Origin of the sequence: Fervidobacterium islandicum (genome assembly GCF_000767275.3) — a bacterium.
Taxonomy (GTDB): domain Bacteria; phylum Thermotogota; class Thermotogae; order Thermotogales; family Fervidobacteriaceae; genus Fervidobacterium; species Fervidobacterium islandicum.
Map to the genome: position 1 here is coordinate 1 of NZ_CP014334.2, position 57,671 is coordinate 57,671.

Here is a 57,671-nt window from a genome sequence, read left to right on the forward strand (position 1 = left end):
ATGGAGGTGTGTTTATGGATAACGTAGATATCAAGGAAAAGATTATGTCCGCACTTAAGGAAAAGGTTAGCCGCCAGCAATGGGAACATTGGTTCATAGACTTCTATGTTAAACGTGTGGAAGGAACCCACGTTGTATTTGAGGTGGGTAATCTTTTTCTCAAAGGATACATCGAGAAAAAATTCGATAAGGTTATCAAAAAGGCCATAGCCGAGGCAGTAAGTCAAGGCGCAACTTACGAGATAGTTTATGCTCAGATTGTCAACCCCGAAAACTTCGAAGATGAAGTTCCAGAGAACGTTGCCCTGGTCAGGAAAAAGCCTGTTCTCATAACCCCTCTGAACCCCAAGTACAGGTTTGACAACTTTGTTGTCGATGAATTCAACCAGTTCGCTTACAATCTGCTCCTTGAAGCGGCGAAAAAGCCAGGTACCTACAATCCCATATTTATTTACAGTGAAGCGGGAATGGGTAAGACGCACTTGGTTCAAGCATACGGTAACTATTTGCTATCCCAAAACCCAGATCTGAGATTTGCCTACTTGACAAGTGAAAGTTTTATGAATGAACTCATCACGAAACTCAAATCTGGTAATATGGAAGAATTTCGGGAACGCTACAGAAAGAAGATCGACGTGCTTGTGATCGATGACATTCAGTTTTTGGCTGGGAAGAAGGGTGTTCAGATAGAACTCTTCCACACGTTCAACACACTTTACGAAGCAGGAAAACAGATCATCGTTTGTTCCGATCGCTCACCGAAAGAACTTAAAGATTTCCAGGACAGAGTTATCTCAAGATTCCAGATGGGAGTCGTTGCCCAGATAAAAACGCCATCACAAGAAGCGATGTACAAAATAGCTAAAAAGGTTGTCGACGACGAAAAAGCCGATATTGATGATGGTATATTGCGATATGTCGCTGCGCATATTAGAGGAAGTATAAGAATTCTAAAGGGGGCAGTGATAAAACTCATAGCTTACAAGAGCATGTACGGAGAACTGAATATTTCAATTGTGAAGTCTATCTTACGGGATGTACTCACTGAAGATACCTCCACCAGCTCTGAAGGAGATATTGTGGATGTAATCGCTAAGACCTTTAAAACAACGAAAGATGACATTTTATCAGGTTCAAGAGATCGGAATACATCCTTAGCGAGGCAAGTATGCATGTATTTTATGGTAAAAAAATATGGTCTATCTACAAGGAAGGTTGGCGAAATCTTCAACAAAACACATCCGTCGGTAATAAATTCTGTTAAATCAATAGAGAAAAAACTGGAAAATGAGAAGGATTTCGCGTTGTTATTAAGAAGCATTGAAAAAGAACTTCAAAAAAGTGTTGGAAAAGCTTATTCTTGATAACGATAGCAACAGAGCACTGTGAATTTGGAGGTTGTTGAAAAATTAAAACTTTTGTGTTATAATCAACAATGACGTTGAAAAGGAGGTGCTAAGGCATGAAGGTTAGAGTAGACGAAGCAACATGCATCGGGTGCGGTGTTTGCGAGAACCTCTGTCCAGATGTATTCAAACTTGGAGACGATATGAAGGCAAAAGTTTTGCAACCAGAGACTGACCTTGAATGTGCAAAAGATGCTGCTGACAGCTGTCCAACAGCTGCGATCAGCATTGAAGAGTAACAAGTAGGGGTAACAAAAATCACGCTTACAGTTTTTCACAAGGGGGCTTAGCCCCCTTGTTTGTTTTTATGTTCACTAAAAAGTTGTATAAAACTTTGTTTTTATGTTCACTAAAAAGTTGTATAAAACCGAGAAAGAAAAAAGCCTTAGAGCAGAAACAAAAGATTTCCCTTATTTTTGCTATGCTATTGCATTTGCCAAGCATTGATGTGTTATAATATAATCAACGAGCGGCATTTGAAATTCAATCATCGAAAATACAAAGCCAAAATATACAAAAAAGTTGATGAAAAGGAAGGTGTAAGGAGAGTGCGAGTGACAAGGCAGATTAAACATCTTCAAAATTCTTCGTATTTGTTTGTACTCATAGCTTTTTTCCTTTCGTTTTTTGTTTCCATGCTTTTTGGTTTAGACATGGAGAAAGCCAAAGAGATTTATCGAAGTTATCTTTCACCTACATCGGAATTTCACAGGACTGTGTTATCCTACATTAATAACGACCTCCCTATCTACAGGTTTTTGAAAATCTACATGGTAGGTTCAACAGAAAAGACCGAGACCACAAAAAAGACGGGCGACTATTTGGAAGCGATTAAACCGCTGGAAACTGCAAACTCTGATGAGGAAAGACTTGCTAGAGCAGTGTACCTTTCGTATTGGGAAGCGAAATTGAATAATCGTTCATTTGGTAGAGAACTTGTGAAGGGTTCGCCGATATTCAATTCCTTCTTCAATGAGTATCAAATGCGCTTGGTTGATGCATTCGGTAATTATGCGCAAGACCTGGCAGCCTACCTTTTTGGTGCGGATGTCAACCTTCCTTACGTTCCGGAAGAGTTAAGAAAATTAAGGACGGATATTCTTGGCGATTACGAGTACGTTCCTGTGTACAATGGCGAAGAATTAGCTGCGATAACTTTAATAATGAAAGAACCGGAAGTTGTTAAAACTCTTAGTGATATTATATTAGAATCAGAAAAGTCCGCACAAGATTACGATCCGGAGATGCTCATTTTGAGAACACGTGGAACTATCTTTAGAAGCTCGTACAATTTGATTGCCGGGTTGAAAGACGAAATTGCTTCCGAATTTGTGGAGATAACCCCAAAAGAGAGGAATTATGCCTGGATCAGATGGATAATCTACGCAGGTATAGTCTTGATTTGGCTCTATGTGTACAAGAACATCAACATCCCGCTTGCACTTATAATAGCTTCTGAAACGGTGTACATCGGTGTGTTCATGAACATGCAATCCACATCGGACGGCATGATCTACGGCATCGTTATGGCGATAGCATTGCTATTTTCCATATTCTACTTCCTATTCAAAAAGCAACCCGTTCTTTTCTTGATCAGCGTTTTAACAGCGGTTACTTTGTTCCTGCCTTCATTTGCCACGAAAGACCTTCTGATGCCGGAATCTTTCAGTTCATCGCCTTTCTACAGCACGTTGGTTAACGAGGTACTTGAAGAACCGCTTAGTGTTGTACAAAGACGCTTAAAGGATTACAACACGACAGTAAACGAGTCTATTGAGAAGTTCAACGCAGTACTAACGGATGCAGGAATCGATGTCTACACCTTGTCAGATGAATATGTTGCACCAGAAGCCTTTGAAAAAAGGGTAGAGTACGTGAAAGAGTTGGTTAAGAAGACGAACGATAAGAACCTAACAAAACAATTGAACGACTTTATATATTTCGAAACGAAAAGGGCAAAGAAAGTAGAAAAAATCATCTCTGAGTTTGAAAGGGATTTCAGAAAATTTGCTGCCATTGGCTCTGATACTTTCCGGAATAAACTTGCTGAATTTGCAGAATCAAAGTTCCAAGGAATGCACAAAGACAGATTGTTGAAAGCGATTTCATCCACTCCAAAAAAGGCTTACGTAACACTACCAACGTACAAAGCTTATTATTCGCTCTCAGCTGTTATCCTGATATCGCTTTCCCTATTCTTGATAGCTCTTAAAAGGTATGAAGCTTTCATTCCACTTGTTGGTGCGCTTGCCGTGTCCGTTTTGACGTTGTTTAGAACACAAAACGTTTTCGTACAGGTTGGTGTTCCTTCACTTAGCGTTTACATCAGCTGGTTAATTCCTTATACTCTGGTGTTATCATTTGCGCTTGGATTTTATTGGTTGAAAGAAAACCACATCATCCTTAGAAGGAGGGAGAGAGTATGAAGAGGTTCTTTGTTTTCGTGCTTCTTGCGGTAGTTTTAACGCTCGGGTTCTCATTCAAAGCCATCATGGTGACCGACACAGGTGGACTTGGTGACAAGTCGTTCAACGATGGAACATGGGCAGGTATCCAAAGAGCGGCTAACGAACTCAAAGTTGAAGCAAAGGTAATCATGTCACAAGAACAGTCAGACTACATTCCAAACTTGACAAAAGCTGCTCAGGAAGTTATGAAGGAAAAAGACGGTGGTATCGTCTTTGCAGTTGGTTTCATGATGACAGATGCCCTCATGAAAGTTGCACAACAATTCCCAACAGTCTATTTTGCAGGTATCGACATTGCGTTCGATAAAGAATTACCAAACGTTATCAACTTCCTGTTTAAGGAGCAAGAATCAGCATTTCTTGTTGGTTACATCGCAGCAGCCATGACAAGAACTGGTAAAGTTGGATTTGTCGGTGGTATCGCAATTCCTCCAGTTGAAAGATTCAGATACGGTTACGAAGCGGGTATAAAAGCATACGAAGACCTTAAGGGTAAAAAAGTAACAATCATTAGAGGTTACACCAACGAATTCAGCGATCCAAAGAAAGGTAAAGATCTTGCCAATTCCCAGTTCTCACAGGGTGTAGATATCATCTTCGCAGCAGCTGGCGCATGTGGTAACGGAGTCATTGAAGCAGCAAAAGAAAGATCAGAGAAGCTTGCAGGTAAAGGATACGAGAACATCAAAAAACGTGCACTTTCCGGTCTACCAATGTACTATGCCATAGGAGTTGACGTAGATCAAGACTACATGGCACCTGGTGTTGTGCTTACAAGTGCGATGAAAGGTGTCGACATGGCAGGATACTACGGTGTCAAATGGGCCTTCACAGGACAGTTCAAAGGCGGAGTCAAAAACCTTGGCTTGAAAGAAAACGGTGTTAGAATGTCTGAAATGAAGTATACAAAAGAAATCGTCGAAAAACTTGCACCGAATGCTCTCAAAGAACTCGAATATCTTAAACAACTCATCATCGAAGGCAAGATCGTTATTCCAGATTCAGAAGATGCACTCAAGGCATTCACTGTTAAAGGTTTGAAACTTCCAAAATAATACAGAAGAAACTGTGAAACTCTACGATCTTTCTCAGGGGGCGGTATGCCCCCGTTTTGATAGACTATACAAGCACAGACACAATCTGCAGTTGCATGCTTGTGTAGTCTATCAAGATGGCGTTCTTAGTTTATATGACTTTACCAGTGTTGGAGGTGGACTTGTAGTGGACGATTTGAGAAAAGATTTGAAGGATAGCAAAGACCCAAAACATGAGAGTCGAGATAGCCATTCTGAGTACGCTGTTGAGATGATAGAGATCACCAAAAGATTTCCCGGCGTGCTCGCAAACGACAGGGTAACGGTCAGGATTAAGAAAGGCGAAATCCACGCTATTGTTGGAGAGAACGGTGCTGGGAAAAGTACGTTGATGAACCAACTTTATGGACTCTATCATCCGGACAGTGGTGAGATACGTATCTTCGGTGAGCGAAGAGTTTTCACAGGACCAAGGGATGCGATAAGATCAGGAATCGGAATGGTGCACCAGCATTTCATGCTCGTTAATACCTTGACTGTGGCCGAAAACGTCGTACTTGGAAACGAACCTGTGAAGGGTGTTAATTTTGACTTGAAAAGGGCAAGACAAGAAGTTAAGGAGCTGTCTGAAAAGTACGGTCTGTACGTCGATGTTGATGCAAAGATTGAAGACATTCCAGTTGGTATGCAACAGCGTGTCGAGATAATAAAAACACTTTACAGAGGTGCGAATATAATCATCCTCGACGAACCTACAGCCGTTTTAACTCCCCAAGAAGTTGAGGAACTCTTTGAGATCATGAGGAACTTGCAAAAGAGTGGAAAAACGATACTATTCATTTCGCACAAACTCAACGAAGTTATGGAAATCAGCGACAGAATAACAGTGATGCGTGGTGGAAGGGTAACGGCTGAACTTATTACAAAGGAAACGAACGAACGTGAGATAGCACGTGCGATGGTTGGTAGGGATGTCGTTTTGAAGCTCGACAAGGCACCGCATACACCTAAGGAAGTGGTATTTGAAGTCAAAGACCTTTGGGTAAAGGATAATAGGCACCTTGATGCGGTCAGAGGAGTTTCGTTTAAGGTAAGAAAAGGTGAAATTGTAGGTATTGCTGGTGTTGCAGGTAATGGACAGACGGAACTGGTTGAAGCTATAACTGGACTAAGAAGGGCTGAAAAAGGACAAGTGATATTCGAAGGAGTAGACGTGACGAACAAGCATCCCAGAACCCTTAGGGAGATGGGAATGACTCACATAGCGGAAGATAGGCTGAAACATGCTCTAATTAAGCAATTCCCAGCCTATTACAATGTGATCCTCGGCAGACATTACAAACATCCATTTGCAGCTGGCGCCTTCTTGAACCATCAAGAGATAAAAAGATACACAGCCGAACTGATGGAAGAGTTCGATGTAAGACCAAGGATAATAGAGCACCTTGGTGGTAACTTCTCCGGTGGTAATCAGCAAAAATTGGTTGTTGGAAGGGAAATAAAAGCGGGACCGAAGTTTATGGTTGTAGCACAACCTACAAGGGGACTCGACGTTGGAGCGATCGAATTCATCCACAGGCAAATTTTGAAAATGAGAGAACATGACGTAGGGATTCTTTTGATATCAATGGAATTAGAGGAGATATTCTCACTGAGCGATAGGATATTGGTGATGTACGAAGGGCAAATCATGGGTGAAGTAAAACCAGAAGAAACAACTGTTGAAGAAGTAGGCCTAATGATGGCCGGTAAGAGATTTGAAGAAGTTCGAGGTGGTAAGAAATGAAGAAGCTTGAAATGAAAAAAGCACTGGAGAGCATTGCCGTTCCCGTTATCGCTGTCTTAATCGCTTTGTTAATTTCTGGGTTCATTATTCTTGCTATAGGCAAGAATCCGATAAAGGCTTATGGCGTACTTTTGCACGGCGCTTTTGGAAACAAACAGGCGATAATTGATACATTAATAAAGACCACACCTTTGATTTTGACAGGTTTGGCTGTTGGTTTTGGCTTTAGGGCGGGTGTGTTCAATATAGGTGCTGAAGGTCAGATGGCGATGGGTGCTTTGATGGCTGCGACATTTGCAAGCAATTTCGGAGGTCTACCTCCTGCTGTTGCAATTCCTCTCACAATTTTAATAGGTATGGGTGCCGGTGCCGGTTGGGCTGCTATAGCAGGGTATTTGAAAGCAAAAACAGGTGCTCACGAGGTTGTCACAACAATTATGTTGAACTGGATTTCAACATACTTGGCTTCGTTCATGGTAACTGGGCCACTTGCAACTGGTTCAGGCACACCGAAAAGCCCTGAAATTGCTCAGTCTGCTCAATTGCCAGTTCTTATGAGAGTTGGTGCAATGGAACTTAGTGCTGGAATACTTATTTCCATAGCTGCTGCTGTGTTCATGTACGTGTTTCTAAACAAAACAACAACGGGTTATGAAATCAAAGCGGTTGGTTTTAATCCCTACGCTGCCGAGTACGGCGGAATTAGTGTTGCGAAAAACGTTGTACTTGCTATGGCGATAAGCGGTGCACTCGCTGGACTTGCCGGTGTTACTGAATTAATGGGAGTTCACCACAGATTCTTGGGCGAGCTTTCCGGTGGTAAAGGTTTTGATGGTATCAGTATCGCGTTGATAGGACAAAACAATCCAATAGGTATTATCTTTGCAGCGCTTCTAATCGGTGCGCTTAGAACGGGAAGCAACGAGATGCAATTTATGGGTGTTTCGAAATACATCGTTATCATCGTGCAAGGCATCGTGATATTCTTGGTTGCAGCAGATAGAATAGTTAAGGCCATTTATGCAAGAAAGAAGGTCAACTACCTCCGACTGAAGTCGAGGGCTAGTAAAAGCCTTAGTTGACCAGCCTGAGCACTGGACCCGAAGGACAAGGGGACGAAGGTGCTACGTTGGTAGTAGGCTCAAGACCCACTCCGGGATGCTTCTCCAGTCCCGGACCCTGGAAGTGCTGGTTGCAGACAACCTTTGGGGTGTGGGCGAAACGGACCAGCACACGCGCCGGCTACCAACATTGGCGAGGAGAGTGCTAAAGTGAGTCCGCTTTAGCACGTCACAAGGCCCGTAAGGGCATTTTCATGGAGTGAGACGCATGGTGTTTGTGTTAGACAAAAACAAAAAGCCTCTGATGCCCTGTTCAGAAAAGCGCGCAAGATTGTTACTAAGTCGTGGCAGGGCAGTGGTTCACAAAATGCATCCGTTCACTATACGTCTAAAAGACAGAACAGTACAGCAAAGCGAGTTACAACCTTTAAGATTAAAACTCGACCAAGGAGCGAAGGTTACTGGTCTTTCAGTTTTGCGAGAAGACGGCGATGTAGCAGAAACAGTTTTTCTTTGCGAGATACACCACAAGACAGACATAAAGCAAAAGCTTGATGCCAGACGTGCTGTTCGTCGAAGCAGAAGAAACAGAAAGACTAGATATCGAAAGCCGAGGTTTCTAAATCGAAGACGGCCTGAAGGGTGGCTACCACCATCGTTCAATGCAAGAGCTGACCAGCTTATAAATGCGGTAAGGAAACTGACAAAGCTGTTGCCAATAAGTGCGATATCCATCGAAGATGCAAAGTTTGATACTCAAAAGTTGCAAAATCCAGAGATTTCTGGTATTGAATACCAACGAGGCACACTTTTTGGTTACGAGGTAAGGGAATATCTTTTGGAAAAGTGGGGACGAAGATGTGCATACTGTGGTAGAAGCGATGTACCACTGGAAATCGACCACATCGTACCAAGGTCAAGAGGTGGCACAGATAGAGTATCAAACCTAACACTTGCTTGCCACGAGTGTAACCAAAAGAAGAGCAACAAAACAGCTGCTGAGTTTGGATGCCCACATATTGAAGAGCGGGCAAGACAAACATACAAGCAAGCAGCATTCATGAACTCGATACGCTCATATCTGAGCAAATCATTAAGCAGTTTTGGAATACCAGTTGAATACGGAACAGGAGCGCTAACAAAGGCAAATCGCATTCGTCTGGGGTTTCCAAAAGAGCACTACTTTGATGCTTGCTGTGTTGGTGAGAGCACGTCAAGTGAGATACGTATAACACAAAGCTATGTGCAAATCTGGTGTGCAGTTGGTCGTGGAACAAGGCAGATGTGTAATACAGATAAGTTTGGTTTCCCACGTGGGCATAGGCAAAGATGTAAGAAACACTTTGGTTTTCAAACTGGAGATATAGTTAAAGCTATTGTACCACGAGGAAAGTACGCTGGTATCTGGATGGGTATGGTAGCAGTGAGAGGAAGCGGATTTTTCGACATTAAGGATAAAAATGGCAAAAGGGTATGTCAGGGAATAAGATATAAGTACTGCAAGCTGATTCAAACAGCCGATGGTTGGCAATATAGCAAGACAAAAACAAACTATTCTATATCTCACACGACTGAAGTCGCGTGCATCTAAGTTGGTGGAGGTGAAAGCATGAGAGTTCTGGCAGCGATACTTTCTATCTTTATAAACCCGCAGTTCTACAAAATAGCTCTTACTGCTGCAACACCTTTGATCTTTGCATCACTTGGCGGAGTTTTTAGTGAAATCACGGGAGTTGTTAACATCGCACTCGAAGGTATTATCCTGATGGGAGCGTTCACATCGGTTGTGTTTACCTATCTCACTGGGAACGTATGGTTCGGGGTGTTAATGGCTATCGTTAGTGGTATGCTACTTGCACTCTTGCACGCATGGGGTAGCATAAAATGGGCAGGAAACCAGGTCGTTTTAGGAACGGCAATAATACTACTTTCTCAAGGTTTAACTGGATTTTTGATGGAACCCATCTTTGGACAGCCAGGGCAGACGGATTTTGTTGGGAAGGTCGATGAAATAACGATACCCGGTCTTGTTAAAATTCCGTTCATAGGGCAGGTCATAGGCGAAATCAGCCCATTTGTGTACATCGCATTTGGTTGTGTTGCATTTGGTTGGTGGCTGATATACAAGACAAAACTGGGTCTGAGGATGCGCTCAGTTGGTGAAAATCCTGAAGCTGCCGATACTCTTGGAGTCAACGTTTATGCGATAAGATACTTCGGAGTCATAATGAGTGGTGTGTTCGCTTCTCTTGCAGGTGCTTATCTGAGTGTTGGCGAAATCGGTCAATTCAAGGAACTCATGTCCGGTGGTAGAGGGTTCATAGGACTTGCGGCGATGATTATTGGAAAGTGGAACCCAGTTGGTGCAATGCTTGCCAGTTTGTTCTTCGGGTTGTTTGGTGCATTCTCCAACCAGCTCCAAAGCTTGCAGGAAATTACAGTTGCATCTAATGTTAAATCATTGTTTGATACTATACCGTTTGTTCTGACCATAATTGTTGTTGCTGGTTTTGTTGGTAAATCCAGACCACCTGCAGCAGATGGTGTACCGTACGAAAAAAGTGAGTAGAACTGACGAAACCTTGGTGGTGATAGCGTGCTTCAAGAGTTCTCAGTTCGTACTACACGAAGGGTTGAGCTTGTTGACATAACTAACGAGGTCAGGAAAATTGTGAAAGAAAGCGGTGTTAAAGACGGAATCGTTGTTGTATACGTGCCACACACAACTTGCGGAGTGACAATAAACGAACATGCGGATCCTTCGGTTGTAGAAGACATCATCAACCAGCTTGCAAAAATAGTCCCGGCAAACGCAGGTTACCGTCATCTTGAAGGCAATTCAGATGCGCATATCAAAGCTTCGATTGTAGGAAGTAGTGTGACAATAATTGTTAATAATGGAAATCTTTTACTTGGAACATGGCAAGGGGTATTTTTGTGCGAGTTTGACGGCCCGAGAACACGTGAAGTGATTGTAAAGGTTATTGAAGGATAAAATCGTAACTATCAAGCACTGATGCTCCAAATATTTTAGTCAAACAAGAAAGTGCGGAAACAAAAAACTGTTGACATACTTGCATGAAGTTGTGATAAAATATAAACAGGTTGAATGGGTTTTTGAATTGCTTGAATTATAGGTATTAGATGAGTTCAGTAATTAAGTTCTAAATCCTGTTATTTCTGAAAAAATAACTTTAGTGGCAAAATACTTGATTTTTTCACGTCTTTTGTGGTATAATTTAGCTAGAATTACTATTCATCGGCATCTTGATTTTTATCCATCGAAAGTGCTATTATATACTTGATTTCCACACCATCATGAGAAGGAGGGGGATTTATGAACAAGAAAGAACTTGTCAACGCGGTAGCAGAAAAGACACAGCTCAAGAAAAAAGATGTGAAACTTGTTATCGACACACTCTTTGAAACGATTGCAGCAACACTCGAGAAGGGCGAAAAAGTTCAGCTTGTTGACTTTGGTACATTCGAAGTTAAGAAGATGGAAGGCAGAACAGGTGTGAACCCAAGGACGAAAGCGAAGATTAAGATTCCTGCAAGAAAAGTTCCGAAATTCAGACCTGGAAAGGTTCTCAAGACAAGAGTCAACAAATAATTGCACATACGCAATCAAAAGTCGGGGCCAAGCCCCGACTTTTATTTTTTTTGCCACGATTTAGTTTTCGCTGAGTTCTTTAACTGTTTCTATTAGTTTTTCAAATATATCCATTGAGAATTTTCCTTTTTCCACATCGGATTCGATAATCTTGAGAACTTCACTGTAGTCCCAGGCTTCTTTGTACGTTCTTTTTGAAGAGAGTGCATCGTAGACATCGGCTATGCCTATGATCCTGCCGAACAGAGAAATCTCTTCTCCCTTCTTCCCATTGGGATAACCACTTCCATCAAGGCGTTCATGATGCTCAAGCGCACCGCTGAGTATTGCTTGGTCGACGTACTTCACTTGGGACAAAATCTCTGCACCGTAAACAGTGTGGTTCTTAATTATCCTGTACTCTTCATCAGTGAGCTTTCCAGGTTTCAGTAAGATACTGTCGGGAATACCTATCTTCCCGACATCGTGTAATATCGCTGAGAATTCAAGCTTTTCCAACTCTTGTTGATTCAGTCCCATCCTTCTGCCAATCTCCACAGATATCCTTGCCACGTTTTTTGAATGTTGGTGCGTGTAATTATCTCGCTTATCAATAGCCGTTGCAATTGCCAAAAGTATCTTTTTAAATGATTCTGAAAACTTCTCGTACCTCCAAGTACTCAAAAGCTTACGGCCAATTAGTTTTGCAAAAAGTTCTACGATTTCAGCATCTTCCTGAGTAAAACCTCCATCTTTATTCAACACCTCAATAACCCCGATTTTTTGATCCTCCACCCATATCGGTGAACCAACTATATTCTCCGTTTTAAACTTCGCCGCTTTATCAACACCCTTGAAATGAACGGGGTTTGTCTCTAAATCGTTAAAAACAAGTGCTCTACCTTCAAGAAAAATCTTACCAGCGATCGATTCCATTGGTACGGGGATACTTTCGATCTTACCGCTTGCTTTTCCTACAGTCACGAGGAAACGCAAATGATCCGATTCGTACATAAGGATAGATGCGGCTTGTGCATTTACTATCGTACATATCTCCTGTTGGATATCTTTTAAGAGTTCGTTTAACCTCAGGTTGCTATTGAGTTTGGCAGCAATGTAAACAACTTGGTCTCTGAAATCTGCGGGGTTAATTCGAACTCCTTGCTGCACCATATCTGCAAGTTTTTTTAAGAAGCTGTAAGAATAATCACCGAGGACATAAAATTCGATGTTTTTGTAGTTGACCTTGTTCTTAGACATCCTTCCAACCAATACCCCGTTGTATCTATACCCACACAACCAAGTAGGGGCTTCAACTACCCTCATGTCTTTCCTCCTCTTTTGACGAATGTGTAGCTATTCATCAAATTATCGAACCTTTACCAACTTATCTCGCTGCCTATGTAAACACTCTGCACCCACTTTGTACCGTCCCAGTTATACACGATACCTGCGACCAGATTGCGTTCCATTATAGGATAAGTGATTCTCAAGAATGCTATCGTATCGCTATCGAAAAATTCACCGCTAACGAATGGTGTTTGGTCAAAGTAATAGCCGTAAATAAACAATCCTGCTACAGCACCTATCTGTGGTATTGTTATCCTAAACTCGCCGAGTGCATCCATATCACCACTAAAGTCACCGTATATGTAAAATCTGCCGATAGCGATGTCGTGGTAGAAACTTAAACCTGCCAAAAATCCAAAGGATGTTTCATTATTACCCAGAGTCTGCAGTTCATTCTTCGATTTTTGGACGGTATAAACCCTTCCGAAGTGGAACGGTCTAAAACCGTTCATAGTAGCGTATCCTCCACCGATGACATCCACGAACCCTATCTTACCGCTCAACCCTGCAAATGCTCCGATTCCAAACTGGGACATATCCGATAACCACTGTGAACCAACCTCAAATCCAAAGTACAAATTGCTTAGTATAGGATACCTCAAGAACGCTGACAGCGACAAATTGATTGGAGTGTCATCTGTTGTTTCTAGCGTATTTTTTGTGCTTACATCGGTGTCATAGAGCACCGCAGCCCCCAAATCCATACCGGCAATTGCCCCTTTTATTTCTATTTCCCCTGCAAAGACAGAATCAGACTGGACGATTTCCGGCAACCACAACTTTGAGAGTTCGTAAGGGATGTGCAGATACAAACCGAAGCTACCAAAGATTACCTTTGTATCAAAAGACTTAGCGTACGGTTTGAAGTAATCTCTCACCGAAAAGCCCATACCTAAGGAAATCGGAGGCATATTTCCGTACCTCAAGTAGAAATTCCCAAGGTTCAGTGCCACGTGGTTTATTGTTATCATATTAATAATGTTCGTACTTGGATTCTCCGATGGAATACCAAAGTACAGTGTTCCTCCAACTTCCGTTGCGTAAGCGGTCAAACCTATTCCTAATGTAACAGGGCCTATCGAAAATTCTGGAGAAATGCTGTAGACGATGTATTTTTGGTTGTTTTTAACAGCTGTCTCAACGCTGAGCGGTGGTATGTATGCTTTTGGTTGAGGTTGTGGCTGTGGTTGAGGTTGAGGTTGCTGAGTTTTTTCGGTTGTTGATGGTTCCACTTGTTCTTCGATAGGTTGTTCAAATATCTTTTCAATCTCCGGCATTGCTTCTTTTAGAGGTTCGAGTGTAGTAGTATCAAATAGCTGAGAAATGTCTTGTACAAGTTCGGTTCCAAGTTGATAAACAAGCGTTTGCCCTGCAAAGACTGGAACGACGAAATCATCTCCAAAGAATGCGAAGACCTCTCCGCTCCATACCTTTATAACCGGCTTATCATCGATATTTTCAACACCAAATTCAGTTCCCCTAACACCTGCTGTAACACTGCCTGTCTTAACTTCAAATGAAGAACCTGCCATCATCTTCTGAACAATGTTGTACGTTCCGCCCTTTTGAATAACTATTGACACGAGAATCTTTCCTTCTTTCGACTTCCTGAGCTTTTCAAAAAGCACTTGCGTGTTCTCGGTGATCTTTGTCATCGAACCATCGGGAAATTTGACAACGACGTAGGACTTTTCCAGTGTTAGAACCTCGTCGCCTTCTTGGATTACGGTGTCTTTTGTTATCGATTCCCAGGCCTTCTTGTTGAACTTCTTAATTGCGACGCTCCCTCTGAAAGAATCTATGAGTGCTTTGAGTTGTTCATTGAACTCTGCCTCATCTTTCTCCACTACTCTAATGGAAACTTCTTGAGTGAACACACCTTTGTCCGAAGTTTCCGCTGTGAATGTGATTTTGACATCGGCTGACTTCTTTGGAGCTAAATAGTTCAACACGAGCTTCCCACTTCCACTCAATCCTTTAGTTAGTACATCCGGTTTGTCAAACCCGCCCAGGTTCAATTTTGCTTTTAAATTGAACTGCGCAGGTTTACCGTCGTTGCCAGTCACCTCCACGGTGATTGGCAGCTTTCCACCAACAACAACGATGTTGTTTTCCACGGTCACTTTGATGTCAGCTAACGCCGAGACGGTGAGGATTGCCAGAATTCCTAGAATTGCCACCGTAAGAACTTTGTACTCTTTAGTCATAACATCACCCCCATAAGTATTATCGTAGAAAAAATTGTTAAAATGTAATTCAGAACATTAAACATTGACCCTCTCCTTTTGATTTTCACCACTGGAATAAGACAGAACACCGCATAGATAACAAGCAAAAAAGGATTAATTATGTATATTGCGGGTGCTGCCATTCGTAACACATATCCGATGTAGTCCCTTTTGTACATTCCGTTCGATGTCAGAAGATGCACGAGGATGCTTACAAAATAACCGTTGAATATCATTACCGATAAAACAACTGCTACCGTTCTTGGAAGGTACGGCTCAACTGGTGTCATAAGTGAACCGACGAAGACTAAAGACAGCATGTGAAAAGATTGATCAATCAAATAATAATACCAAGTAGTGCAAAACTTATTTTTGCAGGAGAACTTCAGAAAGTCTATCAGAAAATGGAGAACAGTTAAGAGACATATAAGACCAAGAACTTGAATGCTGAAGTTCTTCCCTACAATGAACATAAGTTGAGAAGCAAAGACTAGAAAGATATGAAAGCCCAGCACTTTTAAACTCTTCGATTTGTGAGCTGCAATGTAACTTGTTTGCAGCACGTAATCTCCGAAAAGGTGACCCAAGAACAGATAGGGAAAGATGTCACGTAAACTCACGGCGCGTCACTCCCACTAAATATTAACGCTATGTAGTTTTCTGGGTACTTACCCTGCAACTTTGAACGCCCCCATTTCAATATAACTATGTGCTCGGCGAAACCAACAGCCAGCGCGAACTTTGGGATTTCTTCACCTCTCAGTCCCTTTATTCCGGTTCCGTCGATGTACTCGTGGTGATACAAACAAGCTTCAAGTACGAACATTGGAACGTCCATCTCTCTGAGAATTTCGTAGCCTAAGTCTACATGCTTTAGATATTCTACGTATTCTTGTTCAGTGAAATTCCCTGATAGAATTTTCTCAAAAAGCTCATCCTTCAACCCGACAAATCCAACGTTGGCTATCTTCAGTGCAAGACGAACTTCGTCTTGGCTTAGACCTTCGAGTTTTGCTATCTTGAGGGCGATATTTTCCATCTTAGCTAAGTCTTTCTCACTTAATCGTACACGTTTATTCAAAGCAACAAACAGAGTATCTAGTGCGCTTTTCAATAATTGTTCCAATCTGTAATTGATTATCATTCCCTCAATAATCGAAACAAGAGAATCATAGAATGCTAAAAGACCTAGTACTTCATCGAGCGTGAACTTGCCTTGCAAGATTATCGTTCCTAAATTACCGGAATTCTTACTCAAGATAGGCATAACTAAAAGATCATTTTGAATAGTTAGTTGCGAAGGATTCTCCGAGTATGTCACGATAACGTCCTTGCCAAGTTTTGCTTTAAAAAAATTTTCCACTATCTCTTTCACATCACCGAGATTCTCTATTTTCAGCAATTCGTATGTCATATCGAATAATCTTTCATTTATTGGAAGTCCATAGTTCATCGCCAATTCGTATACATCATCTTGCGTAGGAAGACTACCGAAAATTTCAAAAGTTCCATTTTTTCTCAGGATATACTTCGTATTGTTAAGCTCAACTGTTAAATCATCGAAGTTCCTCAACTTGTTTCCCCCCATCTTTAACATTTTCCTCTACCTTTTTACCGATCAACTTGTACAATTTCAGCTTTTCACTTTTCCCTTTAACAGCAAACTCACCGAGATATTCAAATAAAAATCTATCCGTACGCCGTACAATTTCCTCTGATACTATAACCTCAGCATCGACTTCTCGTGTGAGGTGTTCGATTCTTGAAGCTGTGTTTACTGTATCTCCGATGCACGTGTAGTCCATCCTAAAAGGTGCTCCAATATTCCCAACAATTGCTGGTCCATAATGTATGCCGATTCCACTATCAAGGCTGAATCCGTATTCTTTGTTCAGCTCTTTCAAAGCATTTCTCATATCAAGTGCACAAGAGAGTGCGCGTTCAATATCATTTTCGTAAGAAATCGGAGCCCCAAAGATAGCCATTATCGCATCCCCTATAAATTTATCGATTGTCCCGTCGTACTTGTATCGGATAATCTCGCTCATTCTTGTCAGATAAATGTTGAGAAATGCAACCACTTCCTCTGGTTTCATACGTTCCGACCTGCTCGTAAATCCCTTTATATCTGAAAACAAAACAACAACATTTCTCGTTTCTCCTCCAAGCTTAAGCTCCCCTGTAGTTATTAATTCTTCTGCAACTTTATCTGGAACGTACCTGTAAAGGAACTCTTTCATCTTCCTTTTCTCAGCACTTTCCGACAAAAAATCGCCAACTAACTTAACCGAACCGACCACAATGTATCCGAGCACCGGGTAGAACGTAGTAACATAAATACGGTTCAAAAATAGAACATATGAAATAGCGACAAAAAGAATAGGTATCGACGGGATTAGGACATTAATAAGTTTCCTTTTGAAGTTCGATAGAACTCCGAGCAAAGTCATCAAAGCAATTACCAATAGACTATTGTAAAAAGGTGTAGGTAGTTTTAGAAAATCACTCCTCAGTATATTTTCAATAGCCGTTGCATGGACAAAAACACCTGCTTCCTCGTTGGAAAACGGTGTTATCCTCAAATCATAAAGTCCTTTAGCGGTTGCAGTGTAACCTACCAACACGACTTTGTCTTTGAACGTTCCTCTTTCGAATCTTCCAGTTATTACATCATAGAACGGGATTTCCTTGAAAATATTTGAAGACTTACCGTAATACCAAAGGTGCATGTATCCAGAATTATCAAAAGGCACCTCTTTCCCATTCAATATTACAACGCGTTTAGAAAAATCCAGCAACATTTCTTCAGGTTTTGCTCCGAGGTATATAGCACAGGCTATAACGTTCATATGCGGTAGAATACCCGAAGAAATCCCATTCTCCCTTGCCCATTCTTCAACGATCAACAGTGGCGTCCTTCTAACTATTCCATCAGCATCGAGTGTTCCGATCTCGTACGTGGCGCTGTAAGCTGCCATAGCAAAAGGCTCGTACACGGGGCGTATTTTGTAAACTGTGAAAGGTTTCATGAGCAAAAGTTCTCTAAAATTAATCATCTTGTAGGCATAATCAAGGTACGTTCTGTTCTGCTCTATTCTCTCTCAGCTTTTTGTTGAAAAGTTCGTAAGTTTCTTTTTCATTTATCAAATACGTACCGAGCACCACATTACCATACATGAGTAGAGTACTTGCGAAATAAGCATCTGTATTTTCATCCATAGGTTCTGTGAAAGAAACATCGAATGCTACAACTTTTGCACCATCTTCAAAAACTTTTTGGAGCAACTTTCCGTAAACATCGCGGTTCCAAGGCCATGTATCTCCTTCTACCTCCAGAGTGCTAAGTGAATATTCATCGATTCCAACAACCACAACATGGGGTGAAATACCAGCTGCACCACGCATTTTGTAAAACAAATCTGAAATCTTGAGGTCCAGAACTTCCGTCATTTCGAATTTGAACATGATGGCCCAAATCATGAAGAATGTCAGCGCTATATTCAGAATATGTATCTTTTTCATATATCCTCCTTTGACTCGATCTCCAAAAAACAGTTGCCCGTTCCAAAAAATAGATTTATCTAGTATAATTCTATCAGAGCACTCTATAAATTAGACCATAAAATTGTTAAAATCGTTGAATTATATAAAAACTTAAAAGGAGGTACCTCTATATGAAGAGCTACACCGAATACCTTTGGTTCAACACAAGCAAGAAGAGGGAACTCGTTTACATAACAGATAAGATACAAGAAATTGTAGAAAAAAGTGGCATCAAGGAAGGTTTCTGCCTTGTGTCAGCGATGCATATAACCGCTGGGATAATCGTGAACGACAACGAATCCGGTCTGCATCAAGACATCTGGGAATGGCTTGAAAAACTTGCACCGGCGGGTAATTACAAACACCACTGGACTGGAGAAACAAACGGGGATGCCCACTTAAAGCGCATCTTAACCCATCACCAAGTGGTACTTCCGGTTACAAACGGAAAACTTGACCTGGGGCCTTGGGAAGAGATATTCTATGCAGAGTACGACGGACAAAGAAGAAAAAGAGTCGTGGTCAAAGTCATTGGAGAATAGTGCCTGAAACTGCAGGCACACTAAAACCATGGAGATGAGCTGATGGAAAGGATTTATAAGATAGTTCTTGATTCAATTATCGAGGGAATAATCATCGTTGATAAAGACGCCAAAGTGCTTTATGTAAACAAAAACGCGCAAAAACTTTTGAATTTACCCTCGGACATTGTCGGGAAAAGAGTCGATGAGGTTGTTAAAAACACCCGTTTACACATCGTTGTCCAGACTGGAATCCCCGAAATCGACCAAGTCCAACACACCGAGAATGCAGTAATCATCACCTCAAGAATACCAATCAAAGATGAAAATGGAAAAATCTTAGGCGCCGTTGCGGTCTTTAGGGATATAACAAGTATAAGAAAACTTGCTGAAGAAATTACCAACTTAAAGGAAATCGAAGCTCAGCTCAAAGCAATAATTGACTCTACAAACGATGCGATAAGTGTTGCTGATGAGAACGGTATAGTAAGACTCGTTAACAAAGCTTATACAAAGATCACAGGTTACTCACCCGAAGATGTCATAGGCAAGCCTGCAACGGTTGACATTGCCGAAGGTGAGAGCATACACATGCTCATCGCAAAACTCAGACAACCGATCTACAACGCTCGACTAAAGGTTGGACCAGCGAAGAAAGAGGTTATCGTGAACGCTACCCCGTTGTTTGTGAAGGGCAAATTCAAAGGTAGCGTTGCGGTGGTTCACGACGTTTCCGAAATTTTGAAACTAACCAACGAACTTGAAGAAGTAAAAAGGCTGATCAGGCACATGCGAGCTCAGTACACCTTTGATGACATCATTGGGGAAAGCAGGCTCATACAAATTGCGAAAGAGCAGGCAAAAAAGGTTGCGCAAACTCCGGCGACCGTTTTACTCAGAGGGGAAAGTGGCACAGGTAAGGAATTGTTCGCACATGCAATTCACAACGCAAGCCCGAGGAGAAACAAGCCGTTTGTCAGTGTGAACTGCGCAGCGATACCGGAAACAATTTTGGAATCCGAATTGTTTGGTTACGAGGAAGGCTCTTTCACAGGCGCACTCCACGGTGGTAAAAAGGGGCTTGTTGAAGAGGCAGACGGTGGCACTTTGTTCCTTGACGAAGTTGGGAAACTTCCACTTTCTTTGCAGCCCAAGTTGTTGAGGTTCATCGAAACAAAAGAGTTTGTTCCTGTCGGCGGGAGAAACGTCAGAAAAGTTGATGTAAGGATTATAGCGGCAACGAACATGGAACTTGAGAAGATGGTGAGAAACGGCGAGTTTTTACCAGACCTATACTTTAGGCTCAACGTCTTTCCGATATATTTACCAGCCTTAAAAGATAGAAAAGAAGACATTCCGAAATTGGCAATTCATATAGTCAAAAAACTCAATCAACAATACGGCAGGATGGTGGAAGGTATCAGTCCTGGGGTTATCAAATACATAGTTTCAAGAGATTGGCCAGGGAACGTAAGAGAACTTGAGAACTTCCTTGGTAGAGTCATGATAAACATGGGACCAGAGGAAAGGTACATCGACTTAAAACACCTTCCGGATGACAGCGGCGCGAAAGCGGAGAAGAAAGAAGCAGAATTTACCGATTTGGGCGAAAAACCGCTGAAAGATATGGTTGAAGAGTACGAAAAAAAGGTCATCACTGCGGCGTTAAAACAATCCGGCGGTGACAAAGTCAAAGCGGCAAAGATGCTTGATATCAGTGTCAGGACGTTGTACTACAAAATGGAACGGTACGGAATAGAAGACTGAAGTACCGTCAGAGAGGAGTGGACAACTTTGGAGAACCTTTATCCCATGCTCGTGATATTCTCTTATTCGCTTGTTCTAAACTCGATGCCGCCACTACTGAGTTCTTTTAGAGAATTGTTCAATATATCAATAGCTGTCTCTTCGCTTCTACCGTTCTTTTCACTTGCAGGAACGGTCATTTCGAATATCTTCACTGGGCTCTACCTTGGAAGGCTGGGAATTAAGCGTGCCTTACTTATCGGCTACACATTGACGATTACAGGTTCTTTGATAGTTGCGTTCTCAGGTAATTATTTACTTTCCATGCTCGGTTTGTTCGTATTCGGCCTTTCAACGGGATTTGGTTTCACAAGTTCCACAACACTTCTTGCGCAAGCCAAGAATGCGAACTTTGGCTTTTTTCATGGTGCGTACGGACTTGGAGGAGTGATTGCACCCCTTTGCATAACGTGGGCAACAAAATACCTTGGTGATTTCAGGAACGTGTATTTGATATATACTATTCTGTTCTTAACCCTTGGAATATACACAATTTTGAAACACTTCCCGGCTTTACACAACCAGCAAGGTGGGTTCTCATTGAGGGGCATAGTGGATGCGTTCAAGGACGGCAATTTTTCAACGTTCTTGCTGCTTCTTATATTTTACTCATCCGTTGAAATAGGTGTCATCACTTGGGCTGGAACGATAATGAAAGAGCGCATATTGTCAACGTACATGGCGTACGCCCTATTTTGGGTGACATTCACGGTGAGTAGGTTTATAACAAATACTATCCAGAAGGCTATCCCCAATTTATTGCGAACAAATGTGCTGATTTTAGTCTTCACTATAGCGCTGTTATTTATTTTTAGAAATCCACTTTTCTTCGTCTTTTCGGGCTTTTTCTTTGGACCACTTTTCCCTTACGTGCAAAAATGCGCACTTGGGAAAATTCAAAAAGACCACGTTACGCTCTTCAACGGTGCAACGTACGCGTTCACCTCACTTGGAGGTAGTGTAGTGAGCATGCTGTTGGGGGTAATCATAGAAAAGAACATATCTTTCTCACTCGTTGTACCGTTGATTATACTACTTGGCATGGGGTACATAAGCTTTAAAACAGCTAAAGTGCGATGAAAAAAGCCTGGGCGCAAAGCCCAGGCTTTTTTTGAAAACATAAATTACTTTTCGTTTATTATTTCGAGCTTTGCAATCACTGGAGCTTTTGTTGCTGGTATGTTGAGTTTGACATAAATTTCATCTTTTGAACGTTCTAATCCTTTCTGCCCGCGTCCCTTGCCCACACCAACGAGCCATCCACCTGCCAAGAGTATTTGGCTTGGATTGATATCCTGCACGGCAAAAGTTGAGAGTCTGTCTTTCAGCCACACTTGGAAATATGGTGTATCGCCGTAGCCGTATGCGTAGAACATAAGATTCCCATCAGCTGTTCTGAAGAGTGCTACATCTTTAACGTTCTTCTTTTGTAGTCTTATAGTTACGTTCTTTCCATCGAAATCAACCGACTGCACATCAAATATTCTTGTAACAGGTTCGTCAAATGAATAATTATTTACAGCATTGATCTTCGCTTCAATGTAGACTCCGCTCTTATCCGCCTTCATTGGGAACCCGTTTATCTTGCCATCGACAAATAGGTTATTGCCGTACGGATCAACTATATTAACTGGAGTTCTTTCTTTCGGTGCATTGGAATTAGCGGGACTGAAAAGGTTACAGCTTGATAGTACGATTAAAATTGAAACAACGGCGATTAAAAACAGATGTTTTCTCATAACGTTCACCTCTCTTCCCTATTCAAGGAATCACTGGAATACATCGGCCGGAGCGATAGCAAATCCGAACATCGTCGTGAAGATATAAAGGTCAGATGCGTCAACATTGTTGGTCGAATCAGTTAAGTATCCAACCTTGTAGCTGTAAACATTTGGATACGGTGGTGTGTAGTCTTGGCGTGGACCAATGTTGAAAACCATTTCCGTGCCGGTTACGGTTGTTCCAAGTCTGGTAACAAACATATTCCAGTCGTTGATATCCACATCTAAGTCGTTGTCGAAATCACCGAGAATATATAAGAACTTACCTGCTTTGTAAACCCTCTTTGCGGTTAGATAATCTGGATCCACCATTCCACCCTGAAGTTGTGCATATCCATACAAATCAAAGTATTGCTCGTATGGGTCACTTGCACTGCCAGTAAACGTGGCTTTGTCTGGGAACATAAGGTTGAGCGCAATTGTCGCAACCCTTGTTGTACCAGAAAGGGGTGGGTTGAAGTTTTGCAAGACTATCTCTAGCTTATTGGGTGATACTCTACTAAGTGAATCTACTTTTGTGACGTTAGCAGAGTAGTTTTCAAACTCAATCCTACTTATTGTAACACCAAGCTTAGTCTCCAGTCTCATAGCTTCAGCTACTGAATTAGTAGCTGCATCTAAAAATAGGAAGGCTTTAGTTGGACCATACGCAAACTCTGGAACTAAGAGAGTTACGGTGGCGTTGAGTTGAGCGTAGAATATTTCAACATATCCTGGTCCCTTTAACGGTAGTTGGATACTGTCTTTATAATAGTAAGTTTGTCTGTCATAGCCTGTGGACGCGTCTGGATTCCATTGATAAACGTTCCATTTATAAGCATAGAACACTTGCCCACCTTGTACTGGACTTGAGTTTATCGTGACCTTGGCATTATTTGGGTTGTTTATGAATTCACCGTAGTTAAATGTTGTGTTTACAACTGTCGTACCTTCTGAATTTGCGCTGAGTGGATACCTGTGGTAAATGAAGTATGTATAACTTGCATCTGTGTAGAGTTCCACCCTTCTGTCGTTGAATCTGAACGTCAAAGTTGCCGGGTTGTCACCTTGTGCACCTTCGTAATTATTTGGAGCGCCTGTTCTCCAGAACCTGAAGGTAAACGTGGAGTCCTTCGTTGGTTGTGTACTAACACCACGCACGTTAACGTATCTACCAAGTAGTAATCTAGCAGTTGTTGGTGTTGAGAACTCGACAACGGCTGATTGAACACCTGGGATACCTTGAAGAATAGAAGCAGGATTTGTTTCGTTCGTTCTTAAATTCCTGAATACTGTAGGTGGGCTATTATCGTCATTCACGATGGTCGCATCGTAAAGCAAACCATAAACGGGGCTTGATATCGAACCTGAAAGTAGAGAACTTGAAAGTTCTTTGCCGTAGTAACCTTCTCTTGCTATCAAATAAATTCTCGAGCTAAAGCCTATAGAAGTTCGGTCAATGAAACCTGTATTAAACGAGTTTTGACCGTACTTTGCCCAAATACCGTAGGGGCCACGTGCATCGAACTGCCATGCGTACACGGTTCCATCATTTGCCGCTACGGTGAAATAGTAATTCTCGGACATAAGAGCACCCAACGGTGCGATATTCACAGCACCACTGATTGGTATTGAGCTTGGAATGTTGTACTGCCATACTAAGTTAAACTGTCCGCTTGTTAAGTTATACGAAAGTATGCTTACCTTTCCGTTTCCATACGAAGATGATGGCACAATTAGGTATGTTATACCGTCAAGACCTTTTACGATACCTGGTGTTGAGGTGATCTGTTGTCCGATGCTGAATTCTCCTGCTTTTGTCAAACTGGAGTTAAGTGCTACTACTTTCCCGTTATCTCCAAAGACATAAATAATATCATCACCATCTATTAGCGGTCCAGATGAATTGGCAGCACTCAAGAATGTAACGTGTTGTTCCGAAGGCGATGTGGATGGATCAATTTTGTAGAGTGTACCTTGGTTGCTCAGTGCATAAACGTGTCCGCTACTACTCATCGCCATAGGTGTTGTAAATTCACCACCAAGAGTTATTGAAGAAACTTCAGTTAGGTCATTTTCATATCTTATCGAGAATGTTCCGTTCTGGGTTAGCACGTATACTCGTGTTCTACCTGGATTGAGCATCGGGGGTGTTTTAATGGGCTGTCCGAGGTTTACTGTAATAGGTGGTGTTACAAAACTGTTATTCACGGTGTCATAAGTTATTCTATACAAAGTACCGTTAACTGTGCCAAGGAAAATAACAATTTGGCCTGAGTCAAGGTATGCTGTAAGTCCATAGGATGGACCGTTTATGTTTGTATAATATGCAGTGCCACCTGTACTACCTTGTGTGAAATGATGCACTACGAGTCTATTTTGAGCCGTACCCTGAGCAGTGACGTATATCAAGTACCTGTCAGGACCGCTATCAGGTTTAATAAACACGGGAGGAGCTACGATGTTCGCCACTTGATCAATTTGTCCTTGTTGAATGGTGCCACCTGCCATAGTCAGTGTGAAAAGAGCACCGTCGTTTGACAGATAAAGCAAGGTTCCACCTTCCAGCGCAATTATACTCGGTCCTGATTTGCCTGGTATCGACCTTGAGAATGTTGGGGCCCATAATCCGCTGATGTTCAGTGCAGAAAACGTGAACTGCGGCAACAGAACTATTATGAACGTTAACAAGACAACCAAAAGTTTAAATCGCACCTTCATACACCGTACCCTCCTTTCTCACATGCTTATTAATCGTTACATCCAAACGTCAGAGAACCTGAAAGTTTTGGGCTGAGTTGGAGCTCATTCCGAACTACCGCGTATCTGAAGCAAGAAACACGAGAACGTTTTTTTGCACACTAGCTTTACAAGACTTTCATATGTCACCTCCTACATAAAAATATGGTATAAATAATTTAGCTTAAAAAAATTGAGGGCAGGACAACTTATGTCACCTTGGCTTTTAAGCCATTTAAGGAGTCTGTTGCCTGCCTTTAACCATGATTAGTTGGTTGGGCTTTCAGCCCTCGTCAGCATGGAGGATTGGTTCAGCAGGCTCCCTGCCCTCATCATTCGAAAGGAGGATTTTTCATGGATAACTTCCCTGTTTTCGTCGGCATCGATGTTTCCAAGGATAAGTTCAACGTCTGCGCTATCTCTAATCCCAGTTCCATCATCTTCGAATCTTCTTTCGATATGTCCCAGCAAGGCTTTTCCTCCTTCGCAAACAAACTCTCTGCCTTCCCAAAACAATCCATCATCATCGCTATGGAATCTACTGGCTGTTATCATCTCAACCTTCTGGCTTTCCTTTCTTCCAACGACTTTGCTTGCGCTGTTTTTAATCCTCTAACTGTTAAAAACTTTGCTTCTCTTCGAAAGACCAAAACCGACAAAATCGATGCTCGCATTATCGCTACTGCTTTGTTTTACCTACAACATCAAATTCCTTCTTCTGCTTTTGTCAACTCTGAGCTTCGTGATATTGTCAGAGCACGCGAAAACATTATCCACCGCATCGCAAAAGTTAAAGACAATATCGAAAAACTGCTCAACGTTCTTTTCCCTGAACTCGAAAGAGTTACCAATATCTACAGTGACACTATCCTCAATCTTCTTTCTCATTTCCCTTCTGCCAAGGCTATTCAAAAGGCTCGTAATCTGGATGTGTTCTTTTCCAAAGACCGTGGCAGAAGTACAAAACTTAATGCTCAAAAACTTAAAGAACTCGCTAATAACTCGATTGCTCAATATTGGCCGATGAAAGAAAAGATTCTTGTGCAAAATATCAAAGAACTACAATTTTTACAGCAACAGCTTGAAGAATACGACAAGATGATGAAAGAATATTGCGAATGTAGTGCGATAAACCTTGATATCGAGATACTCACGTCAATACCAGGTATTGGTGAAAACAGCGCGATGCATTTCTTGGCAGAAGTTGGAGATATCTCAAGATTTAGTACATACAAAAAACTCATTGCGTATTGTGGACTCGATCCAAGCATTGCCCAATCAGGCAAAAGCAAAGTAGAAGGACACATATCGAAAAGGGGCAATGCCCACCTAAGACGAATACTATGGCTAATGGCAGTGAGTGTAGTGATTCACAACGAATATTTCCGAACATACTATGAACGAAAAAGGCAGCAAGGTATACCGTACAAAAAAGCGATAATGTCAGTAGTACACAAGTTATTGCGAACGTTGTACGCAATGTTGAGAAAGAAAGAGAAGTTCAATATTGATTATGCTATCTCACACTCAAAACAAAAATTTAATTTTGCATAGTTGACTCCTTTGAATTTTCTATTTTTCCGTTTTTTACCAAAGCTTTTTTCATTTTTTGGCTGCTCAGGGATTATCTAAACAAAAATCAGGATTATTGTACATACAACAAGAAGTTTCCAATATCCCGCATCAAGTTACCTGACAAATCCTGAACATTCATAACAGTAACGTAATAATAGCCCAGTGCCATTATGGTAGACACGGAGAACACAACAGTCTTCCCATCAGAAGAGATCTCTTCCGGTTCCATTAGTAAATCCCTGTAAAAGCTGGCGAATTCGTTTTCTCTGATGAGCAGCCTCGGTTTAACTCCTGTGTTTATTCCACCAGCGTCGTAGACTTTCAATTTAAAGACCGCCGGTCCAGGAGAAATATACGTTGGCTGGTCCTTCCCCATCTCAACATCGTTTACGGTGAGTGAGATAAATCTCGGACCGTTGTAGTCGGGTACACTCACAAAAGTTTCGGCTATTCCACCTCTATTATCGTCCGATTCCGCGTAAACTGTAATTATATGTGTTCCCTCTTCTACGTCCCACAAAGTAAATCTTTTTGCTTCTTTTCCTTCAGAAGCGATGCTCGAGTCTATCGCTTTCCCGTCGACGAAGTACACAATCTTTGTGTATCGGACTCTCTCTTCTTGTGGAACAAGTGCGATAACCGCCGTTCCACCTGCAGTTAAATTCGCTGGGCTCACCTCGACCTCAAAACTCAAAGCCGTCGAACCGACGTAGATTCTTTTCGAATAGTAGGCGGCATTTCCTTCTTTATCTCTCACAGTTATATTAAGCGTATGTGTTCCAAGTTCTTTTTTACCTATTTTTATGGCTTTTTCAAACGATTTTCCTGAAATCTTACCTTGCTCGACAACTTCACCATTGAACTCCACTTTGTAATAATCGAGCTCTTCGTTGTCATACATTTTGACTTCGAAGATCACATCTGAGTTTACCGGATAAAAAGTCTTAGTGAAAACATTAATGATAGGTTTGACCCTATCCACTGGATTTACTTCGAATACTACCTTCGTGGCATCCTCCATATTGTAAGAAGAAGTTTTTAGAAATAGCTCCACTTTTCCAGGATAATTTACTGGTTCAAGTTTTCTATAAACATATCCCGCCTTCTCGGTAAGTGCTTTCCTTATCCAAGTGTTACCACCTACTCGACCGTCCAAAGTGTAGTTCACTATGGGGTTCTCACTACCGACTTTGATTAGCAGCATCACCTCATCGCCCACATACGGGCGCTCGGGTATGAGTCTCACTTCCTCAATTAAGGGAGGTAACGAATCGTAAACCGTCATTGTTCCGTTAGTGGTGTACCAAACATTATCAACTATCGAATAACCCTCAACACTTAGCTGGTAAATGCCCGGCTTTGAGAAGCGCTTCGTGATTTCGTAAGGGTACTTGTTAATCGAAATGGATTCACTGAACACGGTGCTGTCACTGTGTTTGAATTTCACCTTTATGTTCGACAAGCCCGGCTCGAGTGGTTCAACGGTGATTTTTACATCCGTATTGACAAAAGTGACTTCTGGGTAGGATACTTTAGACTTTTCGTTGGAAGTTGTTGTACCTCTTGAAGTACATGAGAAAACAGCTAACAGAAAGATATTCAGCACAATCAATAACAAAGCAGTTGACTTGGTGATGAACCCAAAAAAGAACCTGCTTTTTTTAACTTCAGGTTTCATACAAGCACACCTCCGAAAGTGTTCTATTTTTTATCTTCTTATTTGTGACAAACATCCCAAAAAGTACCAGAACACAAATTTACCCAATAACATATTCTATATTAGGCGTGCCTGCTCCTACTACATCAACTATAAATTTAGACCTCGAATTAGTCAAAATTATTGAAATTTTGTTAAGAAAAAATGTAAAGGAATCCTTCTTGATTTTTTTTCAATAAATGATATAATCTTCATGCGTATTAAGATGCATGTGTCATAATAGTGGGGCCGTAGCTCAGCTTGGGAGAGCGCTACCATGGCACGGTAGAGGTCGTGGGTTCAAGTCCCATCGGCTCCACCAACAGTTCAGACTTCAGCCCTGGTTGATCCCAGGGCTTTTGTTTTTCAATACCATACTTTTCGTGATGTTGCAAACAAAGCCGTTCAGTCAATTTTGGTTAGTGAAAACATAAGAAAAAATAAGAAAAATACATTTATTTCGCTATAAAGCTGCATAAATGGCCATAGACGTAAACTTTCACAATTCACATATTTCATTTTTCTGTTATACTAAAATTAGCACACGCAACTAAAGAGTGATAATCAAAACACAACAACATGTGACAGGAGGGGGTAAGAGTATGAAGGTAAAACCACTTGGTGAAAGGCTTTTGATAAAGCCCATCATCGAAGAAAAGAAGACAGCAGGTGGTATTGTACTTCCAGATGCCGCTAAGGAAAAACCGATGAAGGCTGAGATAGTTGAAGTTGGTAAACTGCCAGAAGATTGCACACTCAAAGTCGGAGACAAGGTAATATACAACAAGTACTCCGGAACAGAAATTAAGATCGACGATGAAGACTACATTTTGATCGATTTGAACGACATTCTTGCAAAAATAGAAGAATAAAAACGGAAAATTGGAGGAGGTGTGAGATATGGCAAAGTTGTTGAAATACAGTGAAGAAGCAAGAAGGGCACTCGAATCAGGTGTTGATGCGGTTGCGAATGCAGTGAAGATCACACTTGGTCCAAAGGGTAGAAACGTCGTTATCGAAAAATCTTGGGGAAGCCCAACAATTACAAACGACGGTGTTTCCATCGCTAAGGAAATAGAACTCGAAGACAAGTTCGCAAACCTTGGTGCTCAGCTCGTTAAGGAAGTTGCAAGCAAGACAAACGACGTTGCCGGTGACGGTACGACAACCGCAACAGTTCTTGCGCAGGCAATGATTAAAGAAGGACTCAAGATGGTCGCAGCTGGTGCAAATCCAATACTTGTAAAACGCGGAATCGACAAAGCTGTAGCAAAGGTTGTTGAGGAAATTAAAAAGATTTCCAAGAAGCTCTCCAGCACGGAAGATATAGCACACGTTGCAGCTATAAGCGCCAACAGTGAAGAGATTGGAAAGCTTATTGCAGAAGCTATGGAAAAGGTTGGAGAAGATGGAGTCATCACAGTTGAGGACAGCAAAACCATCGACACATACGTTGAATTCACCGAAGGTATGCAATTTGACAGAGGTTATATCTCACCGTACTTTGTAACAGACCCAGAAAAGATGGAAGTTGTCTACAACGAACCGTTCATACTCATTACCGATAGAAAACTTTCCAACGTAAAACCACTCATCCCAATACTTGAAAAAGTTGCTCAAACAGGCAGACCACTCGTAATCATTGCAGAAGATGTCGAAGGTGAAGTACTCACAACGCTGGTGCTCAACAAGCTCAAGGGTACACTCAACACAGTTGCAGTTAAGGCTCCTGGCTTCGGTGACAGAAGGAAAGCCATGCTCCAGGATATTGCAATTCTCACAGGCGGTATCGTAGCAAGCGAAGAAGTTGGTATCAATCTCGAAGACCTCACACTCCAAGACCTCGGTAGAGCGGATGTTGTTAGAGTAAAGAAAGACGAAACAATAATCGTCGGTGGTAAAGGTAAACCTGAAGAAATCAAAAAGAGAATCGCTCAGATTAAAGCCCAGATCGAACAGACCACAAGCGAATACGAAAAAGAAACGTTGCAAGAAAGAATGGCAAAACTCGCTGGTGGAGTAGCAGTTATAAAAGTCGGTGCTGCTACAGAAACGGAACTCAAAGAAAAGAAACACAGAATTGAAGACGCTCTTAGCGCAACAAGGGCAGCTGTTGAAGAAGGAATCGTTCCTGGTGGTGGAATCACACTCTTGAGAGCAAGAAAAGCCATCGAGCCACTCTTGAACGAACTTACTGGTGATGAGAAACTCGGAGCACAGATCGTTTACAACGCACTCGAGGCGCCAATCAGACAGATTGCTCTCAACGCTGGTTACGACGGTGCGATTATAGTACACAACGTTCTTGCAAAAGACGAGGTAGCATACGGTTTCGATGCACTCAAAGGAGAATACTGCAACATGTACGAACGCGGTATAATTGACCCAGCAAAGGTTACAAGGAGTGCACTGCAAAACGCAGCCTCAATCGCTGGAATGCTCCTCACAACAGAAGTGCTCGTCGTTGAAAAGCCAGAGGAAAAGAAAGCATCCGTGCCTGAAATGCCAGAATATTAATACTAGAAGAAATAGCAAAAAAAGCGGTACCCGGAAAGCGGGTACCGCTTTTTTATTCATTGCACTGTGCTAAAATATATTAAATGAAAGGGAAGGTGGTTGATACGAGAATCAGATTGCTGGCAGTGACAGATGTAAGGGGAACTATCGCAATTAATGAAAACGATAGAACGGATTGGGGAAGTCCGGAGGACAAAAGACTTTTCAAAGAAATAACCACCCGCTCAGGTCTTGTTGTTATGGGCAGAAAGACCTACGAAGCGATTGGTAAAAGATTGCCCGGAAGGTACAACGTTGTTCTGAGCACAAAGGGCGTGTTTTCTTGTGGAGAGCCTGATTTGGTACTAAACGGGAACGTTTCGCAGATAATTCAGGAACTTAGGAACCGAGGTTTTGAAGACGTGTGCGTTATCGGTGGTCAGACTTTGTTTTCTCAATTTCTAAACGCTGGTCTTGTAACAGACTTACACTTGACAATAGAACCGATAATCCTACCTGACGGGTTGAATCTTTTTTCAAATATTGACAAACACTACTCATTACGCTTTGAAAAAGCTCAGATTCTGAATTCTAAGGGAACTATCTACGTGCATTATCGAATTGGAGAGCTTGGAAACAAAATACAGGGTTTGAAAATCTGAAATATTCTGGTAAAATATACCACAGTGACATTTTTTTATCATATACGGAGGTGGGGACATGGTTGCGAAGGATAAACGCACAGTGGCTCTTGTGGGTCACAACGGTTCTGGAAAATCCGCTTTGATGGTAGCTGCTCTTAACCTTGGTGGGATGAACGTTACAAAGAAAGAGGTTGATTTTGATCCAATAGAAGCACAAAGGGGTGCAAGTATAAACTCGCATGTTGGCACGTTTAAGTTCGAAGGTAAACAGATCACGCTTGTTGACACGCCAGGTTTCAGCGATTTTATTGGTGAAGTTATCAGTGCGATCTTCGTTTCCGAGAATGTTATCAGCGTTATAAATGCAACGGCAGGTGTGGAAATCCAGACGGAAAGAACATGGGCTCTTGCAACGGAAATGGAAAAACCCATAATGGTCTTCATCAACCAGATGGACAAGGAAAGAGCAAGCTTTGAGAATTCACTCGCATCACTCAAGGAACGGTTCGAAGCGAAGATTGTACCCATAGTCTACCCAGTTGGTGCAGAAGCGAACTTCAAAGGAGTTGTCGATCTTATCTCTGGAAAAGCATACCTCTATGAAAATGGCAAACCAAAGGAGACAGAAATTCCAGCAGAAGTAAAGGATAAAGTTGAAGAAATTAAGATGTCGATAATGGAAGATATCGTTTCACTCGATGATACTTTGATGGAAAAATACTTTGCAGAAGAACCAATTACCCCTGAAGAACTTTGGTCGGCTCTTAGAAAGGGATTCATCGAAAGACAAATCGTCCCAGTTTTGGCAGGTTCTGCAGAAAAGAACATAGGTGTTGACGTATTACTTAGAACACTGAACAACATCGGTGCTTCTCCACTTGAAGCTAAACCGTACAAGGCAAGACTCGAAAGTGGCGACGAAGTGGATGTTGTAGCTTCCGAGACAGATCCGTTCGTTGGTTACACGTTCAAAGCGGTTGTTGACCCGTTCGTTGGAAAATTGAGCTACATAAAGGTTGTCTCCGGTGTTCTTAAACCAGGTGATACATTTGTTAATGTAACAAGAGGTTCCCAAGAAAAGGTCGGACACCTGTACTTTGCAAAAGGTAAGGAAACCTACGAAGTTGAGGAGGCATCCTGTGGTGATGTTGTTGTCCTTCCAAAACTCAAAGAGAGTGCCGTTAGGGACACACTAACGCACAAAGATAGGAAACTTGCGATAATTCCTCCAGTTTACCCGGAACCGATGATCTCCAAGAGCGTCAACCCAAAATCAAAGTCAGACATCGACAAGATCAGCAACGGTCTGAGCAGATTGGCGGATTCCGATCCAACATTCGCTTGGGAATTCGATCCCGAAACTTCGGAAACCGTTATCTCAGGTATTGGTGGTATGCACCTTGATGTCATGGTTGAAAGACTCAAGAACATCTTTGGCGTAGATGTAGAGGTTGGAAAACCGAAGATTGCTTACAGGGAAACTGTAATGGCAAAGGCGATTTCTGAGCACAAACACAAGAAACAAACAGGTGGACACGGTCAGTATGGACACGTTAAGATAGAGATCGAGCCACTTGAAAGAGGCGCGGGCTTTGAATTTGTTGACAAGATCGTGGGTGGAGTCATTCCAAGAAACTTCATCCCGTCGGTTGAAAAAGGAATTCGTGAAGCAATGAAGAAAGGTGTGCTTGCGGCGTATCCGGTTGTCGATGTCAGAGTAACACTATTCGACGGTTCGTACCACGAAGTCGACTCATCGGATATCTCGTTCCAAATCGCAGCAATTCAAGCATTCAAAAAAGGTATGCAGCAGGCAAGGCCAGTTTTGCTTGAACCAGTAATGTACGTAGAAGTCTTCACACCAGATGAAAACGCTGGAGATGTGATGGGAGATATAAGCTCAAGAAGGGGAAGACCGATGGGAATGGAGCCTGCAGGAAAAGGTATGACTGTTGTCAAAGCAGAAGTCCCACTTGCCGAAATGCTTGACTTCCAGAGCAGACTCTCATCGATCACGAGTGGTAGAGGTTATTTCACGATGAGGTTTGCGAAATACGATATCGTTCCACCAAACATCCAAGAAAAGATAATAGCAGAACGCAAGAAGTACCTCGAACAGCAAGCGGAAGAATAACGATAATTTCTTTGGCAGTAATGAGGGTCGGCATCAGCCGACCCTTTTCTTTTTTCACACTTAGGAAAATCATATCGCACAGAAGAATATTGAATTGGAGGTGGACTAATGAAATCAAGAAAATGGCTTTTCATATTGTTGGGCATCCTTATTGGAGTGCTAATTGTTGCAGTGATTTTTTTCTATGGCTATTCTTCATATCTTATAAGTCAAATTTACGGAAAAGAGGCCTCTACGTTCCAAGCGTGGAGAAACTATTTTGGCCTTTTATTTTCCAAAGTTCCGATTGTGAAAAACTTCGTTCAGTACGAGCCAATAAACGTTTTCACCGCAAAAGAGTACTTTGAAAGCGCTTATGAGCAATACGCTTCACAACTCGATGCGAAATTAAAAGAACTGGAGGAAAAAGAAACACTCTTAGCCAAGAAAGAATCCGAAGTTAACAAACTCTTAGAAGCGCTGAAAACGGTGGAGAATAACTGGAAAGAGCAGAGATTAAAAGAACAACTGAACAAAGTTGAAGATACAACAACACTGAAGCGCTTGCAGGACCTTGTAGATACATTTCTCAACTCAGATCCACCACAGCTCAGAAGGCTAATGAATGCAGAAAACATGTCGGTTGAAACACTTGCACTGATACTTTCAAAGCTACCTGCAGATACAAGGGCGGAATTACTCCAAGAACTCACCGCAGTTAATCCAGTAAAGGCAGCTCAAGTCGTTGAGAAGATAGGCGGTGTGGATCAGATAATTAGTGATATAGAGAACAAAATCCAAGACCTTGAGGCGAAGATAAACGAGTTAGTTTCATACGAAGCGCAGATAATAACAGTGGATGGTTTTAGGAAAGGGCTTTCAGCATACTTATCAGAAATGCCGTACGAAGAAATCTGGAACATGGTTGAAAAGATAAGCAAAAAGCCAGACTTGGTGTTCTACATCCTTTCAAACGTCGATGACCAAACACGAATCAGGTTGTTGAAAGACATAAAAGACAAGAACGAAGAGCTCTTCATCGAAGTTTTGAACTTGGGGGCGAGATTTTGATTGATCTAATCAACCTTACAAAAATTCTCGGTAGTCCTGAGAAAGTTCAAAGCGTGCTTTCCGAAATAAGTAAAAGTTCTGGAAATGGAGAATCTTTTGAAAAGATTCTCCAAAAAGTCGTTGATGAACTATCTAAAACAGACACTAGCGAAAGTCCCCAGAACGAGAATAGCGCTGTAGCGAAAAAGATCGCACTTTCACAACAAATAGTGAAAAACGAGAATCAAGTAGGTTCATTGGGCGAAGAAAACAAAATGAACAAGAAAGAAATCTTGCAAACAACCGTCACTGGCCAAAGCGAAAGATTAATAAAGGAGACTACCGCTGGGGATAGCAAGACCCACGAGGTAAAGAGTGACAATGGTGAAGAACTGTTCTCTCAAGCTTCAAATGAGCTAAGTGAAGGCAAAGATATCAATAATGACAAACACATATCAGTAATAGGCAAACTCCAAGAACTATCGAAAAAGGATTCGAACATTATCTCGAATTCCTTACAAACATCCGCTTCTGAAAACGGAAAAAGCGAAACTGGCACGGCATATTTGAAAGAAGAAAAAATCATCGAAGCAACCAAAGAAGAAGATAGCGTTTCGCAGCTCAAAAAAAAGTTTTTGACCGAGTTCACATCCGAAGCTCCAAAAGATGATAAACATGGGATTGTGGTTGCGGATACTGGTGTTAAAGGTCAGAACATGTACACAAAATACGAAACAGCAGAGAAACTTTCTATTAAAGCAAATACTGTTCACACTGAACAGCAAGCACAAGTCAGCGCCAAAGAAGTGACTTTGAACATGGATGATGCTGGAAAGGAAAATTCAGGACCAGTTTCATCAAATAGTTCGAAGGATAATAAGCAAACAAAAGTTGTTATGAACGCTTCCGAAAATGTCCAGCCTAAATACGTAAATGAAAATAGAACCGTTAGCGATAACGCAGGTATTTTTAACTACGAAGCACCAACCAAAACCAAGCGCGATGATTTGCAGAATGTTCAAATATTCTCACAACAACTGAGCGAAACAAAGACAAGTAATTCCAAGACAGCGCAAAGCTTAGGAAACAAAATAGCCGAACCTCAGAGCAACCAAATTGCCAGAATTTTCAGTCAAAAAGCCGAGGTTGAAATTGTTCAGGACATCGGTCACGAAGCTTCTAAAACAAGATACGTAGTGGAACCAAACTCACAGATGGCTAAATCAAAGACAACCGATAAGAAGACCGATGTGATTCAGGAAAATCTGCAAAAGGAAGAACTTCAAAACAACGTATATAGACCTTCCGATAAAGGCATCCAAAATCTGGCTCAAAACGCTTTCGAAGCAAAGCGCATTGTTGAATCAAACTCTGCTATTGCCCAGTCGAAAGCGAGCGATACGAAAACAAATGTGATTAATGAAAAGAGGGAAAAACTGGAAGCATCAACTAAGGAGAACAAATCAATCGGTCGTGTTAGCAGTTTTATCAGTATTGAAAACATCGCTTATTTAGAAGAGAGAGCCCAGTTACTTCAATCTTCAGTCAATGAGTTTTCTAAATCTTTGCAAAGACAAAATTCGACCAATGGTGTTGTGTCTAATGTAAATGTCGAAAAAACGAACGTGCTTCATGAAATCAATGTTAGAAATGCAAGAACTTCGGAAAATGTGGCAGTAGTAAACGGTTTATCGACATCCCATACAAACGTACAGAATAAATCCAACATGGAAAAGATAGATAAAGTTATCTCGCAAGAGAAAATCCAGACTAGTCAGCGGGTTGTTCCTTTTGTTGCGAACAGTAACGCTAATGAGTCTAAGCAAAATGATGCAGAAAGGAAGAGCGATGGAAACATCTTACCGATACTTGGTTCAATAAGATTGATTGCTTCGGAAAAATTAAATCAGATTGTGAATTTCCAAAGTAAGGACGAAGATATTGGAAAAGATAATGCAATAGATTCTAAAGCTTCAAAAATCTCCAACCAACAGATATCACTAGCAGCTGAGTTAGTCAAAAGCGCAGCTATGGAAAATCCAAAGGTTGTGTCTAATCAACCAAATGTTCAAGTGAACGAAAGCATTAAAGATAAAAACAACGTACAATTAGCTGAAAAATCAAACATTCCAGACATAACACAACCTGAAATTTCAAGCGATGTTGTGAAACCGGCTCAGAACGACATTTTTCAAAATACGAACTCTCAGCAAGAAAAATACGATGCAAAGGCATTTAGGAATGAGGCTGGTGAGGTGTCGAAGAATAAATTAGAGATAAAGTCCTTTGAAGTTGAGTACAGAGTTAAAGATGAACCTAAGAAAGGAGAAATTCAAGAAAAACCTAACATCTCAAACAAGTTCTTAGAACGGCTTGCTGAAATGACGTACAAAGCATCGGAAACAAAATTCGAGCAAACATACCAAGCAAGTAGCAGATTTGAACTTGCAGAACGTTTACAATATGCTCGTAACCTTGAAGAGATTTATCAAAAGATAAGAGAATTTGGATTTTCAGGCAAATTGGAAGAGAACGTAAGGATGAAGTTGTATCCAGAACAACTCGGGAACATCGACGTTGAGTTGAAAAAAGAGGGCAGGTCCATTACTATCGTTTTTGTGGCGGAGAATGAAAAAAGTAAGGAGCTTTTGGAAAAAAACATCGGTGTTTTGCGAGAAAGATTGACAACTCTGGATTTTGATGTGAAGAACTTGGAAGTGCGCATGAAAGAAGAGAACAACTACTATGAAGAAAGTAGACATCAGCACAATCAACAACAAAGAGAACATAATCAAGAAGGAAATAGAAAAAGAGCGTTTAATGAAGAGGTGATGGAAGATGATGATGAACGTGAACGCGACGTCTAATCTCTTCTCCCAGGTGAGTGAAAGAACAACGAAGAAAGATATGGATAAAGAAGCGTTCCTGAGACTATTGATCACGCAGCTCAAAAATCAAGATCCACTTGAGCCAATGAAAGACAGGGACTTCATTGCGCAGATGTCTCAGCTTTCATCCCTCGAGCAGATAATGAACATGAGCAAGTCTGTGCAGCAATTTGTTGAGACGGCAGCTCAACTTTACCGAACACAAGCAGTTTCCATGATAGGAAAGACCGCGGTGGTTAAGACCAACACGATACAGGTCTCGAACGGGGTTCCAGAGACGAAAGTTTTCAAGCTTGACGAACCAGCGAACATTATCATCAGGATATTTGATGGAAATGGAAAACTCGTGAAAGAGCAAAAGCTTGGCAACGTTGATGCTGGAATGCAGCTATTTGCCTGGGATGGAAAAGATGAGAACGGTACAAAAGTGAGGGATGGGAAATACACATTCAAGGTACTTAAAGTAACAGGAAACGGAGACTACGAAGAGATACCAAGTGTGGAAAGCGGTGTTGTTTCCGGTGTTCAATTTGACGGAAGCAAAATCAACATAGTTGTTAATAGCAAGGTATACGAGATTTCAGAAATATCAGAAATCTATGCGTAGGGGTGAGGATATATGATGAGGTCTCTTTACAGTGGTGTATCTGGACTTCAAGGATTCCAACAAGAGATTGATGTGGTAAGCAACAACATTGCAAACGTCAACACGATAGGTTTTAAGGGTGCGAGGGTCACCTACGCGACGAACTTTTCACAGATTCTCGATATGTCCAGAAGGGCAACGGATAGAACTGGTGGAACGAACCCAAAGCAAATCGGGTACGGTATACGTGTTGCATCGATCGACAAGATAATGAACCAAGGAAGTTTCCAAAACACCGGTAAGAAAACAGATTTGGCTATACAAGGTGAGGGATTCTTCGTCCTTTCGAATGGGCAAAGGTACTTCTACACGAGGGCTGGTAATTTTGATTTAGACCTGAATGGAACGGTGGTTCAGCCAACTACAGGTTTGAAATTACAAGGATGGGTTGCCGAAGTTGATCCCACAAGTGGTAGAAGATTTGTCGACACAAACAAACCAATTGGTAACATCCAGATATCGGCTGGTCTCAGCATGGCGGCAAAACAAACCTCAAGGATGGTCTTGGCGGGAAATCTTGATGCAAGAGTTGGGCCAGAGAAATTCGTTATCGCAATTAACGGTTACGGTGGTAGGGCTATTAACACGAAGGTTACATTTGAAAGAGACTTCGGAGGACTCCAAGACACTTTCAGTGATTACCAGATCTACCTCGGTAAGATAGATGCCAATCTGGACGATAAAATCGATGGCAGAATTTACATAAAGTTTGACAAGTTCGGAAACGTCGTTAGTGCAGGAGCTGTTAAGCAGAAGCTCTCAGGAACAGCTTCTTCTGGTGCTCTAACTCTTACAGAACCTATCCAGCAGCAGGATGGGAATTACCTTTTCATTATAAGGGATAATCAGGGAAGGATAGTTGATACAGTATCCAGAAACGTCCTAAATGGAAGTGTTACTGAGGCTATCGTAAGTGAGAAACTCATAGATGGTCAGAACTATTTTGTGGAAATTGCCGCTTCAACACAAGAAGTAGCTCCCCTTGATTTAGAGCTTGACAGCTCTAATGTAGGAGTAACAACGTCCGGTCAACTCACAAGGAACTACACAGTACAGTACGTGGTTGAAAATCTTGATGGAACACCGGTTAGCGGTATTGCTGCACAAGATATAAACAGTGCTGGAACGCAGAGCTTAACCAACGCAAATCTCGTTGCTGGTCGGCAGTACAGAGTGCGCGTTGTTGTCAACGGAAAGACACTTGGTTCGGAAGTTGTCACCGCTGTTGACGATGGTGGTAACGGAAGAATTAATTTTGAGTACACACAAGGTAAATACGGTGTTGTTAGAGTAATCAGGGACGCTGTTACAGGTAACGCAATTGGAACTTACAACGTGCTTTTGCTTAACGGCGACAACACAATTTACGATGCGAACTTAGCAAGTGGAAATTCTTACCAGGATGTCGTTTACCAACCATCAAAAGTTGATCAACTCACAATTCCTGGAGCTGGTGAGCCACGGTTCTACGAAGCAGATAACCCAACGAACTTCTCTGTGGTCTCATTCAAATCGCCATTCTACACGACATCGACACAGGTTTACGATTCTCTTGGAAATCCGTACACGCTTTACATTGACTTTGTAAAACTTGCAGCAGTTTACGGAAACAACGAAAACGCGTGGGCATTCAGGATTAGAAGTGCAACAGGTGAGAACATAAAATACCTTTCCAATTACGATACCGGAACAGAGATCACAGGTGGTAGTTTTGGTGTATTGAGGTTCGATAAAACAGGAAGACTACTTGGTGTCAATTCGTTTGATCCAAACACGGGGCAAATTGCTGAGGGAGAAAATATAGATGCTATCATGTTCAACGCAGGGGAAAACGGTGACGGAATAGTGAAAATCAAACTAGATTTGAACAGCATGACGCAATTCGCTGCGCTTGCGGATGCGTTTGTCAAAATGCAGGATGGTAATGCCCAAGGTGTTCTAGAATCGTTCTCGATTTCTGAAAATGGAGACATCATCGGTTCATTTACTAACGGTTTAGTTGATGTTCTTGGAAAAGTTGCACTTGCCACATTCAACAATCCAGCGGGCTTGCTTGAACTCGGTAACTCACTTTATGGAGAGAGTGCAAACAGTGGAACAGCTCGCATAGGTCAACCCGGTAAGGGTGGATTTGGATCACTTGTTGCAGGTGCTTTGGAAATGTCGAACGTTGACCTCTCAGAGGAGTTCACCAAACTGATAATCGCTCAAAGAGGTTTCCAAGCGAACGCAAGAACAATTACAACGGCAGACCAGATACTCCAAGAAGTGGTGAACCTCAGAAGATAATCCTATAGTGCAATCTGAGTAATCTGAAACCTATAGAGGTGAAAAATTTGATAAAGCTGACGGCACTTAATGGTAAAGAGTTCTATTTAAACGCTGAATACATCGAAAAAATCGAAGCCAATCCGGACACAACGATCACTTTGTACAATGGGAAAAAGTACATCGTGCTCGAACCAGTGCAAGAAGTGGTCAAGCGCATTATGGAATACAAAAAGCAGATATTCTTACCACCGATGGTAGGTGAGGAGTAATGGATATAACGGTTTTAATTGGTGTTATTCTCGGTTTTGGTATGATGGTATTCGGTATACTAAGCGGTAGTGGTGACTTCGCAACGTTCATCAATATCCCTTCCGTCATCATCACGGTGGGTGGAGCGATTTCTTCTGCTATAACAGCAAACAAAAAGGTTGTGGTCTTTGGTATCGCTAAAGTCATAACGAACGCGATCAAAGAGCCAAAAATCGATTATATTGGCACCTTAAGAACACTTGTGTCTTTCTCAGAAAAAGCAAGAAGGGAAGGTCTGCTTTCTCTTGAGGCGAACTTGGAAGAAATTCAAGATCCGTTCTTTAGAAAGGCCGTTCAGCTGGTTGTTGATGGAACAGAGCCAGAAGTTCTGCGCTCGATGATGGAAATAGAAATTGATATGACAACTTCTGAGATGTTAGACCAAAAGGCGTTTTTCGATTCCCTTGGAACGTTTGGACCAGCTTTTGGTATGATCGGAACACTTGTTGGATTGATCCAAATGTTGAATACATTGAATAACCCGGAAACACTGGGTCCATCGATGGCCGTTGCCTTGATAACCACGCTTTATGGTTCGATATTGGCTAACATCGTCGGTATTCCCGTAGCAGAAAAGATAGCGAAACGTGCAGCTGATATCGAAATTGCCAGAAGAATGATACTTGAAGGCGTGCTATCTATTCAGTCTGGAGAAAACCCGAGGGTACTTGAAGAAAAGCTCAAATCGTACTTACCGACAGCGGAGAAAGCAAAATACGAAGCCCAAGTTCAGGGGGCTGGCGCTTAATGGCTAAAAAAGAAAAGTGTGTCTGTAAAGCGGTTCCTGAGTGGCTTAACACGTACGGTGATATGGTCACATTATTACTAACGTTCTTCGTGTTGTTGTTTTCAATGTCGAGCATAAGCCCTGGAAAATTCCAACAGGTCGTTGTTGGTCTAACTCTTGCACTCAGCGGTAACCCGCCGAGTGTTCTTACAGGCGGCCAAACAATGAGTGAAGAGGCGTTGATTTCAACTAAACCGGGCGTGTATCAGGAACTACTGAGAGTATCGGAGGAGTACAAAGGGAAGGTAACCATAGAAGAACGGGACGAAGGAACACTCATTACACTAACGAACTTTAAAATCTTTGAGACAGGAAGTGCAAGGCTAACAGCAGAAGCAAAGGAAATAATTGAAAAACTTGGGGCTATGATTTTGGAACACACGTCGAACATCATAGAAGTTAGAGGGTACGCGGATGATAGGCCAACAACTCCAGACTCGATATATCCATCGAACTGGCATCTAAGTTGCGCACGTGCCGCTTCCGTGGTCAATTTCATGCTTACAGAATTAAAGCAAAAGCGATACGCTTTGAGGTATTCTGAGATAAGGTCCGGTTTATTTGACATCGATTATTTTTATTCACCTGACAGATTTGTCCCGATAGGTAAAGGTGATGTAGACGTAAACAAAGAGTTGAAATCGATAAAGGCCAATTACGATTACGATATTTCCAAACTGCAAAGTGATTACGAAAGTGGTAAAATATCATATGAGGAATACCAAAAGAAACGAGTAGAGCTTACCAAAAACTACAATATCGATGTAGAAAAGACACGTGCTAAATACAGAAAGATAGAGATAGTGATCAAAAGAGAGACAAAAGGTTATTGATTCTGATTTAAGGAGGGCAAAGTATGCCTGAAGAAGTTGAACAACGGCAAGAACAACCTAAAAGTAAAGGCGGATTGGCAAATTTAATAAAAATGGTCATAGTACCGCTGGTAGTTTCATTAGTTGTGACTTTGGTGGTCCTCTTTGTTCTTGGTTCGAACAGACAACCAAGTCAAGCACAGGAAGAAAAAACAACCACTGCACCTGTCCAGATAAAAGCTGTTGTCATTTCTCCTGGAAAATATCAAACTTTCATGCTTAAAGGTGGAAGGGATGTTGCGGTCATTGACTCCTTGACGCTACTTGTCGGGAGTGACCCGTGCAGGGCAGCTGTTGCTGAAAAAAACGACGAGATAATGGACGCACTTGCAACGATATTCTTGAGTAAAGAAAGATTTGACCTTGTCACCCCAGCAGGATTAGACTTGTTAAAGAAGCAGATCAGAGAAGCGGTTAATCAGATCACGGGATTTACGGGTGAAAAAGAAAAACTGGGCGTGTTGAATGTTTATATATACATAAAAGCGATAAGCACAGTGCAATAAAGATTTGAGAGCACCTTTGATGGGAGGTCGTTGGGTTTGCCAGATGTACTGAGCCAAGAGGAAATAGACCGATTACTGGCTGCGCTTTCGCAAGGAGAAGTTAACATAGAAGAAGTGAAAAAAGAGGGCGAAGAGAAAAAGATTCGCACGTACGATTTTTTACGACCTCAAAAATTTTCAAAAGAGCAAATCAGAACAGTACAGATGATCCATGAAAACTTCGCCCGAAGCACTTCCACCTATCTTTCAGGTAAGTTGAGGTCGTTCACATCGGTAAACGTCGTTGGTATAGACCAGTTGACTTACGACGAATACATGAAGTCAATCGGTAATCCATCTTTCATAACGATCTTTACAGCCAGGGAATTAGTAGGTAGTGCTATATTCAACATGAGTTTGGAAATATTCTATGGCATTCTTGATGTACTTCTGGGAGGTCCTGGAGAACCAGGCGATGTTAAGAGGATACCAACCGAGATCGAAATGGGAGTAATAAAAAAAGAAGTTGCAAACTTGCTCACGGCACTTTCGCAAGCCTGGATGTCCGTGCATCCGTTCATTCCAGTTATCGAGTCCACGGAAACCAACCCCCAGTTTGTACAAATCGTCCCCAGTAGTGAAATGGTCATGGCGATAACGTTCTTCGTAAGTTTCGGAAAAGTCGAGGGCTACATGAGTATTTGCTGGCCATCTTCTGTGATAGAGCCAATAGGCGAAAAACTCACAACGCAAAGTTGGTTCAAAGTGAAACAGAAAGAAGCAACGGAGGAACACATCGAAAAACTCAGAGAAAATCTACAAAGAACTAAGATAGATGTTATTGCAATCATTGGAGAGACGGTATTAACCTTGGGTGAAATCTTAACACTTGAGATTGGGGATGTAATAAGGCTCAAAGAACACTACGATGAACCAATAAAAGTAGAAGTCAATGGTCGGACTAAGTTCTTGGGAAAGCCGGGTCAATACAAAGGAAACTACGCAGTGAAAATCACCGATGTGGTTGAAGAGCCTAAAGAGGAAGGTGAAGAAGAATGATCGCCGATGATTTCTTAAGCCAAGAGGAATTAGACGCGTTGCTCAAACAAGTCGTACAAGGTGAAGGCCTCTCAGATATCGAGAAATCAATGGTTGGAGAAGTTGGAAATATAATCCTTGGAGCGGGTGCCACTGCGCTATCTAACATTCTGGGGAGAAAGGTCGAGATCTCAACACCTGAAGTTGAGGTTATGACTCTCAAAGAACTGAGAAATAGTGTATCCGGCGAAAAGGTATGTGTAACGATACATTTTGAAGGAGAGATCGAAGGACTCAACGCTATGGTTCTCGAAAAGCAGCTGGCATCGGAGATTGCGAACATAATGATGGGTGGACTTGGTAAACCTGAAAGTTATGAACTTGATGAATTCAAATTGAGCGCTGTTGCTGAAGCCATGAACCAGATGATGGGCTCAGCAGCCACCTCTCTTTCTGAAATGATAAAAAAACCGGTCAGTATCACTCCACCGACAGCTGAGATCTTGAACTTCGACGATCCGAGCGTAAAATTCCCACCTATCGGCAATGATGAAGACAGAGTAGCAAAGGCAACATTTACAATGACAATAGAAGAGTTGCAACCTGCGAAGTTTTTCTTAGCGATGCCTATTCCATTTGTTAAGAAACTGTACGAATTGATATTTGGTTCTCAAGAAGTTGAGCAAAAGCAGACAGCTACAGCAACTTCACAAAGTTCTCAAGTCTCTGCATCAAAATCAACAGCTACATATGTTCCGCCGGCTCCGAGAAGAGAAGAAAAACAAGCGGTTGCGGCAAGACCTGTCCAATTTGAAGACTTTGGAAAGGCTCAGCAACCTTCGGAAAGGCCACAGGTGCTCGATGAAAGACTGCAGTTACTCTTCGACGTACCGCTGAATGTCACAGTTGAACTCGGTCGAACGAAACTTACGTTGAAGGAAGTCATGGAGCTTGGAATAGGTTCACTCATAGAACTTGACAAACTCACTGGTGAGCCTGTTGATATCTACGTAAACAACAAACTAATTGCCCGCGGAGAAGTTGTAGTCATCGACGAAAACTTTGGCGTACGTATAACGGAGATTGTAAATCCAAAAGAAAGATTATACACATTGAAATAGAAAAAACTCAAAAAAGAAAGCCCCTGTCGGGGCTTTCTTTTTATGATTTTAGAAATTCTTTTAACCACAATGCGGAATCCTTCAATATCCTCTTTTGAGTGTTATAGTCGACATAAATTATACCGAACCGCTTTGAATAACCATAAGCCCATTCGAAGTTATCCATCAAAGACCAGATGAAGTAACCTTTCAAATCCACGCCTGCATTGATAGCCTCCAAAGCCTTTTCAAAGTGTTTCTCCAAATACTCTATCCTGTATGTATCTTGAACTCTACCATTCTCCAGCTTGTCAGGGCCTGCCATACCGTTCTCGGTTATGTAAAGCGGCAATCTGTACCTTTCTTTCAGATAAACTAGCATGTCGAATAATCCTTGTGGATAAATCTCCCAGCCCATCTCCGTTTTTGGGAGGTCTCCTTGCACGTACGAAAATCCAAGCGGGTTGTTTGGATCAAAAATGACAAGCGTTCGCGTGTAGTAATTCACACCGAAGAAGTCTATCGGTGTGGCTATGATATTCATATCGCTATCTAGGATCTGCAACCCCTTTTCTAAATAGATTGCAACAGCTTCCTCGGGGTATTTACCGAAAACAACCGGATCATGGTACCAAGCGTTGACAAACTTATCAACAAGACTTGCAACAAGGAAACTTTCCGGTTTTGAATCACCGGGCTCTATTTTCATCACCACGTTAGTCAAACCTACTTTTCCATCCTTCACTTCTTCCCTAAACGCTTGGACTGCATGACCATGGGCTCTCAAAAGATTGTGTGCTGCGATTAGTGCCTCTTGAAGATCCTTATGTCCAGGTGCATGCTCTCCGGTGAAGTAGCCCAAGAAAGACGAACACCACGGTTCATTGAGCGTAATCCAGTGTTTTACGCGGTCACCAAGTTCATTGAACATGAACGTTGCATAAGCTCTGAAATAGAGTGCTATATCTGGATTTAACCAACCACCTTTTTCGTACAATGCGTAAGGCAAATCCCAGTGGTAGAGTGTGATAAACGGTACAATATCGTTTTCCAAAAGCTCATCGACGAGTCTGTTGTAAAAATCAACACCTTTTTGATTGATGTTCTTCCCATCCGGCATCACTCGAGGCCATGAGATCGAAAACCTATAGGCATCCAAACCTATTTCCTTCATTAGCTTAATATCTTCTTTGTACCTATGGTAGTGATCACATGCAACGTCTCCATTGTCACCATTTAACGTTTTACCGGGCGTATGAGAAAAGACATCCCAGATTGATGGACCTCTACCATCCTCGTTTGCAGCTCCTTCAATTTGATAAGCCGCCGTTGCCGTACCAAAAATAAAATCTTTTGGAAAATCAGACCGTCTGATCATTTTTCCACCCCCTCTTTTGGCATTTTCATATCCAACATAATCTTATGCGTCTTCACAGCCAGGTAAGCGTTTGCAAGTGCACCCAGTGTACCAAGCGTCATTACCAAGGGCAGAAAGACAAAAATAGCATTTGAGCCGATGAGGAAACTTCCTACAACAAACTGCACCAAGTTGTTCGTTACCATACCCAGAATACTTATCCCGAAAACACCAAATAGTTTAACTCTCGAAAACAGGCTTTGAACAACTGCAGAGGCGATACTACCGAAAAAACCCATGAAAAAACCCGGTGTGAATATCGTACCTGAAAGAATCGAACCAAGTAAAGATTTAGAAACAGCAAGGAGCAGTGCATCGGAAAGACCAGAAAAAACTGACAGATAAAGCACAAGAAAGTTTGAAAATCCCCATTTACCACCTGGCACAGGAAATGGTACTAACCCTTCAACCACGTAAACCACACTACTCAGGGCTATCATCGTTCCAAAAACTACCACGTTTCTGTGTCTACCGCGTTCTTGTGCTTTTCTTTTTTGAACTCTATTATCATCCTGTTTGGCACGCAAATTATACTCCCTCCTGGTCCCACTTTGCCTGTCTTTTCGCAGATCTTATCAGGACAATTCGACTCGGTAACCCAGACCTTCTGTCCGTCGAAATGCAAAGTCGTGACGTACTTGCCATCTTTGTTTTTAATGATCCAATCACCTGGTTCATTTACTCTTAGAACCTCTTCACCTTGGATCCTTACAGAAATTGCGCCACTCTGTAACTGGTAACTCGCTGCCTTTTTGTGGCTGAACACGTAATCAAACAGATACCAACCAACTCCCACAGCAACGACTACTATAACCAAGACGACGTCAACAACTCTCAACAATTTCCTTTCTGCCATTAACTACACGACCATCCTTCCGTTTATCAAAACGTGCTCTACAAAGTTCTCTTGCCACATATAGGGAATATTCAAAAACTCGTTAGTTTTCCAAAGCACCAAATCCGCTGGATAGCCTGGCCTTACAAGTCCGGAATCAAAACCAAGAAGGTGTGCGGAATTGACCGTGTAAGCGGTCAGTACCTCCTCTGGTTCCATCTTCAAAAACCTTATCGCAAGGTGCATGACAAAACTCGGCATGAAAATAGGGGCAGAACCGGGGTTGAAATCGGAGCCTAAGGCTACAGGTATTCCAGAGTCTATTATTTCTCTTGCCGGTGCGAACGATTCACCCAGATAAAAGCTTGTGTTGGGCATCAAAGTAACCATCGTATTGCTATTTGACAGCTCCTGGATATCTTCCTTCGTAACTTTTAAGACGTGATCAACACTAACTGCTTCCAAGCGCGCTCCAAACCTTGCTGCGCCCACATTTTCTATCTCATCAGCGTGCAAACGTATCTTGAAACCAAGTGATTTTGAAAATTTCAAAAAATCCTCTATCTCCTCAGGTAGATACGCTCCTTTGTCGCAGAACACATCGACAAAATCGGCAAGCCTTTCTTTCGAAATCTCAGCGAGTAGTTCCTCCATTTCGGAGATGTATTCACCAACGGATTTCTCTTTTGGCTTTGCGTGTAAGCCAAGGAACGTGGAAGCGATTTTATTGGGAAGCGTTTCCTTAAGTTGTTTTATGACTCTTAATTGCTTTAACTCATTTTCCTTATCCAGCCCATATCCGCTTTTACACTCTATTCCAACCACACCGTGTTTTGTAAACTCTGCGATGTAGGAAGCGGAAACGCTGTAAAGCTCGTCTTCAGACGCCAATCTTACAAGATGTGAAGTATAGTGTATACCACCACCGGCTTGGAGGATTTCAAGATACGTCTTTCCTCGAGCGCGCATGTAAAATTCCTTTGCACGAGAGCCGACGAAAGGAATATGTGTATGCGCATCGAACAGCCCTGGAGTGACGAGCTTGGCCTTCACATCTGCATTCTTGTGCGGACGTAAATCAACAATTCTACCGTCCCTAATGACGATATCTCTTTCCAAATATTCCTCGATCTTTCTCATCCCTTCCCCTCTTACAGGGGCTTGAACGCTGGGGGTTAAAATCCTTTCCGCATTGATGATAAACTCCTTTTCGTAATTCATGAGCCTATCTCTCCAACTTTTACAAGTGCATCGAAAAGCTTTCTAAAAGCGACGCTTCTGTGACTGATAACTTTCTTCACTTCCTCACCGAGTTCACCGAACGTTTTATCGTAACCTTTTGGTATGAATATCGGGTCATATCCAAAACCTTTGTCCCCACGTATTTCCCTACTGATCGTGCCTTCGACGTAACCTTCTACAGAAATCAAGAAGTTCTTAATAGGATTGAAATACGTAGCGGCACAGACGAACCTCGCACTACGTTCTTCGTAATTCCTCATCAATTGAAGGATACTTTCCATCTTCTCAACATAACTGGCATCTTCAAGGTACCTGGCACTCATAACACCTGGAAATCCACCCAGCACGTCAATAGAAAGACCAGAATCATCAGCGATGACAGGCTGCCCTATTTCTTTACCGTACTCGATAGCTTTGATAATGGAGTTTTCAATGAACGTTTCACCGGTCTCTTCAACATCTACTTCCCAATCTACCGTTTCGAGCATCACAAACTCTGGAATAACGAGTTTAATTTCTTCGATCTTGTGATTATTCTTTGAAGCAACGTAGATTCTCAATTTTTCGATATTTTTCTTATCACTATTCAAAGTACTCACGATGCTTCCCCCTCACTGCAACATATCAAAGATGGAATTTTGTCTAGCTTATCTGAATTTGACAGAACCATTTTTAGGTACTTCCCGGTCCATGACCTTTCAACTTTCGCGACTTCTTCAGGAGTACCAGTTGCAACGACGTATCCTCCATCATCTCCGCCTTCAGGTCCAAGGTCAATTACGTAGTCGGCTGACTTAATGACATCGAGGTTGTGTTCGATAACGATAACCGTGTTACCTTTATCAACAAGCCTGTTGAGCACCTCTATGAGCCTTTTTACGTCATCGAAATGTAGCCCTACCGTTGGTTCGTCGAGTATGTATAGCGTTCTACCCGTTGCCTTCTTTCTAAGCTCGGAAGCCAACTTCACCCGCTGTGCCTCGCCACCGGAGAGCGTTGTGGCCGGCTGTCCGAGTTTGATGTATCCAAGTCCCACATCGGAAAGCACTTGCAGTGTCTCCCGAATCGTTGGGATATTTTGGAAAAACTCAAGTGCCTCATCAACGGTCATATCCAAAACATCTGCGATGTTCTTACCTTTGTACGTCACTTCCAGTGTCTCTGAATTGTACCTCTTACCCTTGCAGACCTCACATTCGACGTAGACTTCTGGTAGGAACATCATCTCGATTTTGACAACGCCTTGTCCACCGCAAGCTTCACACCGTCCACCTTTGACATTGAAACTGAACCGTCCTTTATCGTATCCGCGCGCCTTCGCTTCCGGGGTCATTGCGAACAATTCCCTTATAGCGTCGAAGACCTTCGTATAAGTTGCGGGGTTACTGCGTGGCGTTCTACCTATCGGTGACTGGTCGATAGCGATGATCTTATCGATATGCTCGAGCCCTTCTATCCTGTCGTGTTCTCCGACTTCGTACCGTGTTTTGTGCAACTTATTGGCGATGGCTGGATAGAGTGTATCAATTATCAATGAACTCTTACCGGAACCGCTCACACCTGTAACGCATATGAATGTTCCAAGTGGAAAATCAACGGTTATATTCTTCAGATTGTTGTGCCTCGCTCCGACTATTCTAATATAATTCCCGTTCCCTTTTCTTCTCACTTTGGGAACTTCTATCTTCAATTTGCCCGAAAGGTACTTTCCAGTTATAGATTCCTCGCAACTGATAAGTCCGTCGAGTGTTCCAGAATAAACTATATGCCCTCCGTTAACACCTGCTCGAGGACCTACATCGACGATGTAGTCTGCACTCCTAATGACCTCTTCATCGTGCTCAACAACGAGCACAGTATTTCCTAAATCTCGCAATTCTTTGAGCATCGATATGAGCCTATTGTTATCCCTTTGGTGAAGTCCTATGGTCGGTTCGTCAAGCACGTATATTACGCCAGTCAATCTCGAACCTATCTGGGTTGCGAGCCTTATTCTTTGCGCTTCCCCGCCTGACAGCGTCCGCACATTTCTTGAAAGACTCAGATAACCCAGCCCGACCTGTTCCAAGAAATCCAGTCGTTTCTCGATTTCGTGTAGCAGTTCCCTCACAGCTTCCATCTGCTTTTCCGAAAGCTCTTTAGGTAAACTTCTTATAATTTCCAATTCCCTTGAGATTGGAAGGTCTGTAAAATCTATGATACTCAATCCCTTGATCGTAACGCTCAACGCTTCTTGCCTGAGTCTTTTACCTTTACACGTCTGACAAGTGCGCTCCACGAAGAAATTCTGAACGATCCACTCTCTCATCTCTTCAGAAGTGTATTCTTCGTAGCGTTCTTTCACAAGTGCGATAAGCCCTTCGAAGTATTCCGTTCCGTAGAGTAGAGCTTCTTTAGCTTCCTCTGGTTGCTCCTCAAAAGATTTGTACGGGTCCCCACCGTACTCGCGCACTATCCTCTCAATTCTCCTAGGGAGCCATCCATCTGCCTTGTGCCCTATCCTCAACCCTTGGACGACGGGGACGCCTTCCTCAAAAAGAGTGCGCTCGTCGACTTCGAGTTTGAAACCAAGGCCGTGACAATCAGGGCACGCACCGTACGGTGCGTTGAACGAGAAGAACTTAGGATTTATTTCGGGCATCGAAAAACCACAGGAAAGACAGGAGAGCTTTTCAGAATAAAGGTGTTCATCGTCGTCTGACCTCACCAAAACGAAACCGTTACCCTCTTTTAGAGCGAGTTCCACAGATTGAAAGAGCCTGTGCGAGTCGGTATCGGAAAGGTCCAACCTATCGATAACCAAGTTTATTGTATGCCTAACGTTCTTATTTAACTCAGGAACCTCTTCCAATCTGTATATCTTCCCGTCAACTTCTACCCTCGTGTAACCTCTGTTAAGAAAAGTATTGAACTCGTCCTTGTATGTTCCCTTCTTCTCACGGGCTATAGGTGCAAGTATCATAATCCGCTTGTTTGAAAAGTGCTTTTGCACGTGAGTCACGATTTCATCTACTGACATCCTTTGAAGTTCTCTACCACAGTGAGGACAATGCGGTACGCCTATCTGTGCGTACAGAACGCGCAGATAATCGTATATCTCCGTCACTGTTCCTACCGTAGACCTCGGGTTGTGGGACACACTCTTTTGGTCTATTGCGATAGTCGGAGAAAGCCCCTCGATACTGTCTACATCTGGCTTTTTCAACTCACCGATGAACTGCCTTGCATATGTCGAAAGGCTTTCCAGATAACGCCTTTGCCCTTCGATAAAAATCGTATCCATTGCAAGGGAGCTCTTTCCAGAACCAGATAGTCCGGTAATGACTACGAGTTTGTTCTTGGGCATTTCTACATCGATGTTCTTTAAATTATGCACACGCGCACCTTTGACGATAATCCTGTCCATTGGCTAACTTCTAAACCTCCTTGAAAGTGCCGACCACAGCATGACCATGAAAACAAGGCCGAAAACCAACGTTTCAACACTCAGCGCAACTATTTTTCTCTGGATGTCATCGATACTTAGATAGTGATACGCAGCCGCTTGGAACGGGAAGAACCAAGTAATTGCCATAACTACAAAAACAATCGTAACGAAAATAGCCATGGTCCTGATAGAACTCCAAGCATCGTCCAGTTCTTCTTGAAGCCTTTGAAACCTTGCGTTGATATTCTCCAAATCTTCTTCATATCTTTTCAAATGCTCTTCTAATTTTTCGAGAGATTCTAAAAGCTTTCTTTCAAGTTCTTCCTTTTCCACACGTACCCCTCCTCGATGGAGACAAGCGGAAAGAGCCTATATTACCTTTTTATACCGAGCATGTGTGTGACAACCTCGAAGTATATCCAGATACCTGTTAGGTCTGTGATGGTTGTGATAAGTGGACCAGACATGACCGCCGGGTCTATCTTCATCAACTTACCCAAGAACGGTAGCATCGCACCTACGACATTTGCGAAGATAATTATTATGAAAAGCGAGAACGCTGCGGAAACATTTACCATGATATTATTCGAAATCATGAAACCTCTAATGAAAAGTACAGCACCAAGAACCCCACCAAGTATACTTCCAACGAGCAATTCTTTCAAAAATACCTTCCACCAATCCTTAAGCTCTATATCTCCCAGTGCCATACTCCTGATAATGAGCGTGCTACTTTGTCCCCCAGCATTTCCACCGGCATCAACCATTGTTGTCATAAATGCGGCTATAATTGGTATCATCGCGAGCACCTCTTCGTAACCATGGACGATAAAAGCGTTAACACTCTCCAATAATAGCAAACCAACAAGCCAAGGCAACCTATTTTTGATGAAGACCAAAGGAGAAGTGTGGAAGTACGAAGTCGTCGTAACGTTCATACCTGCCATCTTGTGGATATCCTCTGTGGCTTCCTCATCGATAACATCAACTATGTCATCGATGGTTATAATTCCAACAAGTCTCATATCGTTGTCCACGACAGGTATAGCATTCAAATCGTATTTTTTCATCAACTCAGCAACCTCTTCTTGGTCAGTTGTCGTCTTAACGTAAATCGGGTCAGGAGTATATACCTCTTCAATCAGTGTATCTGGCTCTGCGAAGAGTAAGTCTTCCAGTTTCACAGTACCGATGAGCGTTCTGTCCTCTTCAACTACGAAGATCGTGTAGATTGTCTCAGCGTCTTTTCCAAACTTGCGCACCTTTTCGAGTGCCTGCTGAACGGTCATGGATTTCGTGACGTAGATGAAATAAGGCGACATCAATCGCCCAGCTGAATTCTCGGGGTAGTTCAACACTTCTATTGTTTGTTCCCTTTCGCTTTTTGGGAGGAACGAGAGCAGTTTGGTGACAACATCGGCAGGCAATTCATCGAGGAGTTCAGCCCTATCCGCGGGGTCCATGTTTTTGAAAATCGATTTTATCTCATCATCAGTCAGCATCTTTACAAGTTCGAATTGTTCATCGGGCTCAAGTTTGGAAAAGACTTCCGCAGCGAGTTCTTTGTTCAAAAGGCGGAATACAACAGCTTTCTCGGATGTCTCAAGTTCTTCTATCATCTCGTAGATAACATTTGCGTCTTGATCTTCGAGCAACATCTTAAGTGTTCGAAAATCACCGCGCTCGATAAGTTTGCGGATATCAACCTGGATCTTTACCTTCATCTACGTCCCCTCCTTTGTAAGAAAGTTATGGTGGCTTGTTACTGGAATAACTCGGATATTCCACAATTGATCACCTTCCTTTCATCTTGGTTTTATAAGGCTGAGGTGAGACGTGTTGCGATTTTCAAAGGGTTGTACCGATTTGCAAATTTTGTGTATTAATTATACCAGAAATTTGTGTATTAATTATACCAGAAAAAGGTCGTTCCGTGCAGATATGTATATGAATTTTCTGTGAAGAAAATTAGAATTCTTGGGAATTTCCTTTCAGAAATAAGATGAGTGAAAAAATCGCATTTTATGGTATAATGTATGAGAATTGGAAAAATATCGAGAAATACCAAAACTGAAAATCACAAAAAACTGAGCTTTGGAGGGAAAGCTATGAAGGAGTATCGTCCGCAGGAGATAGAACCGAAATGGCAGAAAGTATGGGAAGAAAAGAAGGTTTTCGAAACACCTCAGTATTCTCAAAAGCCAAAGTATTACGCACTTGTTATGTTCCCATATCCTTCCGGAACGTTGCACGTGGGTCACGTCAAGAACTACACGATAGGTGATATCGTTGCAAGATACAAGAGAATGCAAGGTTACAACGTCTTGCATCCGTTTGGTTACGACGCGTTCGGATTACCTGCCGAGAACGCGGCAATTGCTCACAAAATACATCCGAAAAAATGGACGATGGATAACATAAACACGATCCGCGGGCAGATAAAAAAGATGGGTATTAGCTACGACTGGAACAGAGAGGTAATCACTTGCAATGAGGACTACTATAAGTGGACTCAGTGGATATTCTTGAAACTGTACGAGGCGGGTTTAGCATACAAAAAGCCTGGCGCTGTTAACTGGTGTCCGAGCTGTCAAACAGTTTTGGCAAACGAGCAAGTGAAGGATGGTAAGTGTGAAAGGTGTGGAACCACGGTTACAATAAAACACCTCGAGCAGTGGTACTTCAAAATAACTGAGTATGCGGAAAAACTCCTCGAAGGTCTTGACAAGCTCCCGGGCTGGCCTGAACACGTAAAAACGATGCAAAGGAACTGGATAGGTAAGAGTACAGGTGCAGAGGTAGACTTCCCTGTTGAAGGTTTGGATAAGAAAATTAGGATCTTCACAACAAGGCCAGACACCATATACGGTGTCACTTTTATGGCGATCGCACCTGAGTCGCCTCTTGTGCTTGAACTTGTAACGGACGAAAAAAGAAAAGAAGTGGAAGAGTTCTTGGCAAAAGTTGCACTTGAGGACAGGTTCAAACGTACTAGCTTAGAAGCAAAGAAAGAGGGTGTCTTCCTCGGTAGATATGCGATTAATCCTCTAACAGGCGAGCGTATACCAATCTACGTTGCCAACTACATACTGTACGAATACGGAACTGGTGCGATAATGGCTGTTCCTGCACACGACAAGCGCGATTTCGACTTTGCAAAAGCGTACGGACTTCCAATCAAGCAAGTTATAAAGCCAAAAGATGGTGAGTGGAACATAGAAGAAGCACCTTACGAAGAAGAAGGTATAATGGTTAACAGTGGTCCGTTTGATGGATTAGAGAGCAAGGCAGGTATTGAGGCTGTTACCAAATACATGGAAGAAAAAGGACTTGGGAAAAAGAGCGTTCAATACAAACTTAGAGACTGGCTCATTTCAAGGCAGCGGTACTGGGGAGCTCCAATTCCAATAATTTACTGCGATAAATGCGGTATTGTTCCTGTGCCGGAGAAAGATTTACCGGTGAAACTACCGGAAAATGTGGAGTTCTTACCAACAGGTCAATCACCACTCACGCTGAGTGAGGAGTTCAAGCACACAACGTGTCCAAAATGCGGAGGTCCTGCGCATCGTGAAGTGGAAACGATGGACACGTTCGTTGATAGTTCGTGGTATTTCTTAAGGTACGTCAATCCCAAACTGGAAGACAGGCCTTTTGACACAAACGACGTAAATTATTGGCTACCGGTGGACCAATACATAGGTGGAGTAGAACATGCTGTTTTACATTTGCTCTACTCAAGATTCATCACCAAAGTGCTGCACGACCTTGGTTATGTTGGTTTTGACGAACCATTCCAGAACTTATTCACTCAAGGTATGATCTACAAAGATGGTTGGAAGATGAGTAAGTCCAAAGGGAACGTTGTCTCGCCTGACGATATGATCGAAAAATACGGGGCCGATACTTTGAGAATGTACATACTCTTCATGGCACCACCAGAAAAAGATGCTGAATGGAGCGATGCGGGTATTGAGGGCGTGCACAGATTTGTCAAACGATTGTGGAATAACTACTACAAAATGCTTGATATTATAAACGCGTCCGATGTTGAAGAGGCAGAATTTGGCAGAGAAGAAAAGGCGCTGAGGCGAAAACTACACGCGATGATTAAGAAGATAAAAGAAGACATAGAAGGCGGGTTCAAATTCAACACCGCTATAGCAGGTTTGATGGAATTCAACAACCAACTTTCCGATTACCTTGAAAGCGTTGAGAATCCAAGTAAGAAGTTGTTAAGAGAGATAGCAGAGAAGATATCGTTGATCATCTCGCCATTCGCACCGCATATGGCTGAAGAGATGTGGCACGACCTTGGGAAAGAGACGCTCATCGTCGAAGAACGCTGGCCGGACTACGACGAAGAGGCACTAAAAGAAGATGAAATAACGATAGTAGTCCAAGTCAACGGTAAAGTCAGGGGCAAGGTCACCGTCCCAGCCGGCTTCACAGAAGAGCAGATAAAAGAAAGAGCTGTTGAAAGTGTGAAGAAACTAATAGAAGGTAAGCAGTTGGTCAACACGTTCTATGTGCCCGGGAAGTTGGTAAACATAGTTGTTAAATAAAATCTCAATACCATAAAATATCGGGGGGATTGACGATGAAACGACTAGCAGTGTTCTTGTTTCTTGTTTTAAGCTTGCTAACATTCGCTCAGCAAGACATCGTTGCCGTTGTCAACGGAAGGAATATTACCATGGATGAGTGGAACAGAGAAGCAAACGTTCAAAAACTGCTTTTGGACATCCAGAAGACCAATCAAACGTTTTATACGGTATTAACCAATACACAGGAAGGACTAGCACTGCTCGAGAGGTACAAATTGGCAGTTCTGGACCAACTGATAACAAAGGTATTATTCATACAATTTGCAGAGAAAAAAGGTGTTGCTCCGGATGATAAAGATATCAAAAACTATGTTGACAACGAAATCAAGAAGATGCTTACAGAGGCATCAATGACAGAAGCGGAGCTAAACGACTATTTAGTAGAGCTTGGAATGGGAACACTGAATGATTACAAAGAAAAACTTTACTTCCAAAGAAAGTATTCTCTGAGCATTGCAAACGTTTACGCACAGTACTTAACTGCGTCTGTGAGCGATGCGGAAGTAAAGGCTTATTACGAAAAGAACAAAGAAAAGTACACCGTTCCTTCACAGTACGACTTGCTTGTCTTTAAGACAAACAACAAAACTACTGCAGATTCTTTAAGGCAAGATGTTATCAGAGGTACCTCGGTAGATGACATATCAAAAAAATACAACATCTCACCGTTGATAAATGGCTGGGTTAACGAGAATGACACGACGAAACTTCCAAAAAACTTATGGCTCTTGGTTACAAACTCCATTAAAGGCACAACGCTACCTGTACAACAAGTAGGAAACGAGTTTTACGTTATAAGGGTGAGGGACATTAAACTTGGCGGAACGAAAACTTTGAATGACGTTGCAGAGGAAATAAAGAAAGAATTGCTTGCACAAA

Annotated in this window: 47 protein-coding genes and 1 tRNA gene (1 of these 48 running past the window's edge); 31 read left to right on the plus strand and 17 right to left on the minus strand. The window is 42.2% G+C overall.

Annotated features, from left to right (window positions below; all coding sequences use genetic code 11):
- Nucleotides 1–29 precede the first annotated feature (29 nt).
- From dnaA to NA23_RS00050, 10 genes are all read left to right on the plus strand, one after another.
- On the plus strand, nt 30–1,364 hold the full coding sequence (gene dnaA / locus NA23_RS00005; RefSeq protein WP_033192556.1) for a chromosomal replication initiator protein DnaA: 1,335 nt from the start codon (nt 30–32) through the stop codon (nt 1,362–1,364).
- Between the two features lie 98 nt (nt 1,365–1,462).
- Entirely contained in the window at nt 1,463–1,645 is a 183-nt protein-coding gene (locus NA23_RS00010) for a ferredoxin (RefSeq protein WP_033191572.1), read from the plus strand.
- Between the two features lie 207 nt (nt 1,646–1,852).
- Nucleotides 1,853–3,832, plus strand: a complete 1,980-nt coding sequence (locus NA23_RS00015) for a hypothetical protein (RefSeq protein WP_249477080.1) — start codon at nt 1,853–1,855, stop codon at nt 3,830–3,832.
- Nucleotides 3,829–4,929 carry a BMP family lipoprotein gene (locus tag NA23_RS00020; protein WP_033191571.1) on the plus strand — a complete coding sequence of 367 codons (1,101 nt, stop codon included), beginning with the start codon at nt 3,829–3,831 and terminating at the stop codon, nt 4,927–4,929. Before NA23_RS00015 ends, NA23_RS00020 begins: the two co-directional genes overlap by 4 nt.
- Nucleotides 4,930–5,179: 250 nt before the next feature.
- Nucleotides 5,180–6,694 (plus strand): ABC transporter ATP-binding protein, encoded by a 1,515-nt coding sequence (locus NA23_RS00025; protein WP_033192554.1) that lies wholly within the window; start codon nt 5,180–5,182, stop codon nt 6,692–6,694.
- A gap of 11 nt (nt 6,695–6,705) precedes the next feature.
- The gene (locus NA23_RS00030; protein WP_033192553.1) at nt 6,706–7,776 is read left to right on the plus strand and encodes an ABC transporter permease; all 1,071 of its coding nucleotides are present in this window, start codon (nt 6,706–6,708) and stop codon (nt 7,774–7,776) included.
- Between the two features lie 247 nt (nt 7,777–8,023).
- Nucleotides 8,024–9,346, plus strand: coding sequence for an RNA-guided endonuclease IscB (gene iscB / locus NA23_RS00035; RefSeq protein ID WP_033191570.1), 1,323 nt, complete (start codon nt 8,024–8,026; stop codon nt 9,344–9,346).
- Nucleotides 9,347–9,364: 18 nt separating this feature from the next.
- Nucleotides 9,365–10,324, plus strand: a complete 960-nt coding sequence (locus NA23_RS00040) for an ABC transporter permease (protein ID WP_033191569.1) — start codon at nt 9,365–9,367, stop codon at nt 10,322–10,324.
- Nucleotides 10,325–10,351: 27 nt separating this feature from the next.
- Entirely contained in the window at nt 10,352–10,750 is a 399-nt protein-coding gene (locus NA23_RS00045; protein WP_033191568.1) for a secondary thiamine-phosphate synthase enzyme YjbQ, read from the plus strand.
- A 342-nt stretch (nt 10,751–11,092) separates the two neighbouring features.
- Nucleotides 11,093–11,368: an HU family DNA-binding protein gene (locus NA23_RS00050; protein ID WP_033191567.1), complete on the plus strand. Its 276-nt coding sequence runs from the start codon at nt 11,093–11,095 to the stop codon at nt 11,366–11,368.
- A gap of 60 nt (nt 11,369–11,428) precedes the next feature.
- Here NA23_RS00050 and NA23_RS00055 read toward each other — a convergent pair whose 3' ends face one another.
- The 6 genes from NA23_RS00055 to NA23_RS00080 are packed head-to-tail and all read right to left on the minus strand — an operon-like array spanning nt 11,429 to nt 18,447.
- A complete protein-coding gene (locus NA23_RS00055) occupies nt 11,429–12,673 on the minus strand; it encodes an HD domain-containing phosphohydrolase (RefSeq protein WP_033191566.1) in 1,245 nt (414 codons plus the stop codon).
- Between the two features lie 53 nt (nt 12,674–12,726).
- Nucleotides 12,727–14,904, minus strand: coding sequence for a FecR family protein (locus NA23_RS00060; RefSeq protein ID WP_033191565.1), 2,178 nt, complete (start codon nt 14,902–14,904; stop codon nt 12,727–12,729).
- Nucleotides 14,901–15,545, minus strand: coding sequence for a DUF3307 domain-containing protein (locus NA23_RS00065; RefSeq protein ID WP_033191564.1), 645 nt, complete (start codon nt 15,543–15,545; stop codon nt 14,901–14,903). The genes NA23_RS00060 and NA23_RS00065 overlap by 4 nt, the downstream gene beginning before the upstream one ends.
- Nucleotides 15,542–16,498: an HD-GYP domain-containing protein gene (locus tag NA23_RS00070; RefSeq protein ID WP_033191563.1), complete on the minus strand. Its 957-nt coding sequence runs from the start codon at nt 16,496–16,498 to the stop codon at nt 15,542–15,544. Before NA23_RS00070 ends, NA23_RS00065 begins: the two co-directional genes overlap by 4 nt.
- Complete coding sequence (locus NA23_RS00075) at nt 16,482–17,981, minus strand: adenylate/guanylate cyclase domain-containing protein (RefSeq protein ID WP_249477082.1); 1,500 nt, start codon at nt 17,979–17,981, stop codon at nt 16,482–16,484. The genes NA23_RS00070 and NA23_RS00075 overlap by 17 nt, the downstream gene beginning before the upstream one ends.
- A 13-nt stretch (nt 17,982–17,994) precedes the next feature.
- Nucleotides 17,995–18,447, minus strand: a complete 453-nt coding sequence (locus tag NA23_RS00080; RefSeq protein ID WP_236938387.1) for a CHASE2 domain-containing protein — start codon at nt 18,445–18,447, stop codon at nt 17,995–17,997.
- Nucleotides 18,448–18,599: 152 nt separating this feature from the next.
- On the opposite strand from NA23_RS00080, the gene NA23_RS00085 reads away from it, so the two are divergent.
- The 3 genes from NA23_RS00085 to NA23_RS00095 are packed head-to-tail and all read left to right on the plus strand — an operon-like array spanning nt 18,600 to nt 21,875.
- Nucleotides 18,600–19,010: a secondary thiamine-phosphate synthase enzyme YjbQ gene (locus NA23_RS00085; RefSeq protein WP_033191562.1), complete on the plus strand. Its 411-nt coding sequence runs from the start codon at nt 18,600–18,602 to the stop codon at nt 19,008–19,010.
- Between the two features lie 42 nt (nt 19,011–19,052).
- Nucleotides 19,053–20,756, plus strand: a complete 1,704-nt coding sequence (locus tag NA23_RS00090; RefSeq protein WP_052107126.1) for a sigma-54 interaction domain-containing protein — start codon at nt 19,053–19,055, stop codon at nt 20,754–20,756.
- Nucleotides 20,757–20,783: 27 nt separating this feature from the next.
- Complete coding sequence (locus NA23_RS00095) at nt 20,784–21,875, plus strand: MFS transporter (protein WP_033191561.1); 1,092 nt, start codon at nt 20,784–20,786, stop codon at nt 21,873–21,875.
- 44 nt (nt 21,876–21,919) lie between these two features.
- Here NA23_RS00095 and NA23_RS00100 read toward each other — a convergent pair whose 3' ends face one another.
- On the minus strand, nt 21,920–22,534 hold the full coding sequence (locus NA23_RS00100; RefSeq protein ID WP_033191560.1) for a hypothetical protein: 615 nt from the start codon (nt 22,532–22,534) through the stop codon (nt 21,920–21,922).
- A gap of 30 nt (nt 22,535–22,564) precedes the next feature.
- Nucleotides 22,565–25,276: a PQQ-binding-like beta-propeller repeat protein gene (locus NA23_RS00105; RefSeq protein WP_033191559.1), complete on the minus strand. Its 2,712-nt coding sequence runs from the start codon at nt 25,274–25,276 to the stop codon at nt 22,565–22,567.
- A 372-nt stretch (nt 25,277–25,648) separates the two neighbouring features.
- Here NA23_RS00105 and NA23_RS00110 point away from each other — a divergent pair, with 372 nt between their 5' ends.
- On the plus strand, nt 25,649–26,848 hold the full coding sequence (locus NA23_RS00110; RefSeq protein WP_236938321.1) for an IS110 family RNA-guided transposase: 1,200 nt from the start codon (nt 25,649–25,651) through the stop codon (nt 26,846–26,848).
- A 91-nt stretch (nt 26,849–26,939) separates the two neighbouring features.
- Here NA23_RS00110 and NA23_RS00115 read toward each other — a convergent pair whose 3' ends face one another.
- On the minus strand, nt 26,940–28,547 hold the full coding sequence (locus tag NA23_RS00115; RefSeq protein WP_033191558.1) for a hypothetical protein: 1,608 nt from the start codon (nt 28,545–28,547) through the stop codon (nt 26,940–26,942).
- A gap of 263 nt (nt 28,548–28,810) precedes the next feature.
- Here NA23_RS00115 and NA23_RS00120 point away from each other — a divergent pair.
- From NA23_RS00120 to fliY, 15 genes are all read left to right on the plus strand, one after another.
- A tRNA-Ala gene (locus NA23_RS00120) sits at nt 28,811–28,887 on the plus strand.
- A gap of 280 nt (nt 28,888–29,167) precedes the next feature.
- Complete coding sequence (gene groES, locus NA23_RS00125) at nt 29,168–29,437, plus strand: co-chaperone GroES (protein ID WP_014450657.1); 270 nt, start codon at nt 29,168–29,170, stop codon at nt 29,435–29,437.
- A gap of 28 nt (nt 29,438–29,465) precedes the next feature.
- Entirely contained in the window at nt 29,466–31,082 is a 1,617-nt protein-coding gene (gene groL / locus NA23_RS00130) for a chaperonin GroEL (protein ID WP_033191557.1), read from the plus strand.
- A gap of 83 nt (nt 31,083–31,165) precedes the next feature.
- Complete coding sequence (locus NA23_RS00135) at nt 31,166–31,723, plus strand: dihydrofolate reductase family protein (RefSeq protein ID WP_052107125.1); 558 nt, start codon at nt 31,166–31,168, stop codon at nt 31,721–31,723.
- 58 nt (nt 31,724–31,781) lie between these two features.
- Complete coding sequence (gene fusA / locus NA23_RS00140) at nt 31,782–33,839, plus strand: elongation factor G (RefSeq protein WP_033191556.1); 2,058 nt, start codon at nt 31,782–31,784, stop codon at nt 33,837–33,839.
- Between the two features lie 108 nt (nt 33,840–33,947).
- The gene (locus tag NA23_RS00145; RefSeq protein ID WP_033191555.1) at nt 33,948–34,889 is read left to right on the plus strand and encodes a coiled-coil domain-containing protein; all 942 of its coding nucleotides are present in this window, start codon (nt 33,948–33,950) and stop codon (nt 34,887–34,889) included.
- Nucleotides 34,886–37,735, plus strand: coding sequence for a flagellar hook-length control protein FliK (locus NA23_RS00150; RefSeq protein ID WP_033191554.1), 2,850 nt, complete (start codon nt 34,886–34,888; stop codon nt 37,733–37,735). The genes NA23_RS00145 and NA23_RS00150 overlap by 4 nt, the downstream gene beginning before the upstream one ends.
- On the plus strand, nt 37,707–38,363 hold the full coding sequence (locus NA23_RS00155) for a flagellar hook assembly protein FlgD (RefSeq protein WP_033191553.1): 657 nt from the start codon (nt 37,707–37,709) through the stop codon (nt 38,361–38,363). Before NA23_RS00150 ends, NA23_RS00155 begins: the two co-directional genes overlap by 29 nt.
- 12 nt (nt 38,364–38,375) lie before the next feature.
- Complete coding sequence (locus NA23_RS00160; RefSeq protein ID WP_033191552.1) at nt 38,376–40,691, plus strand: flagellar hook-basal body complex protein; 2,316 nt, start codon at nt 38,376–38,378, stop codon at nt 40,689–40,691.
- A 47-nt stretch (nt 40,692–40,738) separates the two neighbouring features.
- Nucleotides 40,739–40,942, plus strand: a complete 204-nt coding sequence (locus tag NA23_RS00165; RefSeq protein WP_033191551.1) for a flagellar FlbD family protein — start codon at nt 40,739–40,741, stop codon at nt 40,940–40,942.
- Nucleotides 40,942–41,730 carry a motility protein A gene (locus NA23_RS00170; RefSeq protein ID WP_033191550.1) on the plus strand — a complete coding sequence of 263 codons (789 nt, stop codon included), beginning with the start codon at nt 40,942–40,944 and terminating at the stop codon, nt 41,728–41,730. The genes NA23_RS00165 and NA23_RS00170 overlap by 1 nt, the downstream gene beginning before the upstream one ends.
- Complete coding sequence (locus tag NA23_RS00175; RefSeq protein ID WP_033191549.1) at nt 41,730–42,602, plus strand: flagellar motor protein MotB; 873 nt, start codon at nt 41,730–41,732, stop codon at nt 42,600–42,602. Before NA23_RS00170 ends, NA23_RS00175 begins: the two co-directional genes overlap by 1 nt.
- Nucleotides 42,603–42,625: 23 nt before the next feature.
- Complete coding sequence (locus NA23_RS00180) at nt 42,626–43,147, plus strand: flagellar basal body-associated FliL family protein (protein WP_033191548.1); 522 nt, start codon at nt 42,626–42,628, stop codon at nt 43,145–43,147.
- Nucleotides 43,148–43,183: 36 nt separating this feature from the next.
- Nucleotides 43,184–44,185 (plus strand): flagellar motor switch protein FliM, encoded by a 1,002-nt coding sequence (gene fliM, locus NA23_RS00185; protein WP_033191547.1) that lies wholly within the window; start codon nt 43,184–43,186, stop codon nt 44,183–44,185.
- On the plus strand, nt 44,182–45,285 hold the full coding sequence (gene fliY / locus NA23_RS00190) for a flagellar motor switch phosphatase FliY (RefSeq protein WP_033191546.1): 1,104 nt from the start codon (nt 44,182–44,184) through the stop codon (nt 45,283–45,285). The genes fliM and fliY overlap by 4 nt, the downstream gene beginning before the upstream one ends.
- Nucleotides 45,286–45,325: 40 nt before the next feature.
- Here the strand turns inward: fliY and NA23_RS00195 are convergent, their stop codons facing one another.
- From NA23_RS00195 to mgtE, 8 genes are all read right to left on the minus strand, one after another.
- The gene (locus NA23_RS00195) at nt 45,326–46,639 is read right to left on the minus strand and encodes a GH1 family beta-glucosidase (RefSeq protein WP_084384105.1); all 1,314 of its coding nucleotides are present in this window, start codon (nt 46,637–46,639) and stop codon (nt 45,326–45,328) included.
- Nucleotides 46,639–47,208: a Gx transporter family protein gene (locus NA23_RS00200; RefSeq protein ID WP_241685504.1), complete on the minus strand. Its 570-nt coding sequence runs from the start codon at nt 47,206–47,208 to the stop codon at nt 46,639–46,641. Before NA23_RS00200 ends, NA23_RS00195 begins: the two co-directional genes overlap by 1 nt.
- Nucleotides 47,133–47,537, minus strand: coding sequence for a NusG domain II-containing protein (locus NA23_RS00205; protein ID WP_033191544.1), 405 nt, complete (start codon nt 47,535–47,537; stop codon nt 47,133–47,135). The genes NA23_RS00200 and NA23_RS00205 overlap by 76 nt, the downstream gene beginning before the upstream one ends.
- 3 nt (nt 47,538–47,540) lie before the next feature.
- Complete coding sequence (gene hutI, locus NA23_RS00210; RefSeq protein WP_236938396.1) at nt 47,541–48,656, minus strand: imidazolonepropionase; 1,116 nt, start codon at nt 48,654–48,656, stop codon at nt 47,541–47,543.
- A gap of 77 nt (nt 48,657–48,733) precedes the next feature.
- Entirely contained in the window at nt 48,734–49,327 is a 594-nt protein-coding gene (rdgB, locus tag NA23_RS00215; RefSeq protein ID WP_033192549.1) for an RdgB/HAM1 family non-canonical purine NTP pyrophosphatase, read from the minus strand.
- 26 nt (nt 49,328–49,353) lie between these two features.
- Nucleotides 49,354–52,164: an excinuclease ABC subunit UvrA gene (uvrA, locus tag NA23_RS00220; RefSeq protein ID WP_033191542.1), complete on the minus strand. Its 2,811-nt coding sequence runs from the start codon at nt 52,162–52,164 to the stop codon at nt 49,354–49,356.
- A gap of 3 nt (nt 52,165–52,167) precedes the next feature.
- On the minus strand, nt 52,168–52,518 hold the full coding sequence (locus tag NA23_RS00225; protein ID WP_033191541.1) for a hypothetical protein: 351 nt from the start codon (nt 52,516–52,518) through the stop codon (nt 52,168–52,170).
- Nucleotides 52,519–52,559: 41 nt separating this feature from the next.
- Nucleotides 52,560–53,909, minus strand: a complete 1,350-nt coding sequence (gene mgtE, locus NA23_RS00230; RefSeq protein WP_033191540.1) for a magnesium transporter — start codon at nt 53,907–53,909, stop codon at nt 52,560–52,562.
- Between the two features lie 384 nt (nt 53,910–54,293).
- Here mgtE and leuS point away from each other — a divergent pair, with 384 nt between their 5' ends.
- Both leuS and NA23_RS00240 read left to right on the plus strand, forming a co-directional pair.
- The gene (gene leuS, locus NA23_RS00235; protein WP_033191539.1) at nt 54,294–56,750 is read left to right on the plus strand and encodes a leucine--tRNA ligase; all 2,457 of its coding nucleotides are present in this window, start codon (nt 54,294–54,296) and stop codon (nt 56,748–56,750) included.
- A gap of 35 nt (nt 56,751–56,785) precedes the next feature.
- Nucleotides 56,786–57,671, plus strand: the 5' portion of a protein-coding gene (locus tag NA23_RS00240) for a peptidyl-prolyl cis-trans isomerase (RefSeq protein WP_033191538.1). 98 nt of this gene lie beyond the right edge of the window; 886 of the gene's 984 nt are visible here — the first part of the coding sequence; the start codon lies at nt 56,786–56,788; its stop codon lies beyond the right edge, outside the window.

Coding starts and splice junctions, on each gene's coding strand:
- NA23_RS00010 (WP_033191572.1), top strand. CDS start 1,463: ATGAAGGTTAGAGTAGACGAAGCAACATGCATCGGGTGCGGTGTTTGC.
- NA23_RS00015 (WP_249477080.1), top strand. CDS start 1,853: ATGTGTTATAATATAATCAACGAGCGGCATTTGAAATTCAATCATCGA.
- NA23_RS00020 (WP_033191571.1), top strand. CDS start 3,829: ATGAAGAGGTTCTTTGTTTTCGTGCTTCTTGCGGTAGTTTTAACGCTC.
- NA23_RS00025 (WP_033192554.1), top strand. CDS start 5,180: ATGATAGAGATCACCAAAAGATTTCCCGGCGTGCTCGCAAACGACAGG.
- NA23_RS00030 (WP_033192553.1), top strand. CDS start 6,706: ATGAAAAAAGCACTGGAGAGCATTGCCGTTCCCGTTATCGCTGTCTTA.
- iscB (WP_033191570.1), top strand. CDS start 8,024: ATGGTGTTTGTGTTAGACAAAAACAAAAAGCCTCTGATGCCCTGTTCA.
- NA23_RS00040 (WP_033191569.1), top strand. CDS start 9,365: ATGAGAGTTCTGGCAGCGATACTTTCTATCTTTATAAACCCGCAGTTC.
- NA23_RS00050 (WP_033191567.1), top strand. CDS start 11,093: ATGAACAAGAAAGAACTTGTCAACGCGGTAGCAGAAAAGACACAGCTC.
- NA23_RS00055 (WP_033191566.1), bottom strand. CDS start 12,673: ATGAGGGTAGTTGAAGCCCCTACTTGGTTGTGTGGGTATAGATACAAC.
- NA23_RS00060 (WP_033191565.1), bottom strand. CDS start 14,904: ATGACTAAAGAGTACAAAGTTCTTACGGTGGCAATTCTAGGAATTCTG.
- NA23_RS00075 (WP_249477082.1), bottom strand. CDS start 17,981: ATGATTAATTTTAGAGAACTTTTGCTCATGAAACCTTTCACAGTTTAC.
- NA23_RS00080 (WP_236938387.1), bottom strand. CDS start 18,447: ATGAAAAAGATACATATTCTGAATATAGCGCTGACATTCTTCATGATT.
- NA23_RS00085 (WP_033191562.1), top strand. CDS start 18,600: ATGAAGAGCTACACCGAATACCTTTGGTTCAACACAAGCAAGAAGAGG.
- NA23_RS00090 (WP_052107126.1), top strand. CDS start 19,053: ATGGAAAGGATTTATAAGATAGTTCTTGATTCAATTATCGAGGGAATA.
- NA23_RS00100 (WP_033191560.1), bottom strand. CDS start 22,534: ATGAGAAAACATCTGTTTTTAATCGCCGTTGTTTCAATTTTAATCGTA.
- NA23_RS00105 (WP_033191559.1), bottom strand. CDS start 25,276: ATGAAGGTGCGATTTAAACTTTTGGTTGTCTTGTTAACGTTCATAATA.
- NA23_RS00110 (WP_236938321.1), top strand. CDS start 25,649: ATGGATAACTTCCCTGTTTTCGTCGGCATCGATGTTTCCAAGGATAAG.
- NA23_RS00115 (WP_033191558.1), bottom strand. CDS start 28,547: ATGAAACCTGAAGTTAAAAAAAGCAGGTTCTTTTTTGGGTTCATCACC.
- groES (WP_014450657.1), top strand. CDS start 29,168: ATGAAGGTAAAACCACTTGGTGAAAGGCTTTTGATAAAGCCCATCATC.
- groL (WP_033191557.1), top strand. CDS start 29,466: ATGGCAAAGTTGTTGAAATACAGTGAAGAAGCAAGAAGGGCACTCGAA.
- NA23_RS00135 (WP_052107125.1), top strand. CDS start 31,166: ATGAAAGGGAAGGTGGTTGATACGAGAATCAGATTGCTGGCAGTGACA.
- fusA (WP_033191556.1), top strand. CDS start 31,782: ATGGTTGCGAAGGATAAACGCACAGTGGCTCTTGTGGGTCACAACGGT.
- NA23_RS00145 (WP_033191555.1), top strand. CDS start 33,948: ATGAAATCAAGAAAATGGCTTTTCATATTGTTGGGCATCCTTATTGGA.
- NA23_RS00155 (WP_033191553.1), top strand. CDS start 37,707: ATGATGATGAACGTGAACGCGACGTCTAATCTCTTCTCCCAGGTGAGT.
- NA23_RS00160 (WP_033191552.1), top strand. CDS start 38,376: ATGATGAGGTCTCTTTACAGTGGTGTATCTGGACTTCAAGGATTCCAA.
- NA23_RS00170 (WP_033191550.1), top strand. CDS start 40,942: ATGGATATAACGGTTTTAATTGGTGTTATTCTCGGTTTTGGTATGATG.
- NA23_RS00175 (WP_033191549.1), top strand. CDS start 41,730: ATGGCTAAAAAAGAAAAGTGTGTCTGTAAAGCGGTTCCTGAGTGGCTT.
- NA23_RS00180 (WP_033191548.1), top strand. CDS start 42,626: ATGCCTGAAGAAGTTGAACAACGGCAAGAACAACCTAAAAGTAAAGGC.
- fliY (WP_033191546.1), top strand. CDS start 44,182: ATGATCGCCGATGATTTCTTAAGCCAAGAGGAATTAGACGCGTTGCTC.
- NA23_RS00205 (WP_033191544.1), bottom strand. CDS start 47,537: ATGGCAGAAAGGAAATTGTTGAGAGTTGTTGACGTCGTCTTGGTTATA.
- hutI (WP_236938396.1), bottom strand. CDS start 48,656: ATGAGAAAGATCGAGGAATATTTGGAAAGAGATATCGTCATTAGGGAC.
- uvrA (WP_033191542.1), bottom strand. CDS start 52,164: ATGGACAGGATTATCGTCAAAGGTGCGCGTGTGCATAATTTAAAGAAC.
- mgtE (WP_033191540.1), bottom strand. CDS start 53,909: ATGAAGGTAAAGATCCAGGTTGATATCCGCAAACTTATCGAGCGCGGT.
- leuS (WP_033191539.1), top strand. CDS start 54,294: ATGAAGGAGTATCGTCCGCAGGAGATAGAACCGAAATGGCAGAAAGTA.